The organism is Pseudohalocynthiibacter sp. F2068 (genome assembly GCF_023015645.1).
In the GTDB taxonomy this organism is placed as follows: Bacteria; Pseudomonadota; Alphaproteobacteria; order Rhodobacterales; family Rhodobacteraceae; genus Pseudohalocynthiibacter; species Pseudohalocynthiibacter aestuariivivens.
The window spans coordinates 1-57,550 of sequence record NZ_JALKAK010000017.1; the positions used below are offsets into that span (position 1 = coordinate 1).

The following is a 57,550-nucleotide window of genomic DNA, read 5'->3' on the forward strand; positions in this document are numbered from 1 at the left end:
CCTGCGCCTCCATCACCGCAGCCGAAACAATGTTCTCAGACGCGATCAGCTCTATCTCATCGCGCTGACGGCCAAGCTCCGACGTGATCGACGCATAAAGCTCAGGATCACGGGAACTCAATGATTCAGTGAAAAAACCAGGGTTAGACATACAGACATCTCCTTGAGACGGGTCAAAAACTGGCTGCGTTGTAACTGAGTTGTTAACTAATCTGAACCACATAAAGCGACTGAAAGGGCGGTAGGGGCGTCATATTTCGTCATGGATGCGGTCTTGTGTTTCCAATCGGAGCGGGTGAAGACTGTAGAAAACAAAGGGCGCCGAAAATGACGGGTCATCTTAAAATCGCTTTTGCGGCGAACGATTCAGAGATTGCGCAGGATAGTTGTGCTCGGTTGTGTGAGCGCTACGGCAATAATTCTCCTGAAACAGCAGATGTGATTGTGGCCTTGGGGGGTGATGGTTTCATGCTGTCTACCTTGCATGAAACCCAACATCTGACAGTTCCCGTTTATGGAATGAACCGGGGAACTGTCGGATTTCTGATGAATGAATACCACGAAGATGACTTGCCTGAACGTCTGGAGACTGCGGAAGAAGAGGTCATCAACCCTTTAAGTATGCACGCAGAGTGCCGTAACGGTGATGTTCATGAGGCGTTGGCGATCAACGAAGTATCCCTGCTTCGGGCTGGTCCGCAGGCGGCCAAATTGCGCATTACGGTCGATGGTAAACTTCGCATGCCGGAACTTGTCTGTGATGGGGCGCTTTTATGTACACCGGCTGGATCAACCGCCTACAACTATTCGGCGCACGGCCCAATTCTGCCGATCGGCGCAGATGTGCTTGCGCTGACGGCAATGGCGGCTTTTCGACCACGGCGCTGGCGTGGCGCATTGCTGCCAAAAACCGCGAGGGTTAAGATTGAGGTATTGGAAGCCGCGAAACGCCCGGTCATGGCAGATGCTGACAGCCGCTCGGTCAGAGATGTTGTGATTGTTGATATTAAAAGCGAATCCAGTATCGAACACCGAATTTTGTTTGATCCCGGTCACGGGCTGGAGGAGCGTTTGATCCGTGAGCAGTTCGTCTGAGAGGTCTAGGTTTTAATTTTCTCCCAGGTTGCGATTTTCCGATAGAGCGTTGACGGCGAAACATCGAGCACCCGCGCGGCCTTTGGAATACTCCCCCCGTGCTGCTCAAGGGTTTCCTTGATTACGAGGTATTCTATTTCGCTCAGGGATTTTCCGATCAGGCCGTCCAGCATCACCGGTGGATTGCCAGGTTGTTCAGGCGCAGCCTTTGTAGGGTTCATAAGTTCTAGTTCATGGTGAATATCAACAGGCAGCATAGATCGGGTTACGATTTTTGCATCATTCAGAACGACGACATTCCGAACAACGTTCAGAAGCTGGCGTACATTTCCCGGCCAAACCATACGCCGGAACAACATTTTAACTTCCTCGGAAAAGGTCTCAAACGCGCGGTTTTCCTCTTTGGAGAACCTGTGCAATGCGTCATTTGCAATTTCGATCACGTCTTCGGCTCGTTCCCGCAACGGCGGAAGGTGAATTGGGACGACGTGCAAACGGTAATAGAGATCTTTACGAAACTCGCCTCGTTGAACCTGTTCCAGCGGGTCACGGTTCGTGGCGCAGACGATGCGAACATTGACTTTACGTGCCCTGACAGAACCAACCGGGTTAATCATTGAAGTTTGCAGAAACCTGAGCAGCTTTGTTTGAAGATTGAGGTCCATCTCGCAGATTTCGTCAAGGAACAATGTTCCACCATCGGCTGCAGCAGCAGCCCCCGGTTTATCTGCGATTGCACCCGTGAAAGACCCACGCAAATGGCCGAAGACTTCGGATTCCAGGAGATCAGAAGGAATAGCGCCACAATTTAGCGGAATAAACGGCCCTGAGGCGCGATCTGACAGGCTGTGAATGGCTTGGGCGCAGATTTCTTTACCGGTACCACTTTCACCCGAGATGAAAACTGTTGCCATCGAACCAGCGACTGTGCGGGTGTTGGAATAGACCTTCTTCATCGCCTCAGAAGTGCCGATAAAGCCATTGATCGGATCCAGATTTTTGGATGGAGCCGTTTCGGTTTTTTTCCGCGCCGCCTCGGCAAGGGCATTTTCAATTGCGTAAAGGAAACGCTGTTCGTTGAACGGTTTAAGAAGAAACTCATATGCACCTGCGCGCATTGCTTCAACAGCACGATTTATCGAACCATTGGCGGTTATGACAATAAATCTGGTTGTCGGGTTCGCAGCAAGGCAATCTTTCATCAGCTCGAGACCGTCACGGTCTGGCAGCAATAAATCAAGAAGAACCACGTTTGGCTTAAGTTTCAAGAAATTATCAAGTCCGCCCGCTGCGGTTTCTTCTGTCTGAACTTCGTAACCTGCGTTGCGCAGGACAGATTCATAGACCATCTGCAGGGACGGCGTGTCTTCGATAAGCAAAAGTGGTTTTTCCACTTTATGAACCCTTTTCTTTCGACATTTCCGAGGCGATCCGATCGATTAAGTGGTTCAAATTTCGTTCCGCTTCCTGACCCAATGCCAGAACAGCTGATTCATCTTGCAAATGTGCAGCCGAATTCAGGGCCTCGGCTTGTCTTTGCAAACGATCAGCGCCGACTGCGCCGGCTAAGGAAATTAAGACATGTGTCTGTCCACGTAGGTTTGGTAAATCCAGTTCCGGGACTGCATTGGAAAGCGCGTCACTGATGTTGCTGAGATCGCTGTGTAGCCTGTTAAGCAATTCCTTTGCACCCTCTGGACCAGAGATTTCCAATAGATGATTCAGGCGTGTCTCGTCCAGCGTTGGCCGTGCGACAGCTTGTTCGTCGATTGGAATGCTACCTTCTGCCAATCGTAACAGAGATGCAATGGATTGGCCGAATGTTTCGATGCTCAAAATTGGTTTCGCAAGTATGCGATTGGCACCTGCGTCATAGATTGCATCCCTGTTTGCGCGAAGCACAAACGCGGTGACAGCGAGTATCGGCAAATCTCGAAGTTCGGTCATCTGACTGCGAACGTGGCGCATTACATCAATGCCAGAGAGTCGCGGCATATCAATGTCAATCAGAGCAATGTCAAAACTTTCCCGCTCTAACCAGTTCAGAGCCTCAATTCCGTCAATTGCGATCTCGTATTCTGCACCCATTGTTTGCAACATCTGGGCAATGATCAGCTGATTGGTTTCGTTGTCTTCAGCGACCAGGACTCTAACGTTTGACAAGTCCGGCAGGGGGTATTCTCCCTGGACAGCCGTCGCATAGTGCCAGGCTTTGGCAGGCAGTTCCAGCGTCACAATCGCGCCATTCGATCCGTTTGAAACCTGAATGGTCCCACCCATACGGTCGGCTATGTCTTTGGCTATGTGAAGACCCAAGCCAGTGCCGGGTTTCTCTGTATTATAGGGGCGACCGTGCAGATTATAGAGCTTTGAAAGCGCTTCGTCAGAAAAGCCGGGCCCGTCGTCGTGCAACGAAAACCTTAGAATGTTCCCATCGGCCAATGACGTTTCCATTCGCACAACACCCTTGTCGGTGTACTTAAACGCATTGCTAAGAAGATTTGACAAAATACGTTCCAGACCCAACCTGTCAGTTGAAATCACTGCAGGAACGTCGGGATCAATACTCAGTGTAAATTCCAGACCCTTTGCTTTCGCACGCCCAGACCAGCGAAGCTCTACATCATTTAACAACCGATGCAGGTGCAGGTTTGCGAAAACCGATTCTGTCCCTGACAGTCCGTCGGTAACCAAGTTCAGGGCATCTTCGACTAATCGCGCCAGAATTTCACCAGAAGTTCGTATCCGTTCAAGCTGAAGACGGGTTTCTGGGTCGATCTTTGAGTGATCAACCAAGCGAAGCCCACCTATTACGTCAAACACTGCCGATCTGATGTCATGCGTAAGCAGGTTCAGCCGGGTCGCGCCGTCAGGGTCGGCGGCACCAAAAAAGGATTTGGCTTTTTGGCTATTGTCCGTCAACAAACCACTGCTTTCAAAATGAAGGTGGTGAACGACGGATCGATGTTTCCCTTTAGCAACATGAACACACTGATAAATCAGAACACAAGAGCATCCAACTAGTCTATAAGTCACCTTTAAATCAAGCCCGCGCGTTTAAACCCAGGCAATTGCGCGAAAAGTTACTTACTTTTTGAATAGCCCACAGTAACAAGAGCATCGCGAATCTCGTCCAAAATTACCGGGTCATCGATAGTTGCAGGCATTTTGAATTCTTCACCGTCAGCAATCTTGACCATCGTTGCGCGCAGGATTTTACCTGATCGCGTTTTGGGCAAACGATCCACGACAACAGCCAGTTTGAAGGCAGCGACTGGCCCTATCTTTTCGCGTACCAGTTTGACGCATTCAGAGACAACTTCGGCCTGATCACGTCCGGAACCGGTGTTCAGACATAAAAAACCCATGGGCAATTGCCCTTTGAGTTGGTCTGTAACTCCAATCACAGCGCATTCACCAACGTCGGGATGGCTGGCAAGGACTTCTTCCATTCCACCTGTCGATAGCCGATGTCCCGCAACGTTAATGACGTCGTCCGTACGCGCCATGATGTAAAGGTAGCCGTCTTCGTCTTTGTACCCAGCATCTCCTGTTTCATAGTACCCGGGGAAGGTGGTCAGATAAGATGAATGATACCGTGCCTCTGCGTTCCACAAAGTTGGCAAGGTTCCGGGTGGCAAGGGAAGCTTTACTGCAATGGCACCCATTTCGCCCACAGGCATTTCATTGCCACCTTCATCAAGTATCTGGACATCATAACCAGGCATTGCGACCGAAGGAGAGCCAAGTTTGATTGGCAATTCCTCGATTCCCACAGGGTTAGCCGCAATTGCCCAGCCTGTTTCTGTCTGCCACCAATGGTCGACCACGGGAACGCCAAGTTTTTCTTGTGCCCAGACAATCGTATCGGGGTCTGCGCGTTCGCCAGCCAGGAACAATGTCCTGAGCCCAGAGAGGTCGTATTTGTCGAGAAAATCGCCTGATGGGTCTTCACGCTTGATTGCTCGAAAGGCTGTTGGTGCTGTGAACAGCACCTTAACATCGTGATCCTGAATAACGCGCCAGAAAGTGCCCGCGTCAGGTGTGCCAACGGGTTTGCCTTCAAAAACGATTGTTGTGTTGCCATGAATTAAGGGCCCATAGCAAATATAGCTGTGTCCAACGACCCAACCCACATCAGAGGCTGCCCAGAACACTTCACCCGGTTCCATTCCATAGATGTTGCTCATAGTCCAGTTAAGGGCGACGAGCTGACCTGCAGTGTGGCGGATCACGCCTTTGGGCTGGCCAGTGGTACCAGAGGTATACAGAATGTAGGAAGGATGGTTGCCAGCGACAGGAACGCATTCCGCAGGATCAACGTCGTATTGGAAGGCGTGCCAGTCGAAGTCAAACCCTTCGTTAAGCTTTGCAACTTCCTGCTCGCGTTGGAAAATCACACAGAACTCGGGTTTGTGCTTTGCTTCAGCAACGGCCCCCTCCAGCAAGGGTTTATAATGCACCACGCGCCCAGGTTCGATCCCGCAAGAGGCGGCAATTATGGCTTTTGGTTTGCAATCATCAATGCGCACTGCAAGCTCGTTCGCTGCAAAACCGCCAAATACAACAGAGTGCACTGCGCCAAGCCGCGCACATGCCAGCATAGCCTCAAGTGCTTCAGGAACCATCGGCATGTAGATGATGACCCGGTCACCTTTTTCGACACCCTTGGCGCGTAGCGCACCGGCCAGAGACGCAACTCTGTCACGTAGTTCAAGGTAAGAGATTTCATGCTTGGTATGCGTAACAGGGCTATCGTAGATGATTGCGGTCCGGTCCCCATTTCCTGCTTCTACATGACGATCCACAGCATTCCAGCAGGTGTTTACTTCAGCGTCTGCAAACCATTCGTAGATCGGAGCTTTGTCATCAAACAACGCTTTGGAGGGAGGCTTCACCCAATCAATGTTTTGGGCGGCGTCCATCCAGAACCCTTCGGGGTCAGATTTCCATCCTTCGTAAACACTTCTGTAGGTCATTTTCTCTCCTCCGTATACGACTGCATGCCGTGCTTGTGTGTTACGCGCACCCACTTGCCTGCAACAAGCCCGACTCCTGCGCCGCATTGACGCCGCTAGCGCTAAAGTCAAACCCAGCTAAGTAACAATATTGCTAAAAAACGTGCGCGCAATCCATGAAATTACGCAGAGACCTTGTTATCCGTAATGAGCGACAGGTGTTCCGGCAATTGCTGACATATTCAGCAGCCCTCGGGCTGTGATCGAAGGGGTTACAATATGGGCGCGATTCCCCATTCCCATAAGTATGGGGCCGACTTCCAGCCCGCCGCCTTTCATCTTCAGGATGTTGCGTGTTGCACTTGCGGCATCGGTATTCGCGAATATAAGCGCGTTAGCGGCACCCGATAGTCGGGAGTTTGGGAAAATCCTATTGCGAAGAGTCTCATCAAGGGCTGCGTCCGTATGCATTTCGCCTTCATAAGAAAAATCCAACTTCTGCGCATCCAATATCTTTAACGCCTCGCGCATTAAGTTGCCGGAAGTAGAGTCTAAATTGCCGAATTGAGAGTTGGAGCAAAGTGCCACTTTGGGTGCCAGTCCGAACCGTCGCACATGGCGTGCTGTTGCAATTATATTTTCGGCAATTTGCTTGGCTGTTGGTTCCGAATGAATATGTGTGTCCGCGATGAACAAGGGCCCATCCTCAAGCACCATCAGGGACAGCGCGCCGACCGGGTGCAGGTTTGTGTTCCCCAGCAATTGCTGGACGTAATTCAGGTGCCACAGGTATTGACCGAAAGTACCACAAATCATGCTGTCCGCTTCTTCGCGGTGAACCATAACGGCACCAATTGCGGTTGTGTTCGTGCGCAAGATTGCCTTGGCCAGGTCGGGTGTCACACCCTTCCTTTGCATTACTTCATGATAGGTATTCCAGTAATCCCGATAGCGCGGGTCACGTTCCGGGTTTACCAGATCAAAATCGCGGCCCGGACGGATTGACAGGCCCGCACGTTTGCAGCGGCGCTCGATAACATCTGGTCGCCCGATAAGGATCGGCTTGTCTGTCGTTTCTTCCAGCATCGCATTTGCTGCGCGTAGCACACGTTCGTCTTCACCTTCGGTAAAGACAATTTTGCGCATCGCGGTCGCTGCGGCCTCAAATACTGGCCGCATAATAAGTGCCGACCGGAAGACAGAGCCATCAAGTTTGGTTTTGTAAGCCTTCAGATCTTCCACAGGTCTTGTGGCAATGTCGGTTTCCATTGCAGCCTTTGCAACAGCGCTCGCAACCACACCCATCAATCTCGGATCAAAAGGTTTCGGGATCAGATAGTCCGCCCCGAAGGTCATTTGTTCGCCTTTGTAAGCTGCAGCGGCTTCTGCAGAAGTTGTGGCGCGGGCAAGAGCCGCAATTCCGTCAACGCAGGCGATTTGCATGTCGTCGTTGATTTCTGTTGCACCTACGTCGAGCGCGCCGCGGAATATGAACGGGAAGCACAGAACATTGTTAACCTGATTTGGATAGTCAGAACGCCCGGTTGCGATGATTGCATCCGGCGCAACTTTGCGCACGTCATCTGGCATAATTTCCGGCGTTGGGTTGGCAAGGGCAAAGACGATGGGGCGCTTGGCCATTTTAGCAACCATTTCGGGTTTTAGAACACCCGGACCGGAAAGGCCCAGAAAGAGATCTGCCCCTTCTATCGCCTCGGCCAATGTACGCAGCTCGGTTTTTTGAGCGTAGCACTCTTTTTGTGGTGTCATTTCTTCGGTCCGGCCTTCGTAAACCAGCCCTGCAATGTCGACCAGCCAGACGCTTTCCCGCTTTACCCCAAGTTTTAGCAGCATATTGAGACACGCGATCCCGGCGGCACCACCACCTGTGGAAACGATTTTAATATCTTCAAACTTTTTACCGGTAACCCTCAATGCATTTGTTGCAGCTGCCCCAACCACAATTGCTGTTCCGTGCTGATCATCATGGAAAACCGGTATGTTCATCCGTTCGCGGCAAATTTTTTCGACAATAAAACAATCCGGGGCTTTGATATCTTCTAGGTTTATTGCCCCAAAGGTTGGCTCCATTGCACAGACGATATCTGCCATTTTGTATGGATCTGGCTCGTTCAGCTCGATATCGAAGCAGTCGATATTTGCGAATTTTTTGAAGAGAACGGCCTTACCTTCCATGACTGGCTTTGACGCGAGACCACCAATGTTTCCAAGCCCCAAAACGGCCGTCCCGTTTGTAACGACGGCAACCAGATTTCCACGTGCCGTATAACGGCTTGCTGTTGTCGGGTCAGCTTTGATCTCCAGACAGGCTTCTGCAACGCCCGGTGAATAGGCGAGTGCTAGGTCGCGGCCGTTCGCCATTGGTTTCGTTGCTCTTACTTCCAGTTTTCCTGGTTTGGGAAATTCGTGATAGTTCAGTGCCGCCTGTTTGGTGTTGTCAATTCGCGAGTCTGGCATAGAAATTCTCTCCCCAAAAAAGATAGTTTAATATTAAACTAATCTGCAAGCGACTGCTAGTCCTCTGTTGTCCTAGCGCCTATTCGTGCATCTTGCAAATTTTCAAAGCAATGCGCATTCTGCCGCAAGCGTCAGGAGCATGCGTCGGAAGGAACCAGGATGGCAAAAATACGCGCAGAAATCAGATTGCCGACGCAAGAGCTGCGCGAGGATATCCCGTTTTTTACGAAAACGCTGAAAATGCGAATGGATATGATCTATCCTGCTGACAATCCGCAGGTCGCAGTTTTCTCTGGCCATGGTCTCAGGCTGCGGATTGAGAAAGATGCGCCAGAATCTCCCGGAACATTGCGAATACTGACTGACGATCCAAATGGTTTTGCTGAAGGAACGCGCCTATTGACTGCGCCAAACGGCACACGCGTGGAAATAGACGAACTCAATCCACCTCTTGTGATGCCAGAAACCGATCACGCCTTTGTTGTACGTCGGTTGGCCGATCAGGCGCCCTGGATCATTGGCCGTGCCGGGATGCAGTATCGTGATCTCATTCCATCGCGACTGGGTGGGTCGATCATTGCCAGTCATATCCGTATTCCCGATGGTGGCCCCGTTCCGGATATGGTCCATTTTCACAAGGTCGGCTTTCAGTTGATCTTCTGCATACGCGGATGGGTGGATGTGGTTTACGAAGATCAGGGGCCTCCTATTCGGTTGCGGGCCGGAGACTGCTTTATCCAACCTCCGGAAATCCGGCATCGGGTGCTTTATGCCAGCGACAATATCGAAGTTGTTGAAATAGGTGTCCCAGCCGAGCATGTGACCGAAATTGACCATGAGATGAAGCTTCCAACAATGCATTTGCGGCCAATGCGTGAATGGGATGGTCAGCGGTTCGTGTACAACGAAGCTGACAAAGCAGTTTGGGCACCATTCCGTCTGCCGGGCTTTGAAAGCCGCGACACGACGATTGCCGAAAACACAAAAAACGTTGCCGGTGTGCATGTCATAAGGCGTTCTGAAGGAGCGCCAGTCTGGGCGACACATGATTGCGATATACATTTCAGCTTTGTGATGTCTGGTACAATGACCCTGGAAGGCGAAGGAAAAGAGCCGTTCGACCTTTCAGCAGGGGACGCTTTTGTAATTCCTCCAGGAATGAAAACACGTTATTCCAACCCGTCACCGGATATTGAACTCATGGAAGTTTCGTTGCCCGGCGTATTTACAACTACGATGTGACGGGTTGCATCCGGCTGCGTCCGCAGGCAGATTTGACCAGACGTTAAAGGAGGCCAAAATGAATTTGCTAGACGCCGCAAACGCGGTGCGTGAAAACGCCTACGCGCCTTATTCAAAATTTAAGGTCGGGGCTGCTCTCAGAACCGGAAATGGCAATGTTTTTGTTGGCTGCAACGTTGAAAACGTCGCATCCCCAGAAGGCACCTGTGCGGAAGCGGGTGCAATTGCGGCAATGGTAGCCGCTGGCGAAGGGGTAATAAAGGAAATTACGGTTGTTGCCGATAGCCCATTACCAGTACCGCCCTGTGGTGGATGTCGTCAAAAAATCATGGAATTTGCCAGTCCAGAGGTTCCCGTAACCATGGCGACGGTCAGTGGTGAAACCCTGACCCTGAAAGTTTCAGTTCTGCTGCCGGGCAGTTTTGGCGCTGAACACGTGGTTCGCAGTTGATACATGGATGCACGCAGCATCATTACCGCATTGCGTTTTGGCCAACCCCTTTCGCGACCAGAAATCGAATGGTTTGCCAAAGGGCTTGCCTCGGGTGCTGTGACTGACGCCCAGGCTGGTGCATTCGCTATGGCTGTATGTCTGAACGGGTTGGGGGAACAGGGTCGTGTCGTGCTGACAGAAGCGATGCGCGACAGTGGCGATATTTTGAAATGGGACTTGCCCGGAACAGTGCTCGATAAGCATTCGACCGGCGGGGTTGGTGATAGCGTATCTTTAATGCTCGCTCCGGCGCTGGCAGCCTGCGGGGCCTATGTCCCGATGATTTCGGGGCGCGGATTGGGGCATACTGGCGGCACGCTTGATAAGTTAGAGGCGATACCGGGTTTAGCAACAGAAGTTGATGAACCAAGCCTGCGTAGGATGTTGGATGAATTCGGTTGCGCCATCGTTAGTGCGACGGGTCAGATTGCCCCTGCTGACAAGCGTCTTTATGCGGTCCGCGACGTCACGGCGACAGTCGAAAGCATTGATCTGATCACAGCTTCGATTTTGTCGAAAAAGCTGGCTGCGGGGCTGGAAGGATTGGTGCTTGATGTGAAATGCGGCTCTGGTGCCTTTATGAAATCAATGGAAGAGGCGCAGACGCTTTCCAAAGCGCTGGTTAGTACGGCAAACGGGGCGGGGTGCGCTGCGACTGCGCTGATCACCGACATGAACCAGCCGCTTGCAAGCACCGCTGGAAATGCGCTTGAGGTGTCTGAATGTATGACAGTGTTTGAGGGAATGCTGGAAAGCCCGCTTGCCGAACTGACTTGCATTCTTGGCGGAGCGCTGCTCGCATTGGGCGGGCTTGCCCCAAACGAACGCGTGGGACGCGAGATGATCCAAGGGTCAATCGCCAATGGGCAAGCAGGCGAACGCTTTGGTAAAATGGTTGCGTTTCTTGGTGGGCCAAGGGATTTCCTTGAAAACTGGCGCGCCTGTCTTCCTACCGCTCCCGTGGCCGTCGATGTTTTTGCTGAATTCTCTGGAATTGTTCAGGCGATTGACACACAGATAGTTGGCATGGCCGTTGTTCATTTAGGTGGCGGAAGGCTTAGAGGTGGTGACCGGATCGAGCCGGCAGTCGGTCTGTCTAACATCATAAGGCTGGGTGCATCCGTAGATTCAGAAACCCCGCTCGCACGTGTTCATGCGCTAAGCAAAGAAGATGCGCAGCGGGCCGCGAGTATAATTCGTGATGCGGTCGTCCTGGGAGATGCGCCGGTTCAGCCACCACCACTCATTTACGAAAGGATCGTTCAATGAGCCGGGCTTTCCTGGTTGTCCTGGATTCTGTGGGTTGCGGCGGCGCGCCGGACGCTACGGCCTTTGGCGATGAGGGGGCCAACACACTCGCACATATTGCTCAGGCTTGTGCCGCGGGGCAGGCGGAAGAGGGCCGCAGCGGGCCGCTGCACCTGCCAAACCTAGATGCGCTTGGGCTTGGGGCAGCCATCCGGCTTGCCTCGGGCGAGGAAACGCCGGGTTTGCAGGCAGAGCCAACAGGCCTTTGGGGCGCCGCAACTGAAGTGTCGAAAGGCAAAGATACGCCTTCCGGGCACTGGGAAATCGCGGGCGTTCCGGTGCCATGGGACTGGCACTACTTCCCCAGAACAGATCCGGTCTTTCCTGAAGAGTTACTGCTCGATATATGCGTTGCTGCGGGCGTTGGTGGCACCTTGGGCAACCGGCATGACGCGGGTACCGCGATCATCGCGGAACAGGGGGCTCGCCATATGAAAACGGGTTGGCCGATTTGTTATACATCTGCCGACAGCGTCTTGCAGATTGCAGCGCATGAGGAAATTTTTGGTTTGGAGCGATTGCTGAAGCTTTGTCAGGATATCGCCCCGCAGTTACATGCCATGAAAGTCGGCCGGGTGATTGCACGCCCGTTTATCGGGTCGCCTGACACTGGATTTACCCGCACGACAAATCGGCGCGACTTTGCGATACCCCCACCATCTCCAACGCTATGCAACTGGGTGCAAGACGCAGGGGGGCATGTGTATGCGATTGGAAAGATTGGTGATATTTTCTCCATGCAAGGCATTGATGAGGTGCGTAAAGGCAGTGACGAGGTGCTGATGAAACACCTGTTTGACCTGCTCGACGATGCCGAGGGCGGCAGCCTGACCTTTGCGAACTTTGTGGAGTTTGACAGCAAGTATGGCCACAGGCGGGATGTGTCTGGCTATGCACGTGCGCTCGAAGGGTTCGATGCACGGGTGCCGACAATAATCAGCAAGCTGCGGCCCGATGATTTGCTGTTGTTTACAGCGGATCACGGAAATGACCCGACCTGGCGGGGCACTGATCACACACGCGAGAGGGTGCCGGTGCTTGGTTATGGCGTTGGGTCAAAAGCAATTGGCCTTTGTGGTTTTTCCGACATTGGTGTCAGTGTAGCCACGCATCTGGGAGTTCAGGCCAAGGGACCAGGCCGGAGCTTTTTATGAGCGATTCTGCGTATGGTAATTTTCCGAAGGTCGAACTTCATCTTCATCTTGAGGGGGCCGCCCCACCAGCGTTTATCCGCGGGCTGGCAAAAGAAAAGAATATTGATATTCATCGAATATTTGACGATGCGGGCAACTACGCGTTTGGCAATTTCACGCAGTTTTTGCAGGTGTATGAAGCTGCCGTCGAAACGTTGAAAACGCCGGAAGACTATCACCGGCTCACACTTGCCATGCTAGAGCAAAGCGCAGTACAGGGTGTGATTTACACCGAGACTTTTCTGTCACCTGATTTCTGTGGGGGCGGAGAGGTGGCCGCCTGGCGCGAATTCCTTCAGGCAATCAAAGAGGCGGCTGACATAGCCGAAACCCGCGACGGTATTATCATGCGCGGTATCGTGACAGCTGTGCGCCATCTCGGCCCCCCAAAGCGAAAGCCGCTGCATTATGTGCAGCGGAAACCGTTGGGGATTGGCTTGTCGGTTTTGGAATTGGCGGCGACGAGCGTATTGGAAGACTAAAGGATTTTTCATGGTCTTTTGATCTGGCTCGTGAGGCAAAACTCCACCTTACTGCTCACGCGGGAGAATGGGGTGGCCCCGAGTCGGTTAGGGACGCGCTCAGCCTTGGCGTTGAACGCATCGGTCACGGAGTGCGTGCAATAGAGGATTTGGCACTTGTCGATCATCTGGCGGAGAATGAAATTGTTCTTGAGGTTTGCCCGGGCTCAAACATCGCGCTTGGGCTTTATCCCGACTGGCAACATCACCCGATAGAACGATTGATGGAGCGTGGGGTTAAGGTTACAGTTTCAACAGATGACCCGCCATTTTTCCATACAACGATGAGCTATGAATTTGAACGTCTTGCCGATAGTTACGGTTGGGACGACGACGTTTTGAGAACCTTGAACGAAACTGCGACAGGCGTTGCCTTTTGCGATGAACCAACACGCGCGCGCCTGATGAAAAAACTGGAGCAATACCAATGACCAAACACCTGACAATCGTGAAACATCCACTGGTACAACACAAACTGACCTTGATGCGACAGGTTGATACACCGACAGCCGTGTTCCGCCAGTTGCTACGTGAGATCAGCCAGTTGCTCGCCTACGAAATTACGAGCGAACTGGATATGACTACAAAACATATAAACACTCCGCTTCAGGAAATGGATGCCCCGGTCCTTGCCGGCAAGAAGCTCGCGCTCATCTCTATCTTGCGTGCGGGGAATGGTCTGTTGGATGGTGTGCTGGAGCTTATACCTTCTGCGCGTGTCGGTTTTGTTGGGCTTTATCGGGATGAGAAAACACTTTTACCGATACAATATTACTTCAAAGTTCCTACAGAGCTTGAAGACAGGATAGTTATTACTGTTGACCCGATGTTGGCCACGGGAAATTCGTCGGTTGCGGCAATTGATCTGCTGAAAAAGGCTGGTGCGAACAACATCCGTTTCATGTGTTTGTTGGCTGCCCCCGAAGGTGTCCAGCGTATGAAAGAAGCACATCCGGACGTGCCGATCGTCACAGCAGCAGTAGATGAAAAGTTGAATGACCATGGATATATTGTACCCGGACTAGGGGATGCGGGTGACCGCATGTATGGTACTAAATAAGCGAACAATCCCTTTACTAATTATGCATTGTGCGGCATCCTTCCACAATATCTTGTGGGGCACACATGCAGGCATATTTTGTTCTCTTTGTAGCGGTCGTTTTTTCGACCTTTTTTGGCGTAAGTGCTGAAGCACAGTCTTTACGTGATTCAAATGGGCCGGCGGAGTACCCGCCTGCCAGCTACCAAGGTCGGCAGTATGTAGATAGCAAAGGTTGTGTTTTCGTGCGCGCCGGGGTTGGGGACGGCGTTAACTGGGTGCCGCGTGTAACGCGTGGCAGACAAGTTATTTGCGGCCAAACCCCAACATTGGCGCGGCGTACGCCTGCCGCGCAAGCGACCACCCCTGCAAGATCAGTAGAGACAAGAGCGCAGACGACAACATCCACACCTGTTGCTACGGCGACACCGACCAGACGCGTACAGGCTGTGCGACAACGCCAAGTTGTTCAGGTCGTTCCGGTTCGGGAAGCAACGCCAACATCGGTCCAAGCCAACGCGGCGGTAAATCAGGTGCCTCGGAGTATCAGTATTCCTCGAGGGTATCAGGCGGTTTGGGAAGATGACCGTCTGAACCCACTCAGAGGGGTTGGAACAGAGTTGGGGCAAGCGCAGATGGAGCGGGTTTGGACAAACACTGTTCCGCGAAGGCTTGTTAACCCGACATCGACAACCGGGCAAACTGTCGTTACACGCAGAGCTTCGAACATCGTGACAGCAGATGCATCGGTTTTGCATGCGTCGACCCGCAGAGTGCAAACACAACCCGCGTCGACAACAACGCAAAGCACCGAGGGGCGGGCATATCGATACGTACAAGTTGGCCGTTTTGTGACCGCACAAGATGCTCAGAGCGCTGCCTCACGTTTGCAAAGTTCAGGGTTGCCCGCGCGGATTGGCAGAACGCAGCGCGATGGCCAGACGTTACGCGTGGTTCTTGCAGGACCTTTTCAGGAAAGATCTGCCTTAAACGCAGCATTGCAGCGCGCGCAATCAATTGGTTTCAAAAACGCGTTTCCAAGACGTTAGGTTTCTGAATTTCTGCTTAGTTCACGTTCGGCGACAGTCCTATTCTTCGCAGATGTTCTGCAAACTTATCCAGTCTCCATCGCTCAGGACTGGTCGCGATGTGTTGCTGCGAAATGGGTCTGCTTCAATCAGCCCAATCGTGGTTTCCCCCGATACATCAACTGCATAAGCATATGGTGATGATCGAAGTTCGGCCGCTTCAAACAATGCAAGCAAGGCTTCATCCGGCAACTTCGATTTCGGGATCGTCAAAAATGTTTCCGCGTAGTTTGCCAGAGTTTCATTTGGAATGCTTCCGGTCGTTAACAAGCGAAAGCTTGTTATAGGGCCTGTCGCTTTCAGCAGCCGTTCCAAAGGATCTTCCAATTGGCTGCGAAGCGCTTCTGCCAGTATGTAGCCCGCAACAACCTCAGGATCTTCGTGATCCTCCACGAGCGCACGGTTCATCAGGATGTAGCCACCGGGCAGATGTTCTGACACTGAAACGCCAGACCGGACGACGACAAGCTTCCGACCTTCTGGCAACAGGCGCGCACGCAGTCTGTTTAGCGCTTGATCGCCAAGTTCAGAGCTACAGGTGTCCCCAGTCAGTCGGCGAATATTCGTCCGAAGGCGTTGGCCAATTTCGGCACGTTTTACGTCAGGCACAACAGCTGCCGCTTGACGTACCAAAGCACCGGGTAACCATAAAAACGCCAATGCCGACACGGTCGCAATGCTGACACCCAACGCGATCAGTCGCAGCCGGCCCGGGTGCGGCGTGTTTCGTGACAACGCGCGGCGAATTTTTTCGATCGCCTGGATCATTGTTTCGTCGTCCAGTTCCAGAATTTCAATAGCTTCTGGATCCGGAGAGAACATTGCAGGCCGTTTTCCGGGATTTAGCCGTGAAACGGCGGGCAGCGACCAATGTGCAAGCGCTGTTTCATTCTGGTCCGACAGCACCAATGTTGCATCCCCGAAAGAGACGACGACCTCGCGTTTTTGGTGCTCTGGCGATGCGCGCCAAAGCCCAGTGCTTTCCAATCGATCATATTTCGATAGCGCCGTCATGATGCCGGACGGGCCCTGCCTGTTGCTGCTTGATTACTAGGAAACAGACTACTCCAGAGTGCGCGGTTTCACAATGATCAGAGCGATTTAGCAGAGTTCCTGAGTTCAAATTTCTGAATCTTCCCAGTAGAAGTTTTGGGCAATTCTTTGAAAATCACTTTCTTCGGGGTTTTAAACCCTGCGAGCCGTTCCCGGGCGAATGCGATAATCTCTGCCTCATCTGCATCTGTGCCTTCTTTCAATTCGATAAAGGCGCAGGGGACTTCCCCCCATTTCTCGTCGGGTTTCGCGACAACTGCACAAAGCAGAACTGCGGGGTGGTGCATCAATGCGCCTTCAACTTCGACGGACGAAATGTTTTCACCCCCAGAAATAATAATATCCTTGGCGCGATCAGCAATTTGTAAAAAACCGTCCGGGTGTTGAACCGCAATATCACCGGACCGGAAATACCCGCCGGTAAAGGAGTCTTCTGTAGCTTCGGGATTTTTCAGGTAACCCTTCATAACTGAATTGCCGCGAACAGCGATTTCTCCCTGTGTTTTGCCGTCCATCGGTACTTGTCCAGTTTCCGGGTCAAGCACGGTGATATCTTCCATCATCGGCATCGCGACACCCTGGCGTGCCTTGATTGCTGCTTGTTCTGCCTGATCAAGATTATCCCAGGAATCATGGTTCCAAAGGCATTCTGTTATGTGGCCATAGGTTTCTGTCAGCCCGTAGACATGCACAACGCTAAAGCCGAGTTGTTCTATTTTTGAAAGCGTGGCGGCGGCCGGAGGAGCACCTGCTGTAAAGACATTCACAAGGTGATCAAAGCTGCGCCGTTCATCGTTTTTAGCATTGACCAACATATTCAGTACGATTGGGGCACCGCCGAAATGCGTGACCCCTTCATCAGCTATAGCGTCATAAATTGCCTTGGCTGATACGTCGCGGCAACAGACCAAAGTGCCGCCCACCAATGGCATCATCCAGGTGTGGTTCCAGCCATTGCAATGAAACAGGGGTACAATGGTTAAGTATCTGGGATAAAGTACCATTTTCCAACTGATCACGGTACCCATTGTCATAAGGTAAGCACCACGATGATGGTAGACGACACCTTTAGGTCGCCCTGTAGTGCCAGACGTATAATTCAGTGCAAGGCTTTCCCATTCATCCTCTGGCATGATCCATTCAAAGTCCGGGTCCCCGGAAGCAAGAAGATCTTCGTACTCTGTGTAGGTGCCCGAAGCAGGTAAGCCCGCTTGCTCATCTGCGATTTCGATGATTGTAGGAGCCGGGCCTTCCATTGCTTCGCATGCCGAGACGGCGAGCGACAAGAACTGAGGATCCACCAGCACAACCCGTGCGCCGCCATGATCGAAAATGTAGGAAACCGTATCAACCTCAAGTCGGGTGTTGATCGTGTTAAGAATGGCCCCACAAGCAGGTACGCCAAAATGAGCTTCGGCCTGTGCAGGTAAATTCGGGATCAGTGTGGCAACCACATCACCGGGCTTTACACCCAGCTTTTGCAGAGCAGAGGCGAGCCGTGTCGCGCGCTCATAATATTCGCGATAGCTAAAGCGGCGGTTACCGTAGACGACAGCCTCGCGGTCAGAGAAGACTTTCGCAGCGCGCCTGAGATGTGACAACGGTGTCAGCGGCACATAGTTTGCCGCACACTTACCCAGCCCACTTTCGTCTTGCATCCAACCCATGGTCTCCCCCCTCAAGTTAGCTTTCGCCTTAGTAATGCGCTCGTTCCAGCAATTTGCAATGGGTAACAACGCGAATCTTTAAATGTCAGACAATTGAGGTTCTGCCAATAGTTTTCTTGCTGCTGTTTGAAAATGCGTTGCCGGGGCAATCTGACCTCGTTAGCTGTTTCTATACGATATCTTTTAAGGGTGAGTATGGAACAGCAACAGACATTGAAAGCGGCAGGTGCAGTTCTGGTCGCTATGGCTGTTCTCGGCATTATCGACAATTATGTAACCGTCATCGCGGAAGATGCAGGGTTGTGGCAGTTCCATGCCCTCCGCACGTCGATGGCGCTACCCGCCTTGTGGATATTGGCAATGTTTCAAAGGCAATCACTCTGCCCCGAACGAATAGGCCCGGTTGCTGTCCGCAGTTTTCTGACGGGAACCGGGCTATTGATTTATTTTGGGTGTCTTGGGTTTTTGTCGGTCAGTCAGGCGGCAGCAGGCGTCTTTACGGCGCCGATTTTTGTTCTGGTTTTTTCGGTTCTGTTTCTGAAAATGCGTATTGGTTTTTGGCATATAGTTGCGATGGCCATCGGCTTTTCCGGTGTTCTTTTGGTTTTGCGCCCTGATCTGACGACAGGGTCTTTCACGACACTTATACCGGTTGCTGCGGGTGCTCTATACGCACTGGGTATGATGGTCACGCGGCAGAAATGCGCACAGGAAAACACATTAACACTGTTGGCGGGCTTCTTCCTTGTTCTAGGCATTTGGGGCGTTTTGGGGCTTGTCGCTGTTTCGTTTTTCCCGGTTGCCGACGCGCCGGAAACTGCGGCATTTGTCACACGAGGCTGGGATGAAATAACACCCAGATTTCTGTTCTGGACCTTTGTGCAGGCTATCGGGTCAATTTTTGCCGTTGGGCTAATCACTTGGGGGTATCAGAAAGGCGAGACATCTTATGTTGCGATATTTGAGTATTCGCTGCTCATTTTCGCAGCAATATGGGGCTGGCTGCTTTGGGGGCAAACTCTTGATACATTGGGTCTTGTTGGAATTGCGATGATCATTATCTCGGGTGCCGTGATTGCGCTGCGCGCGCGCTAGCTTTTGTTCTTTTATTTCGCTAGCACTCATTCATGATTATTTCGCGCGGTAGACGCTATATATTTATCCATATCCCCAAGACCGGTGGCACCTCTATGGCGCTGGCACTTGAGACGCGCGCGATGAAAGATGACATCATGCTGGGGGATACGCCAAAGGCGGTAAAGCGGCGTCATCGGGTAAAAGGGGTGCCTACTTCAGGGCGACTTTGGAAACACTCTCGGCTGGCAGGCATCTACGGGCTGGTAACGCAGGAAGATGTTGAAAATTTCTATATCTTTACGATGGTGCGTAACCCCTGGGACAGATTGGTCAGCTATTATCGCTGGCTAAGGGTTCAGACTTTCAAGCACCCGGCGGTTACACTGGCAAAAGTCCATAATTTTTCGAATTTCTTAAACCACGCCGAAACGAAATCCAGCATCAGGCGCGAGCCTTACGGCTCCTACGTACGGGACGCGAATGGGGTAGAACGATGTGCGTTGTTCGTGCGGTTGGAGCACCTTGAGCAGGACTTGAATCCCTTGGAAAGCCACCTTGGCTTTGCGATGCGCCCTTTTCCCCAAACCAACGCATCTAAAAGGGAACAAGACTATCGAACAGTATACTCTGACCAAGACGCAGAGTTGGTTCAAACTCTTTGCAGTGAAGATATCAGGCGGTTTGGATACGCGTTTTGAAAGGGCCGAAGAAACCTCCGGCCCTATTCATTCTCAGGCTGCTTTTTGATTTGCGCCAAAACGCTCATAAAAGCTTTCATTCTTTGCAGCCATGTCGTGCAAAAGTTTGGGAGCCGTGAACCTTTCGCCGTGAGAGGCTGTGAGTGACTCGCAAATCTCTACCGCGCGGGGTGCTCCGATCATGTCGAGCCAGCTGAATGGCCCGCCGGACCACGGGGCAAACCCCCAACCTAGGATCGCGCCAACGTCACCTTCACGAATGTCCATCAGAACGCCTTCTTCCAGCGCCCGAACAGCCTCAAGCACCTGTGCGAACAGCAGGCGGTGCTGGACTTCTGTCAGGTCTGGCTGCGTGTCTGACAGCGAATATTTTTCACCAAGACCTTCCCACAGACCGGTGCGTTTGCCCTTGTCGTCATAGGCAAAAAAGCCTGCATTAGCCTTGCGCCCCAACCGGCCCGCGTCCGCCATCCAGAAAAGCACTTCGTCTACGGTGTCATTTGGATAATCTGCACCCATCGCTGCTTTGGTTGCTTTAGCAATTTTCACGCCCAGATCGATCGATGTTTCGTCGGTAAGCTGAAGCGGTCCAAGCGGCATCCCAACCATTTTGGCCGCATTTTCAATCAATGCCGGTGCAACGCCTTCCGTCACCAGACGAATACCTTCGTTGATGTAAGGAATGATGCAGCGGTTGGCGTAGAAGAACCGCGCATCGTTGACCACGATGGGGGTCTTGCGAATTTGCCGAACAAAGTCGAGCGCCTTGGCAACTGCGCGGTCGCCTGTTGCTTTGCCTTTGATGATTTCCACCAGCAACATCTTGTCGACGGGGCTGAAGAAATGGATGCCGATAAATTGTTCAGGGCGTTTTGACGCTTTGGCCAGATCTGTGATCGGCAATGTTGATGTGTTCGTGGCAAAAATTGTGTCTTCTCCAACGATTTCCTCAATCTTTTTAGTAACTTCTGCTTTAACGCCGATATCCTCGAACACTGCCTCGACGATCAGATCACAGCCCTTTAGGGCGCTATAATCGGTTGTCGCGTTGATCAGCGAAAGGACGACTTCTTTCTTTTCTTCGGTTGCCTTTTTACGGGCAATACCCTTGTCCATATAGGCAGTCGTGTAGGCTTTACCTTTGTCCGCTGCCTCTTGTTTAGCGTCAATCAGAACAACTTTGATCCCGGCAAGTGCCGAGACAAGCGCGATGCCTGCGCCCATCATACCCGCGCCAATCACGCCGACTTTGCTGACTTTTTCGTCAGCAACAGCAGGGCGGTTCGCGCCCTTTTCAAGCGCCTCTTTGTTGATGAAAAGGCTTCGGATCATCGCGCTTGAACTTGGGTTCATAAGCACATTTGTGAACCAGCGGGCCTCAATCTTGAGCGCTGTATCAAATGGCACCATCGACCCTTCGTATACCGCAGAAAGCAGGGATTTTGCCGCAGGGTAAACACCCATCGTTTTACCGTGTACCATGGCCGATGCACCAACAAAGGTCATGAAACCAGCAGGGTGATAGGGCGCGCCACCGGGCATTTTGTATCCCTTCGCGTCCCAGGGTTTCACGATGTCCGCATCTTTGGCGTTCAGAACCCATTCCTTCGCCCGTTCAAGCAATTGGTCGGCAGGGACGACCTCGTCCACAACGCCAGCAGCCTTGGCTTTCATCGGGTCATTCAGCTTACCTTCAAGCAAAAGAGGCGAGGCCCCCATCGCGCCAAGTTTGCGTGTAAGACGCATCGTGCCACCAGCACCCGGGAAAATACCAACCATAATCTCGGGCAGGCCGATCTTTGCTTTCTGATTGTCCGCCGCAATAATTCGGTGACAGGCCAGTGGAATTTCAAGACCAATACCAAGCGCTGTGCCGGGCAGGGCAGCGACAATTGGTTTGCCACCTTTCAGGGTTTTGGGGTCCATGCCGGCGCGTTCGATCTTACGCAGGATTGCGTGCATTCCCATTACACCTTCAAACAGGCCCTTCGCTGGGTTGTCACCTTCGCTCTCTTTCATCTTGGCGATGATGTTGAGGTCCATTCCACCTGCAAAGCTGCCTTCTTTACCAGATGTGATGATCACGCCTTTAACAGCATCATCAGCCAAAGCCGTATCAATATGCACTTCAAGGTCTAGAAAACCCTGCTGGTTCATCACGTTCATGGATTTGCCAACCGTGTCCCACGTAATGGTGGCAACACCGTCTGCGTCAACGGAATAAGTAAAATCGGTCATCTTTTCGTCTCCCTTAGTGGGGTCGTCATTCTTGTTTGCGCGAAATCGCGCGTGAAAATGCGAAACGTTTGCTACACGCGCTCGATGATTGTGGCTGCACCCATGCCGGACGCGATACAAAGGGTCGCAAGGCCGATTTCTTTGTCAGACCGCTCCATTTCATCCAGCAAAGTGCCGATGATAATTGCGCCTGTCGCACCGAGTGGATGGCCCATGGCGATGGCGCCGCCGTTTACGTTGACCTTGCTTTGATCCACATCGAACGCCTGCATAAAGCGCAGTACGACAGAGGCGAAAGCCTCGTTCACCTCAAACAGGTCAATGTCAGAGATCGCCATCCCATGATCGCGCAAAATCTTTTCTGTCACCGGCACCGGGCCGGTCAGCATGATGGTTGGGTCAGTCCCGATCTTTGCCGTCGCGCGAATGCGGGCGCGGGGTTTCAGGCCGTGCGCTTCGCCAAACTCCTTGCTGCCGATCAGAACAGCGGCCGAGCCATCGACGATACCAGACGAATTACCAGCGTGGTGAATATGTTTGATCTTTTCTAGATGGGGGTACTTCAGCAGCGCGACTTTATCAAAACCGGGCATCACCTCGCCCATTGCCTGAAAGGCTGGGTTAAGGGCACCGAGCGTCTGCATGTCTGTACCGGGACGCATGTATTCATCGTGATCCAGAATCTTGAGGCCATTCTGGTCCTTGATGGTGACAATAGACTTGTCAAATCGATGATCTTTCCATGCCACGTCAGCGCGATTTTGGGATTGAACTGCAAGGGCGTCAGCGTCATCGCGCGAAAACCCGTATTCGGTCGCGATAATATCGGCTGATATGCCCTGAGGCACAAAGTAGGTCTTCATCGCGAGCGATGGGTCGACAGCAATAGCTGCACCGTCACTGCCCATTGGCACCCGGCCCATCATTTCGACCCCACCCGCGACATAGGCTTGGCCTGCGCCACCTTTGATCTGGTTTGCGGCCAAGTTCACAGCTTCCATACCTGATGCGCAGAAGCGGTTGATCGCAAGGCCTGGAACCTGTTCGTCAAAGTCTGACGCCAGAACCGCAGAACGCGCCAAACAGCCGCCCTGTTCGCCCACTTGGGTAACATTGCCCCAGATCACGTCTTCGATAGACGTTGTATCAAGGTTATTGCGGTCCTTGATTGCGTTCAGAATTTGGGCAGAGAGGCTTACAGAAGTTACCTCGTGCAGGCTGCCATCTTTGCGGCCCTTGCCGCGAGGGGAACGCACAGCGTCATAGATGTAGGCTTCAGACATAGTCTTCCTTTCTTAAGCGCGATCCGCAGGGGAACCGGGCATCAGGTCATAGGGGTGTTTCCAGCCGGGCAGGGCCGCGATGCGGTCAAGCCAGGCGTCAATATTTGGCCAATCGGCGCGGTCAAAGCCGAAGGGTTCTGGGTAAAAGAGATAACCACAGCACGCGAGGTCAGCGATTGTAACACTGTCGCCGACCAGCCAGCTGCGCCCCTCTAGTGCCGCGTTCAACGTGGCATAGGCGGCTTTCAGGCGGGCTTGAAGAAAGGCGATTGCTTCAACCGGGCGTTTTTCTTCCGGTAAGAAATTCATCAAAAACCGGGTTGTGCCCGCTTGCGAAGACAGCTTGTGATTGTCCCACAAAACCCAACGCAGGATTTCACGACGTTGATTGGCAGAACGGCCACCCAGTTTGCCGGATTTTGAACTGACGTAATCCTGTATCATGCCAGATTGCGAGAGTGTCAGATCACCGTCAACCATGACCGGGACTTCACCCATATCATTGAGTTCGCGAAATTCGGGGGTGCGAGCTTCGCCGTTAAAGAAATCGACATAAACCGACTCCCATTCCAATCCCGAGAGCTCCAAGGTCAGCGCTGCCTTATAGGCATTACCGCTTTCACCAAAACAGTAGAGTTTTATCATCTTTTGCTCCTTCCGAGCGTATTTTGGATCAGCGTTTTCGCGCTTCGAGTTCAGAGTTAAACAGACGCAAGCGGTGCGTTAGGTTGTCAGCGTCCATCACACTGTCGAAATTTTCAAAGAGGAACGAGAGAGCCTCGCCTTCATCCAGCCCAGCCTCACGGGCAAATCGTTTCAGGCGGCGATAGCCATCTTCAGTCATCGCAACAGGAAATCGGCGGGTCAGGCGCAGGCGTTTTGGCATCTCATTCTCCTTTAGGGATGGCCCGACCCATGCGTGGAACACACAGGCCTCTACCCCAATCTTAGAAGGCGTCAGCGTCAAGCGCCATAACGGTTTCGGCACCCGATTGAATGCGCGCCAGATGCATCCCCGTGGCTGGCAAAGCGCGCGCCATGTAGTAGCGCCCAGTTTTTATTTTCGTCTCATAGAAATTGGCGTCTTCAGCGCCGCCTTCAAGGGCCTCCATCGCGGCCTTGCTCATTCGCGCCCACATGAAACCAAGGCACGTATGACCAAAGAGATGCATGAAGTCATAGGATCCGGCGAGCGCTTCATTCGGGTTTTTCATGCCGTTTTGCATGAAGAACATTCCTGCCGCCTGCAAATCTTTTGATGCGGTTTTCAGCGGATCAAGAAAGTCCTTTTTCAAAGCCTCATTGTTTTCGTTTTCTTTGATGAAGCTTTTAATCATGTCAAAGAAGGCCATAACATGTTTGCCACCGTCTTGTGAAAGTTTTCGACCAACAAGATCAAGCGCTTGGACACCGTTTGCACCTTCGTAAATCTGGGTGATGCGCGCGTCGCGGGCAAATTGGCTCATGCCGTGTTCTTCGATGTAACCATGCCCCCCAAAGACTTGCTGGGCCTGTACGGCCATCTCAAACCCTTTGTCCGTCAGAAATCCCTTGATGACAGGGGTCATCAGGCTGACAAGACCTTCAGCAGCTTTGTCGTCAAGCTTGTGGCCCAGATCAATCAGACTTGCACCCCACAACACAAATGCGCGTGCGCCTTCTACAAATGATTTCTGATCCATCAGATTGCGGCGGATGTCAGGATGAACAATCAGCGGATCAGCCGGGCCATCCGGATTTTTTGAACCGGTTACATCGCGTCCCTGCAGGCGGTCTTTGGCATATTCAAGAGCGTTTTGATAAGCCGCTTCCGCTTGAGCGTAGCCCTGCAAGCCGACACCAAGCCGCGCTTCGTTCATCATTGTGAACATGGCGCGCATACCTTTGTGCTCTTCGCCCAGCAGGTAGCCCGTCGCCTCGTCGTAGTTCATCACGCAGGTCGAATTGCCATGGATGCCCATTTTGCGCTCTATATTACCGACCGAAACACCGTTGCGCGCACCAAGGCTGCCATCTTCATTCACAAGGAACTTAGGCACGATAAAAAGCGAAACTCCTTTGATGCCTTCCGGACCGCCAGCAATTTTTGCCAGGACCAGATGGATGATGTTGTCGGACAGGTCGTGATCACCGGCCGAGATGAATATTTTCTGGCCGGAAATCTTGTAAGTGCGGTCGCCCTGTGGCTCTGCCTTTGTGCGCATCAAGCCAAGGTCTGTGCCGCAATGTGGCTCCGTCAGGTTCATGGTACCGGTCCATTCGCAGGACACCATTTTTGGCAGGTAAGTTGATTTCTGAGCGTCAGTCCCATGGGCGTGGATCGCGGAGTAGGCCCCATGAGTCAGCCCCTGATACATGTTGAAGGCCATGTTTGCAGACACAAAGATTTCGCCAACAGCAGTTCCCAGAATGTAGGGCATACCTTGCCCGCCGTACTCAGGGTCACAATCCAAGGCTGTCCAGCCACCGTCTTTCATTTGCTGAAAGGCGTCCTTGAATCCTTTTGGTGTGTAGACAACACCATTTTCGAGACGACAACCTTCCTGATCACCGACAGCGTTCAGAGGGGCAAGAACATCCGAGGCAATTTTTCCGGCTTCTTCAAGCACGGCATTGGTGAAAACAGCCTCAAGCTCGCCGTATCCCGGGACAGCGGACCCAGAAACATTCAGTAGGTCATGTAGTAAAAACTGCATATCTTTTGTGGGGGCGGTGTAGCTCGGCATCCTGTAATTCCTTGCTCGTCTATTCTGGTTTCGTCATAGAAGCGAGCACCTGCTCGCCCCATTTCAACTGGTCTTGAAGGTCATGAATTGCCTCATCCAGTTCTGTTCGCTGGCCAATCATATCGTTCAGACGGTCCTGAGCGGCCTGGTAAACACTGCGCAATTGCATTAAATTCTGGTCTTCCATGCTGTAGAGATCCAAAAGCTGACGGATTTCTTCCAGACTGAAACCAAAGCGCTTACCACGCAGGATCAGCTTGAGACGCGCTCTGTCCCGTTTGGTATAAAGGCGCTTTTGTCCCTGTCGAATTGGGGACAATAGTTCTTTTGCCTCGTAAAACCGAAGCGTACGAGGCGTAACATCAAACGCTTCGCACATCTGACGAATTGTCATTTCCTCGTTCAACATTGCGATTTCCTTTACAAGCCGAGTCGCGCGATCAACTTATTTTACAGGATAACAGCCTGATTGACGTTAACGTAAATGTAACGTCACGTCACTTTTGGTTGTAACGGAACGTCACGCTTAACAAGCAATTCAGGTCAGCGAACTCTCGGTTTCGTCACGCAATTTCTGAAGATCGGAAATGGTGTCCGCCAGTTCATTTTTTTGTTGGTGTAAGGCTTCTAGCTGGCGGTCGGCAAGTTCAACCCAGGCATTAAGCTGCGCCTGTGTTCCATCTTTTTCGTAAATCAAAAGCCACTGGCGAATTTCTTCAAGGCTAAAGCCAAAGCGGCGGCCACGCAGGATCAGCACCATCCTTGCGCATTCCCTTGCAGAGTAGAACCGGCTGCGCTCCACCTTTCTAGGCTGAAGAAGTTCGATATATTCATAATATCGTAATGTGCGTGGCGTTACGTCAAAACGTGCACACATCTCTTTAAAGGTCAGTTCAGCGTTTTCGCTGGCGTCAGCCATTTTATCTACTTCTCTCTCTTCGGTTGAAACTTACGAGCTTAGAGTTCAGAGATCAATCATGCCTATTGTGGAATTCTGGTGCATTGGGTGGCGCGATGCTTAAAGCGGACAGTTAGGGGTTGCGGGGCTGAGCGTGACACCTAATAACTCGTGTAGATCACGAAAAGGTATCTGCATATGTCAGAGATTAACGCAAAACTTGCCCGGCAGTTCATAGAAGCGATACCGCATTCACGCGCGTTAGGGATGGTCGTCACCGGGATCGGTAATGGGATTGCTGAAATCGCGATGGAATATGACATCCGCTTTGTAGGAGATCCGGCAACAGGCGTCATACATGGCGGTGCTGTATCGGCATTAATGGATACCTGCTGCGGCGCCGCAGTGATGAGCCACCCGTCTTCACCCGCTGCAACAGCAACCATCGATCTCAGGATAGACTATATGCGCCCTGCAACCCCGGGGCAGCGCATAACTGCACGGGCAGATTGTTACCACGTAACAAGGAGCGTTGCCTTTGTGCGCGCCACTGCGTTTGACGAAGATACAGAACGTCCGGTTGCCAGCGCCACAGGTGCCTTCACGATAGAAGCCGGGAAACCAGAACAGGGGGATCGAGAATGACAAAGCAACCCGAACCCGTTCAGATCGTAAAACAACGCCGTGATGCTGCGTTGAAGGCGTTGGCAGACGGTGTTCCTTACATCGGGTTTCTTGGTATTGGCTTTGACCGCCGCGGGGATGAACTTACGGCGGTACTGCCTTTCGATCAGAAACTCATAGGCAACCCGTTTCTTCCGGCGATTCATGGAGGAGTGACAGCAGCGTTCCTGGAAGTCACTGCGATTATCGAGCTAAGTTGGTCAGTGCTTTGGAATGAAATCGAAAGCGGCGAGGTTTCCGCGGCAGAGATGGTGGCAGGAAACTATCCGCGCCTGCCTAAAACGATTGACTTTACAGTCGATTACCTACGCAGCGGCCTGCCACGCGATGCTTATGCGCGTGCGCGCGTGAACCGGTCTGGCCGTCGATATGCAAGCGTGCATGTCGAAGCCTGGCAAGACAACCGTTCGCGTCTTTTTGCGCAGGCAACTGGGCATTTTCTGATGCCCAACCGCAATGGCTGAAACCGTCCATCTGACACACAGGCGGGTGCTGAACATCGCGCTTCCAATCGTGCTGTCAAACGCAACGGTGCCGATATTGGGTGCTGTCGATACAGGGGTTGTTGGACAGATCGGACTGGCGGCACCTATCGGGGCCGTTGGGATTGGTGCGATCATCCTGACTGCGCTGTATTGGATTTTTGGTTTTCTGCGGATGGGGACGGTTGGATTGACCGGGCAAGCCTTGGGCTCGGGAGATTCAGACGAAGTTCAGGCAATGCTGTCGCGCGCGCTGATGATTGGTGGAGCCGCTGGTTTCTGCGTCATCCTGATGCAATTGCCGTTGTTCTGGGCAGCATTTCATCTCTCGCCCGCCTCGGCAGAGGTCGAGGGCATGGCACGAAGTTACATGCGCATCCGCGTCTATTCCGCCCCGGCCGCAATTGCGCTTTATGGTATTACGGGGTGGTTGATTGCGCAGGAACGTACGCGGGGCGTTCTGGTGCTTCAGCTTTGGATGAACCTGCTCAACATCGTGCTTGATCTGTGGTTTGTTTTGGGCCTCGATTGGGGGGTGGAGGGTGTTGCCTTTGCAACGTTCCTTGCGGAATGGAGCGGTCTGGGCCTCGGGCTTTGGCTGTGTCGCGACGGTTTTGCCGGTGACGCATGGCGAAGGTTTGACAATGTGTTCAACACCCGGCGGCTGAAACGCATGCTGCTTGTGAACATTGATATTCTGATCCGTTCGCTGCTTCTTCAGGCGATGTTTGTCTCTTTCCTGTTTCTGGGATCGGATTTCGGCGATGTTGAGCTGGCGGCAAATCAGATTTTATTGCAATTTCTTGAAATTACCGCCTATGCGCTAGATGGTTTTGCATTTGCTGCCGAAGCACTGGTCGGGCAGGCGCTTGGCGCGCGGAATCGGCTGCGCCTGCGACGTGCAGCCTTGATATCGAGTTTCTGGAGCGCAATTTGGGTTGTGTTGCTGACGCTGGCTTTCATGCTTTATGGCGGGAAAATCATTGACATAATGACCACCGCGCCAGAAGTGCGTGAAGCTGCGCGCACCTATCTTGGATACATGATCGCGGCACCTGCGCTGGGCATAGCAGCCTGGATGTTTGACGGAATCTTTATTGGTGCAACGCGTACAAAGGATATGCGCAACATGATGGCAATCAGCGCGGTGGTTTACCTGATTTCACTGGCGGTTCTGTTGCCGACGTTTGGAAACCACGGGCTGTGGATATCACTCTTGATCAGTTTTGTTGCGCGTGGTGTCACGCTTGCATTGCGTTACCCTGCGCTGGAACAGGAAGCAGCCTAAAGAATATCCAGAACAGATTCTGGCGGACGACCCATGGCGGCTTTGTTGTTCACAATAACAATAGGGCGTTCAATCAGGGCCGCGTGTTTGGTCATTGCATCGATCAGAATAGCGTCAGAGGCATCAACCTTCAGCTCAAGTTCTTTGAATAGCGCATCTTTCGTACGCATGATATCTGCGGGTTTTGCACTTAAAAGTGTCAGCACAGACCGGATTTCTTCGGCTGAAGGCGTGTCGTTGAGATAGAGCCGTACTTTCGGCTCAATGCCATTTTCCTCAAGCAGTGCAAGCGTTTGACGCGATTTTGAACAGCGTGGATTATGCCATATTTCAATCATAACCAATCCTCTTTTGCGGTGCCGACGGCGTCAGCAACATTTTCAAATCCATCTCGTTCCAGAAGCTGATCAAGCCCGCGGGCAATATCAGCCCCAAGCGACAGACCTTTGTAAACCATCGCTGTGTAAAGCTGTATGGCAGACGCCCCAGCACGGATTTTTGCATAAGCCTGTTCTGGGCTCGAGACGCCACCGACACCAATAAGCGGCAGTTTCCCAGCCGTGATTTCAGAGAGCTTTGCCAAAACGCGGGTGGATTTTTCAAACAGTGGGGCACCCGAAAGACCGCCTGCCTCCACACTGGCTGCGCTTGTCAAACCTTCCCGAGATAGCGTTGTGTTGGTGGCGATGATTGCATCAAGACCAGAGGCGAGTGCAACCTTGGCAATCTCTGACAGTTCACTATCAGAAAGATCCGGTGCGATTTTCAGAAAAATAGGGATGGAACGGGGCAGGGCTTTTCGGGCTGTCATAACGCCGGCAAGAAGACCGGCCAGCGCTTCAGAGCCTTGAAGGTCCCGCAGTTTTTCTGTGTTGGGCGAAGAAACATTGACGGTCGCAAAATCTACATATGGGCCACAATGTTCGAGAACCCGGGCGAAATCTTCAGCGCGATCTTCGCTGTCTTTGTTTGCACCCAGATTAATGCCGGCAACGCTGTTTTTGGGGCGTAAGGCAAGGCGTCGCCCGATGGCCTCCATCCCTTCATTATTAAAGCCAAACCGGTTGATAGCTGCCCGGTCTTCGGTCAGACGAAAAAGCCGTGGGCGTGGGTTGCCGGGTTGTGCATGGGGTGTTGCAGCCCCGACTTCAATAAACCCAAATCCTGCGCGGCTGAGTGGCGCGAGCGCTTCGGCGTTTTTGTCATATCCTGCTGCAAGACCAATTGGGTTTGGCAATTTAAGACCGGCAAGCGTTGTTGCAAGACGCGAGGATGTGACAGCACCGGGCAGCGGTGCGAGGCCAAGCCGCAGTGCTTTGATAGATAGGGAATGCGCGGTTTCAGGATCACAGCGATGCAAGGCCGCAAGCCCAATCCGTTCAATTAGGTTCATAGTACACCTTCTGGAAACATGTGGCTTTTACCATCGCAGGGCAGTGGCTTTACCCAAAGCATTTCGGATAACTGCAACGCGCGATAAAGGTGCGGAAACAACGCCCCACCCCTTGACGGTTCCCATTTCATATCGTCGCCAAAGACGTCGGATTCAAATGCCAGCAGCATCAAGCCGTCAGTATTGGAGAAGTGCTTTGCCGCTGTTTCGACGACTTGTGTGCCCGTGGAGAAATGGATGTAGCCGTCAGAAAGGTCGACCGGAGCACCAGCAGTCCGGCCAGCGCGTTCGAACTCATCCCATTCACTCGCGCGAAAAATCTTAAAAATTAACATGTGGCTGACATGCCGAAAGCCCGCCGATAGGTCAAGCAATTGCAGCACCGGACGTGATTGGAATTGAAGACTCCACATGCGTTCAAACTTTGACTCCTGCGCTTGTTGTCGGCAATCTGATCAGGTCCAACAAAATGGGGTATGAAATGACAGATCGATTCCTGACCGCATCTTTTGCTTTTACGCTTATGGCTGGAACGGCAAGCGCTGATTATTCGCTCACCATTTTGCATACCAATGATTTTCACGCACGGTTTGAACCTATTTCAAAATATGACTCCGGTTGTTCCGCCGAAGATAACGCAGCTGGTGAATGCTTTGGTGGGACCGCACGCCTTGTTACCGCGATTACCGAGGCCCGGACCCGAAGTAACAATGCGATCCTTGTGGACGGTGGTGACCAGTTTCAGGGCACGTTGTTTTACACGTATTACAAGGGCGCCCTTGCCGCAGAAATGATGAATAAACTGGGCTACGACGCGATGACCGTGGGTAACCACGAGTTTGATGATGGCCCCGAAGTACTGCGTGGGTTCATGGACTCAATAGATTTCCCGATATTGATGTCAAACGCGGATTATTCGAGGGAAGCTTTACTGTCAGGAACTTTGCAAAAATCAGTCGTTATAGAACGCGGTGGCGAAAAACTAGGGCTGATCGGGTTGACCCCTCAGGACACAGATGAACTGGCGAGTCCCGGTCCAAACATAGTGTTCACAGACCCTGTTGACGCAGTTCAGTCAGAAGTTGACCGGTTGGAAGACGAGGGTGTTAACAAAATCATTGTGCTGTCCCATTCGGGTTATGTCGTTGATCAACGGGTTGCGGCGGAAACCACGGGTGTGGACGTGATTGTTGGGGGCCACTCCAACACGTTGCTCAGCAATACCAACGAACGCGCCACAGGCCCTTATCCGACAATGGTTGGGAGCACTGCAATTGTTCAGGCCTATGCGTACGGGAAATTTTTGGGTGAACTAAATGTTACCTTTAACGATGCCGGCGAAGTTACAGAAGCCGTGGGTGAGCCGCTTGTTATGGATGGCTCGGTTGCTGAAGATAACGCAACGACCGACAGAATTGCGGAGCTTGCGAAGCCTCTGGATGAAATTCGCCAGCGTGTCGTCGCAGAAACAGCAGCACCAATAAACGGTGACCGCGATGTTTGCCGTGCACAGGAATGCGAGATGGGCAACCTTGTCGCCGACGCAATGTTGGCGCGTGTGAAAGATCAGGGTGTTTCGATCGCGATTGCAAATTCCGGCGGGCTTCGCGCCTCCATCGACGCGGGCGAGGTAACAATGGGTGAAGTGTTGACGGTGCTGCCATTCCAGAACACACTTTCAACATTTCAGCTTTCAGGTGCGGGTATCCTGGCGGCGCTTGAAAATGGAGTAAGTCAGGTTGAAGAAGGGGCAGGGCGCTTTCCACAGGTTGCAGGGATGAAGTTCATTTGGGATTCTTCGGTAGCAACTGGAGAGGGGCGTGTTGTCGAGGTGATGATTGCAGAGGGGGACGCTTGGGTTCCGCTGGACCCGGCGAAAATTTACGGAGTCGTCACAAACAACTATGTACGAGGCGGCGGGGATGGCTACAAAATATTCTCGACCGACGGTATGAACGCCTATGACTATGGCCCAGATCTGGCAGATGTTACGGCCGAGTACCTTACGTCGCAGGGGCCATACCGTCCCTATACCGATGGTCGTATTTCAAAGCGCTGAACAGCGGGAAAACGAGAACGCCGCCTGCTACAACATGCGCCTTTTTTACCGACGATATGGCTGCTAAAGTCATGCGATGTGCGGACGTTTTGCCAATACCCTGCCAACCGATGCTATGGCGCAGATTTTTGACGCCGTTCCCTCGAATGATCTGCCTGACGTTCCAAATTTCAACGTCTGCCCAACAACGCAGATCAGTGCCGTCACAAATGCCGAAGGGCGCAGGCTGGTTTCGATGCGATGGGGCTTTATTCCATATTGGTGTAAAAGCCCGAATGACGGGCCATTGCTGATCAACGCGCGGGCAGAAACAATTGCTGAAAAGCCAGCGTTTCGCGAGGCGTGCCGCTCACGGCGCTGTCTTATCCCGGCGACAGGTTTCTATGAATGGACAAAGACTGCAGATGGAAAGCGCCTGCCTTGGTACATACACTCAAAAGATGGTTCACCAGTTGTGTTTGCTGGTGTTTGGCAAACCTGGGAAAAGGGGGAAGCGCCCGTCGCAAGTTGCGCAATTGTGACCACAGAAGCAAACGAAGAGATGTCAAAGATACATCATCGAATGCCGGTTACGTTGCAACCTTCTCAATGGGCTTTGTGGCTGGGAGAAAGCGGAAAGGGTGCAGCGAAATTGATGCAACCCGCGTCAAACGATGTCTTTGAAGCTTACCGGGTTGCAACGCTGGTGAATTCCAACCAGTCAAGCGGGCCGGAGCTTATCGAACCGCTGTATAAATAAACAAAGCCACATCCTGAGATGCAGCTTTGCCTAGTCGGGGAAGAATCCTCGACAGCACGCGTAGGGATAGACTGCTCAGTCTACGGGTGCCGGATCGAATGTAACAGCGCCTTCAGGATTTGCTATTTCGCCGTCTTCATATGTTGTCGTATCTGCACTTTCGAAAGTCAGATCCATGCCTGAAGCTACTTGCACATCGAAAGAACCCGAAGGTGCCAGTGAATCGGTGCTCCAGCTCTCGTCTTTAGCAAGTGCTGTGCGTGCGACTGTGTCGTCATTTAGAAAACGAATTGTGTCGCCGGGGTTTGCATAAACAAGTGGCGGCATAAAGTGGTTGTCGTAGATCGTTACGACATGAATTTCGCCAAAAGCTGTGGTTGCGCCAACAGACATGAAGCCTGCAAGGGTAAGTGAGACTAAAGATTTACGCAGCATCGGAACCTCCTAGATGCCGTAGGGTGCCCGCCCAAGTGAAAAGTTAATGATTATTTATTGCATCTGAATAAGGCGGATATATGGCGGGACTGTGGCGCGCTTGTATGACTTGGGGCAGTGGATCGCCACAATAGCGGCAAGGGGTTGTCGGCACGGTTCTGCACGCTACGCGGGAATGTCCGTACCCGCCACAAGTTTTATACAAGCGATTCTCGAAGCAAGATACTCGGTTTGAGACGGCATTGATTTTTTATCTAACTTAAAGTTTTTAATGTATTAATTCGCCACCAAAACTTAGGTGGCGCAGCCGTTTGGTTGGTAGGTTTTTCAGAAATCAATACCCCAAAAAAGCGATCTGAAGCCTAAATCAATGGCCGTGGTTTGGTTAAATTAGGACATACACGTGATGTGTTAACAAACCTAATATTCTGTGTTTACGAATAGTAAACAATAGAAAATCCTCAATTTTAACTGGAATCAGCGTCTCAACAGCCTGCAACGAATCATGCCTTTTTTTCGCAGAATGGCCGCTTACGTAGGATGTGGATTCATAAATGGAATTTTGGCATTGCAGAAACCGGCGAAACAGACTGAACAGCTTAGGTGTCAGCCAAACAGTGTTCTCGCGGAAGCTGATTAGGTTCAAGAGATGGCATAGTCGTCAGTCCAAGCTGCGCGAGTGTGAGGCTCGTTTCCTGAGACAGGACATCCCATAGCTGATTCAGGCCTTTCTCTCTGCGGGTCGCCATCGCGAAAAGCAAGGGCCGGCCAAAAAAGACGAAATCAGCACCCATGGCATATGCTTTGACGACGTCTTCACCAGACCGAAGGCCTGAATCGTAAAACAAAGGAAATCCCTCGCCAACCGCCTCTCGTATCTTGCGTAAGGCAAGAATAGCAGGCGGCGCGCTATCAAGCTGGCGCCCCCCGTGGCTGGAAACCTGAACCGCGTTAATCCCGATTTTCTTTAGCTGTACTGCGTCCTCAACATTTAAAACACCTTTGACGACAAGATTGCCTTTCCATTGATCTCTAAGCTTCGCGAGATAACCCCAATCTGCCCGTGCACGGCTTTCGGTTCTGTCAAATGTTGCATGTTCCCCGCCGAAATTGGCAAGCTCTGGCCGGCCTTTAAGCAGTGTTGAAAGGGACCATGTCGGATGCAGCGCAAAGTCGACAAATTGTTGCGGCCCGAGCCGGAAGGGCATTTTGAAGCCACGGCGCAATTCGCGTGGTCTGCGGCCAACCTCTGGCACATCAAGCGTCAATACCAAGGTTTTGAACCCGGCAGCCCGCGCCCGGTCGACCAGCGTTTGTGTTCCGCTTCCATCACCACTGAAGTAGAGCTGAAACCAAGCGTGTCCTTCCGCGACTTCAATCATCTGTTCCATCGGCGTTGACGCAACTGTAGAAACGCCAAATGGAACATGATGCGTCGCCGCCAAACGGGCCAGCATCAGATCAGCACCTGGGGTTGATAAGTTGCACATCCCCATAGGGCTGATGCCAAACGGCCGCTTTGCATCGTGACCAAATACCGGGACGCTAAGATCCCTTTTTTCAACGTTGTTCAGAATGCGCGGCTGCAAGCGCAAGTCGCGAAGCACCTGTCTGTTCAGGGCTTCACCATATTCTTCTCCGGCTGCGCCGTCGATGTAGTCAAAAACCATCCATGGCAGCCGTTTCCGGGCAAGCCTGCGCGCATCAGAACTCGAGTGAATTTCGTTTGATGCAAACATACCATGTTTCCTGATAAATCTCAGCGCGACGTTTGCGTTGAGATTATGATTTGAACTTGGCGGATCATGACAAGATTTACGATTTAACCTGTTTCATGAAACGATCACGGATAACGACCGGGTCCATGGTGATCACGGGAACCTTGATGTTGCCGCTTTCGCATTTACTGACAATGATCGTCATCTTGTTTGAGGCAAGCGCATCTTCAAGAGCTTTCTTTGTGTCCTCTGCTTTGCATTCAACGACCTGTTCGCATCCACACGCAAGCGCGACAGCAGTCAGCGACGTTTTCTTGCCAGCGTAGGTCGGCTGATCCCCGGTCGAGCCATAGCTGCCGTTGTCGATGATCAGCAGGATGAAATTGTGAGCGACATTGTTAGCAATTGTTGGCAATGTGCCAAAGTTCGTCAGAACCGACCCATCCCCATCAATCGAAATGACCTTTTTATCCTGAGCCAAGGCAACGCCAAGACCGATGGAAGACGACAGCCCCATTGTTCCTAACATGTAAAAGTTTGTGGGTTGATCATCTATCAAGTGCAATTCCTGGCTGGGAAGGCCGATGTTGCAGACGACCAGATGATCCCGGATCACAGGTGCGATATCGCGCAGAATGTCAGAGCGGATCATGATCAGTATCCTTTCCAGAAAGAAGCATCTGTCAGAATGGCGACAGGTTTGTTGCACATGAAGGTGTGTTTCAGGATCGCGTCGAATTCATTGACGTCATCTTCATGGTGAAAGTGGTAGGTCGGGATGTTGAGTTGCGCCAACAGCGCCTTGGTGTGCACAGCCATTTCAACCTGGCAGGCCACCGGTTCGCCCAGTTCACCACGGTAGCTGATCAGCATCGGCAGCGGCATTCGGTAATACTGGGTTAGGGTGACAAGTGTGTTGATCGTGACCCCAATTGCGGTGTTCTGCATGATGATCGCCGGACGTTTGCCGCCCATGAACGCACCGGCACAAAGCCCCATCCCTTCGTCTTCCTTGTTCGACGGGATGTGATAAATATTCTTGCACTCGTCGATTTTTTCGATGACGCCGGCCAGTTGCTTGCAGGGCACGGTAGTCACGAATTCAACCTTGTTTGCGACAAGGTCGGATACGATTTTTTCATTTACGGACACGTTTTGTACTCCTCACGTGCTGAAATTTGTTTTTTGCATCACTGTGCAGAACTGATGCGAAGTCCCGTTTTTGGAAAGTTATTCTATCGTTTCTAGCGCAACACGTGGACCGAACAAGGCGCATGGCGCACAATTCGGGCAGCCGTCGAGCCCAGAAAATAATCGCTCAACCCCGGTTTATGCGACCCAATAACAATACAATCGGCCCCACATTCTTTTGCGTAATCGGTAATCACGCGACCGGAATGACCTTTAAGCAATAGAGCTTTTACATCGGGCGATCCAGCAACACGTTCGGCAAGGCGGTCTTTGGTTTTTTGAAGCGCCGTCGCAACGGCCTCGTCCGTGACGTAAGTGCTGACAGAACCATGAAGCGGTTCATAGACATGGACCGCAATAATCTCTCCGCCTTTATCTACAAGGCTGCGGGCAGCCTCAATGGCCGTTTGGCCTATGCCATGGTCAAGGGCCAAAGAGACGATAACTTTTTTATACATGACCGTTCCTTAATTCTGCGACACTTCGATCGCGTTTTGCGTAGATTTCAACGTTTTGTTTGCAGGTTTTTCTCAAGGCCCTGCGTGATCGGGGATCAGTACTATTTTGGGAGCGGCAACCTTGCCTGCGCGAATGTCTTTGAACGCGCGCGCGCCCTCAGACAGGGGTTTTGTTTCAATCCAGTCGAGTGCACCGAGGCGGCCATCGAAAATTGCTTGATTCGTCTGGCGAAAATCTTCAGCTGTATAGGTATAGGTGCCAATAAAAGTGATTTCCTGAAGGGTCATACGCCGTACATCTAGCCCGCCGGCATCTTCGCCCAAGCCGATATGCATGATGACGCCACCGGGCCGTGCATGTTTAGAAGCTGTCGCGCGGGTGCTGGCAAAACCGACACCATCGATGACAATATCGAACATGTCATTGCTGTTTAACTGATCAGCCGAAATAGCATTCTGATTGCAATTACGCTGAAGGTGCAGGCGCCGCTCGGCGTTAGGTTCAACGATTTTGATATCCGACACACCCTGAGCGGCAAGGCTTAGCGCGGCCCCTAGGCCAATCGCGCCACCACCTAACACAAGTGCACGAATATTGTCATGTTCAGCGCCCAACGTTTCGAGGCCAATCCGAACGGCATGCCAGCCACAGGCGATGGGTTCAGCAAGGGCTGCCTTTTCAAGCGGCACGTCTGCGGGCACAGTAACCAGATTGCTTTCGGGCATGGTCAGCCATTCGGCAAACGCGCCTTCGCGCGGTGGCATCGAGATGATCTGGCGCTCAGGGCAAAGGTTGTCCCGGCCGGACACACAGGCCGGACAGGTGCCGCAGGTTACCAGCGGGTTGACTGTGACACGCTCGCCATCTCGCGCGCCCCCCTTGATTGCGCCTGCGGCTTCGTGCCCAAGGATCAGCGGTGCAGGTCGCCGAGTATCATGCCCCAAATAGGCATGCATGTCTGACCCACAGATACCAACGCTTTCAATCCGGATCAGCTGTTCGTTCAGCATCGGTACAGGATCAGTCACATCGCGATAATCAAGCGATTCAACGCCGGTATAGACAAGGGCTTTCATTTCGCAGTGTACCCCCCATCAACCATCAGAACCTGACCCGTCACATAGGCCGAAGCGTTCGAGCACAGGAATAGGAGCGGCCCATCGAGATCTTCGGGTTCGCCATTCCGGCCGATACAGGTTTGCGTGGCGTTTTGCGCGGCGCGCTCCGGGTCGTTGAAAACGGGTGCGGTAAGTTCAGTACGGATAAAACCCGGTCCAATCGCATTCACATTGATCCCGTGCGGCGACCAGACCTCTGCCATTGCGCGCGTTAATTGACCGATCCCGCCTTTGCTGGCGCCGTAGGCAATACCCCCAGGAAAAGCGCGGGTCATTTGAAGAGAGGCGAAATTAACGATCCTGCCCCAACCTTTTTCTTTCATCCCGCTTACCAGGTGTTGGCTAAGGAAAAACGGCGCGGTGAGGTTCAAAGACAGCGTGACATCCCAGCCTTCGGGGGTAACGGCATCTGCAGCCTCACGGGTGTTGATCCCAGCGGCATGGACAAGAATATCAGGTTGCCCAAAAGGGTCAGCGGCGCGTTCAGCCAGTTCCGGCAGGCTATCGCGGTCAGACAGATCATGCGGGATCACGGCGGTATCACCGTTCACATTTGCCTGCCAGTCGGCCAGTTGATCAGCCCGACGTGCCACGCCCACAACGCTGGCCCCAGCCAGCGCAAGCAATGTCGCTGCGCGGCGCCCCAGCCCGGAACTGGCACCCGTGACACAAGCCACGCGCCCCTTAAGATCAAAAAGACCGGGAATAGGGGATTCGTCAGCCATTTGCAGTGAGGTCGAATTGTTCATCGGGGAAGTATTTTTTCAGTCGGATATCCGCAGTACGCGCATGTCCTTCCATACCTTCCAACCTTGCGATGCGTGCGGTTGCTTCGGCAATTGGTTTTGCTCCTTCGCGGGTGGATTTTTGCCATGTGACAATCTTCATATATTTGTGCACAGACAGACCACCAGTGTACTTGGCAGAGCGGGACGTTGGCAGAACGTGGTTCGTACCTGATGCTTTGTCGCCGAATGCCACGGTGGTTTCTTCACCCAGAAACAAAGAGCCGTAGCATTGCAGCCGGTCTAGCCACCAAGGCAGGTCAGCCGCTTGTACCGTCAGGTGCTCTGGCGCGTATTCGTCAGAAGTCGCCGCCATTTCTTCGCGATCATCGCAGACTATCACTTCTGCATAGTCACGCCACGCAGCTTCGGCATTCATGCGATTTACTTCTGGCAATTCAGCAATCAATCCTGGGACCAGCTTCATGACTTTCTTTGCCAGGGTTTGGTCTGATGTCACCAGCCATACCGGTGAGTTGTATCCGTGCTCTGCCTGTCCCACCAAATCGGTCGCAACAATTTCAGCGTCCGCTGTTTTATCGGCAAGTATAAGGCTATCGGTCGGCCCGGCGATCATGTCGATCCCGACCCGGCCAAACAAAATACGTTTGGCTTCAGCTACAAACTGATTTCCCGGTCCGACCAGAATGTCGGCCTTCGGAAGACCAAACAGACCAAAGGTCATAGCGGCGACACCCTGAACACCACCCATCGAAAGAATGGAGTCCGCACCACACAGGTTTGCGGCATAGATTATTGCCGGTGCGATACCCTCTCCCATCCGAGGAGGGGAGCAGGCCACAATGTGCTGACATCCCGCAACCTTGGCGGTTGTCACCGTCATGATGGCGCTCGCAATATGGCTGTAGCGCCCACCGGGCACGTAACATCCAGCCGCAACGCACGGGATGCTTTTTTGGCCGGCGATCAGGCCGGGCACGACTTCGAGCTCGACATCGCGCATGGTTTCTTTCTGCACTTCTGCAAAGCGGCGAACGTTGTCGTGCGCAAAGGCGATATCGTCTTTTAACCGTTGAGAAACCAGAACGGATGCAGCTGCTATTTCTTCCTCTCCCAGAAGAATTTTGCCCTGATACTGATCAAACTTTTGCGCGTACCGCAGGGCAGCTTCGTCGCCACCCTTTTCGATATCGTCCAGTATAGTCTGAACTGTGTCGCGCACATCACCTGCATCGGTTGAAGCAGTCTTTGTTGCCTTTTTTAAGTAATCACGAGCCATTTAAGACGTCCTATTTAAAACTATCAGGTAGAAGGAAGGTTGAAACTGCCGGAATGTAGGCGATCATAAGAACGACTAGCAGCATAAAGAATACAAAGGGTACTGCACGGTTTGCGATCCTTAAGATGGATTCACCAGTAATCCCCGACACAACAAAAAGATTGAGACCAAGTGGAGGGGTGATGAAGCCAACTCCGAGCGATGTGATCATCATGATGCAGAACTGAATTTCGTTCATTCCGATTTCATCTGCCAATGGTTTCAAAATGGGTGCAAGGATAACGATGTTAGGCGTCGTTTCCATCACGCAACCCGCAGCGATCAGAATGCCGATCATAAGCAGGATCAGAACATAGGGGTTCTCGGTAAGCGAGGTCACAGCATAGACAAAGCCCTGCGGTACACCCATTGCAGCAAGTGTTTGTGCCAGTGGAAGTGAAAAAGCGATGATTGGCAGAATAACACCGTTCACTTTGGCAGAGCCCACAAGCATTGATGGGAAGTCTGAGAGTTTCAGCGTACCAAGGATAAAGCCCAAAATGATCGTGACGACCACTGCAGTTGCGCCTGCTTCGGTTGGTGTGAGCCGACCCGAAAATATTCCGTAAAAGATGATGCCGGGCACAAGGAATGCATACCAGCCACTTTTCAGTGCTTTACCCAGATTGCTTAGCCATTCCGCGGTTGTGATCATCCCACCGCCTTCATAGGCGTGTTTGCGATTTACGATGATATTCGTGATCAGGATGGAAAGAAGCACTAAAATGCCAGGGATCAGGGCAGCCTGAAACAGGGTCGACGCGGAAATTCCAAGCACAAGACCAATAATGATATAGGCAATCGAAGGCGGGATGAGGATGCCGGTACAAGCCCCCGCAGCAACCAGTGCGCAAGCGTAAGGGCGGGGATAGCCGCTCTCGACCAACCGATCGATTGTCATCCGCCCAACTGCAGCAGCCCCTGCCGCATCTGAACCTGAGATAGCTGAGAACATCCCGCAAACCAGAACGGTGGCAGAGCCAAAACCGCCCTTGGCCCAACAGGTCAAAGCTTCTGCAACGTCAAGAAATTTGCGGCTTAAACCCGTCCTGACGAGCACGTCACCAGTCAGGATGAAAAGCGGTACCGCCGTGAGGGCGAAGGCGTCGATCCCGTCGAACAGGGACTCGCCCAATAGTGACATCGGCAAAACATCTGAAAGTATCAGCATGCTTACTGCGCAGGCACCAATGGCTGCCCATACGGGAACGCCGAGCGCGCAAAACAGGACGAAGATCAGAACCGGGCCGTAGAACGACCAACCAAGGTCAACCGTCTGTTGCTGTAGGGTTTGCCAGAGCATGTCGAACCTCAATCAAAAAGTTTATTGCCTTCAAAGACGGGGCGGCCTGCAAAAAGGTCCGTCACATCCCGAAGCAAAGATTGCAGTAACCGAAAGACGACAAGTCCAAACCCAATTGGAACAGCCATCAGAAACCAGACTTTTGAAATTCTCAGCCCGTCAGTGACCGAGCCGTATTTCCAGCTCACCCCGACTGTCTCGAAAGACCAATAAAGTGCCAGGACTGCGATCACTAACATCACCAGATCACCAAAAATGTAGAGCAATGCTTTCATGCGCGGCCCTACATAGTGAAAAAGCACATCTATTCGAATATGTGCACGTTCCTTAACGGCTGACGCAGCGCCGATCCAAGCCAGATAGATAAAGGAGTAGCGCACAATTTCCTCGCCCCAGATTGAAGAGTAAGAAAAGAGTTCACGCCGAAGCACCTCTATCGCCATAGTCGCAACAAGCAGCGTGTAAAACACGAGCAGCGCCCAGCGTTCCGCGTTTTTGTCGATGTTACGCAATATCTGACCCATATCAGCCCCACTATCTCAAATGAATTGGCTTTGGGCAGTGTGCTGCCCAAAGCAATTGTTGTCTGGTCTATGCGTCGTGTACGTAGTAGCGGCCCATGGTGTTCGCGCCTTCTTCAAGACGATTGAACACATCCATCGATCCGGCGAGATCAGTTTTGAACTGGTCCCATTCACTCCGCTGGTAGCCGCCCGCTTCTTTCCAGGCGTTCAGCTGATCATCGCTAAGGGAGTGGAATTCCACGCCAGCTTTTGACAGTTCAGACATTGCGTAAGCGCGTGCTGCCGGAACTTTTGCCAGATTCTGCTGTGTCGTGACTTCGGATGCGAATTCAATGCCTTCTTGAACGTCTTCAGGCAGTGAATTAAACCATTCGAGGTTGCACGAGAATATCTGGCTGTCCGGCACGGCTTGCGTAAAGGTAACGTGGCTCAGAATATCCTTGAAGCCAAAGACATAAAGCGCTCCAACAGATGGGTCGAGAGCATCGGCAACACCTTGTTTGATCGCCGATGGGGTTTCACCCCAGGCAACAGGCGTCGGGTTTGCGCCAACCATGCGATAGTATTGTTGCAGCATCTGGCTACCGGGAACGCGGAACTTCACGCCGGACAAATCACTTGGCGACAAGACGGGACCGGAGCCCCCTTTGCGTACAGCAACAACGCGTGGGTCAATCACCACATAGAATAGTGGTTTAAAGCCCTTTTCTGCAATTTTTGGATGCACTTCATTTTTCCAGGCATCTGAACCCACAAGGTTCGTGAACCGCTGATTAGAACCGCAGAAATAAGGGAGGTTGATCAGGTCAATTGCCGGGGCAAATGGTGCAAAATTTGACAATGAATGTTGAGCTGCCTGGATCGTGCCACCCTGTACCTTCTGTACCAGAGCGCCGCCTGCGCCGAGTTGCCCGCCGGGGGCGAGCTTGACATATACTTTGCCGTTGGTGGCGTTTTGGATGTTCTCTTTGAGGTCCAACTGCATAATCGGATAGCTGCGTGAGGCACCCAATACATAAGCGGTTGCTATCAGCATTGTGTGGTCAGCCGCCGCCTCGCGCTCACGTTCTTCTGATGCTGTTTGCGCTACGGCTTCTGAGGACCAAAGCGTTCCTGCCGCGCCCGCAACCATGGCTGCTGTAAACGCACCGCTACCCGTAAGCTTTAAAAAATTTCGCCGTGAGGCAGAGGTCAATTCAGTTGTTTCATGTTCAGTTGTCATTAAAAATCCTCCCAGATTTCGGTATTTTGTTATTCTTTCCCAGATTTTGATCGGTCGCGGTTTTCAAACGAAATTATTGCGGCCACAAAGAAAATACTGGTCAGAAGAAGTGTCAGCATCTCTCCGACATCCGAAAGGAAGCTCGCGTTCCAAAACGCGCCTGCCAGTACATTGGTCAGAAAAGCTGCGAAAACGATTAGCGCTGCGAAGAGCGCGATGTTGCCGAATTTATGCAATTCAACTCCCTTTCTGCAAAAACCCAGGGCTCCTCCCCGTAAGAATCTGCGTCTCCCTTTATTGACTGTAAGCGCTTACATTGATTCATGCAAGCGCTTACATTAATGTCGGCTATACTAGCATCCTTGATGTCAATATCGTGCGCGTGTAACCGGATAAGTGCGCCGGAAAGGTTCGATTGTGAAAAAGATAAGAATGAAAAACACAGGATCTCCGACACTAGAGGACGTTGCAGAGGCTGCAGGTGTTTCTACCGCAACCATTTCTCGTGCACTCAATGATCCGGACAAAGTTGCCAAGGAAACACGGGAGCGGATTCAGAAAGCAGTTGATCGGCTTGGTTATACACCGAATTTCGGCGGCCGGGTGTTGGCGTCGAACAGGACAAATACGGTAGGAGCAATAATTCCATCGATGGCCAATGCGATGTTTGCGAGCGGTCTTCAGGCCTTTCAGGAAGTCCTGGCTGAATCAGGTGTCACTCTGCTAGTTGCAAGTTCAGGGTATGATACAGAGCACGAATTTCGACAAATTCGTTCTCTCATGACACATGGGGCCGACGGTTTGTTGCTGATTGGGGATGAGCGCCCTCAGAAAACAAAGGATTTTCTGGCGCTACGCAAAATCCCCTATGTAATTTCATGGTGCTACAGAAACACTCCTGATGGTTTGTACGTAGGTTTCGATAACGAAAAAGCCGCTTACAAATTGACCAATCGCGTTCTTGAGTTTGGTCATCGGGACATTGCGATGATTGCAGGGATCTCAAAAGGCAATGATCGCGCCAGAAACCGTATTGAAGGGGTCAGTCGCGCTGTTCGTGAGAACACTGATGGTGCAAGGCTGACGAAAATTGTTGAAGCCAGATACAGGTTGGAAAACGGTGCAGAAGCATTTGACGAGATTATGTCGGCTTCAGATTTACCGACCGCGATAATTTGCGGCAATGACGTTTTAGCGGCTGGTGCGATTGTTCGGGCGCGCAAAAAGGGAGCTAGAGTACCGGACGACGTTTCAATCACCGGCTTTGACGATATTGGCTTAGCCTCGGTTGTTGAGCCGGGCCTGACAACTGTACGGGTGCCGCAGATTGAAATGGGACAAGAGGCAGCAAGACAGTTGCTTAGACTTCTTTCCAATCAACCAGCCACATCAAGCATAGAAATTGAAACCGAACTGGTAATGCGGGACTCCCTTGCAGCCCCAAAGGCCTTGGCGGTTTAGTCAGGACATTTCCGATAAAAACGGCGTCATGCATGGCTTGCTGGCAACATCGCGATAGGTCGCGTTTGTGAGAAGAAAATTAATCCATCCTAAGCACTGTCGTGCCGACGTCATAGACTACATAGAGAAGTATCGCCTCAGCAGCCGAGAGTTCGTTCTGAAAATACAAAAAACCAAACCGCCTGCCAAGAGACGAGATTTTGAAAGAACTTGAACCAAGGGTAGATTAAGATGTTCTTACTGGCTTCGGATGCTTTAGTTACCATGTTCAATTTGGACTCTGCGGTTCTTTGTTCTCGGGTAAGCAGTGTTTTCTTTCCCCGGCAAACCCCTAACCCTTTGGACAAAATAGAACCGTATGTTTGATTTTTTGAAATATTTCTCAACAGACAATAACTTTTTCGAATGAACCCTTTAGGATAAAAACAGAAGGTTTTTAGTTTACGATCGGCAAACAATTGCTTTCGTATTCAAACTGAATGCTTCGATCAAGAATTGGATCATGCATGACGGCTCGGAATCTTTTTGCGCTGCGAACGCTGTTGATTGCAGAAAAGGTACCACAAAGCATTGCGGAGTTATCCGGCATGTCGGCATCTTCGCGCAGTGTTTCTAGGGGTATCAGTTGGGCCAATCGCCCGTCCTGATAAAGTTGCCAATCGCTATTTTCCCATATCCAGGACCGTATTTCAATTTTGTCCAGATGCTGCGACAAGGCTCCGAAATCCCAAAGAATTGTTGCGCAGGGTTTTTGACAGGCTTGTTTTGACGCCGCAACAGATGTCACCTCAAGTTGCCTGTCGGTATGGTCAGATCCAAGGCCCAGCCAGATCTTGCCGTGGCTTTGAACCAACATTGGTTCTGCTTCGCCCGAGGTTTTTTCTCCTAAAACATTGATCTTAGTTTGCGCCGTCAAAAGCGTGTTTGACACCCGATAATACAGCGGAACTTTCGAAGGTGGAGAAACACCAATCGCCGCCAATTCGTCAATATGGTGTTGTACTGCGTCTTTATTGCGACCGGTCCAACCTGCGATAAAGAGGTGATCCACCTCGATTTCCACGGGACCATGTTCTGTTGTAAATTGCATCTGGATTGCGAACTTTCCTGAAAACTAGGTTACAGAGAGTGTGTGCACTGCAATAGTGTCCAGCACAACATTCAATCAGTTTGCGGAGAAACCCATTGACGTTTGATCAGCTCAAAACTTTTTTCTGGGTGGCTCGACTTGGTGGATTCAGACGGGCGTCTGAAAGGCTAAACCTTTCTCAGCCCGCGATTTCAACACGCGTTGGAACTCTGGAAGATGAATTGGGGGTTAAACTTCTCGAACGAACCTCAAAGGGAATAGTCCTTACAAAACCCGGAACACTACTTTTAGGGTACGCAGAACAAATGCTGTTTGTTCAAGAAGAGATCATGAAACGTGTCGCCGATACATCCGAGATTGAAGGGCTGTTTCGTGTTGGATCGTCTGAGACGATTGCACAATCATGGTTGACCGGCTTTCTTAAGGCATTCAGCGAGGAATATCCTCGGGTGAATATTGAACTGACCGTTGATATTTCGGGTAACTTGCGCAACAGCCTGCTTGAAAGAAAAGTCGATCTTGTTTTTCTGATGGGGCCAGTTTCTGAGTTTACCGTGGAAAATGTTCCGCTGCCGAAGTTCAATTTGCATTGGTTCAAATCAACAAAAAGCGGTCCGGTAGACCTGAACGAAACACCGGTTATTTCCTATGCTGCCAAGACACGGCCCTACCGTGAATTGATCGCTGAACTCGCGCGGCGTATTGGGCCGAATGTGCGTGTCTATTCATCTGCATCCTTGTCAGCCAGCCTGCAAATGATAGCGGCGGGAATTGCCGTTGGACCTTATCCTCGGGCGTTGGCCGCAAGCCTTTTGGAGTCAAACCAAATCGAGGAGTTTGACCCGGGATTTCAACCAAGCCCTCTTGAATTCACGGCGTCTTTTCTTAGTGAACCCCGCAGCTTTCTGGCAGAACGTGGGGCTGAGATTGCACATGTCGTTGCAACTCAATGGGATAAAGATCACGAGAATTAGATTGGGCTATCCAAATTATTTATCAAAAGTGATACAAAATGATAATTTGAGGGAATGTTAAAGCTGTGCGAGGCTCTTTTTCAAGTTTTGAAAGGTACTTGCGATGCCTCTACATGCTGCCCTTTACTCGGAGCTTCGGAAACGTGATGCGCAGGCAGTGCGCGCCGCGATCAGGGAAGGTAGCTATGATCGACATACCGCAGGTCTCGCTCCGGGCAAGTTGCAATGTAACCTTGCGATTGTATCAGAAAACGTTGCTTTGGATTTCCTGAGGTTTTGTCAGCGCAATCCAAAACCTTGCCCGGTTGTCGGTGTTGGAAACACCGGAGATCCATTTCTTCCGATACTCGGCAAAGATATCGACATTCGGACGGATGTTCCAAGGTATAGGGTGTTTCGCGACGGTCAGCTGGCCGAGGAAGTAACGAGTATCGGGCATTTGTGGTCAGATGACCTGGTTACAGTTGCACTTGGATGTTCCTTCACTTTTGAGAATGCTTTGATCGCGAACGGTATTCCGGTTCGCCATATCGAGCAGGACAAAACAGTTCCGATGTTCCGCACCAGCATCCCGCTGGTTCCGGCAGGTGTTTTTGCTGGTGAAATGGTGGCAACCATGCGGCCGATTCACAAGGATCGCGTCGAAGATGCCTATCGTATTAGCGCTGCATTTCCGCATGCTCATGGGGCCCCGATCGCACAAGGGAATCCGGCAGATATCGGAATTGCAGATTTGAACAAACCGGATTGGGGTGATCCGGTTGATGTCGGAAATGACGAAGTCCCAGTTTATTGGGCCTGTGGCGTGACACCGCAAAACGTTTTGCTCAATGCCAAATTGCCGCTCTGTATTACCCATGCGCCCGGCCACATGCTGATCGCGGATGTCGATGAAACCTTGGAAGGTCCAGCCTTTCAGACCATGAAACAAACTTAAAAGAGCGAACTCAACAAGGAGAAAATCAATGCGTAAGACACTTGCAATACTCGCTGCCTCAACAGCGCTTGCAGCGCCCGCAGCTGCAGAAGACCTCGCCGTCGTTGGTAGTTGGTCTGGACTGCCGCTGCACAAACAGTACGAAGCACCCTTTTGGGGCACCACCTTGCCTGAGGCATCGGGTGGGTCGATCAATGTCGAATTGACGACGCACAATCAAATGGGACTAGGTCTTGGCGATATCTACAACCTGCTTGGTCAGGGTGTTTTTGATGTCGGTATGACCGTTGCTGATTATGCTGTGGCAGACGCCCCCGAGCTTGAAGGTCTTGACGTGCCGCTGCTCGCCCTAACTGCGGACGAAGCGCGCGCGATGGTCGATGCTGCGCGCCCGATGGTCAACGACATCTACCGCGACCGTTTCAATTCGCACGTTTTGGCTATTGCGCCTTATCCGCCTCAAGTTGTTTTTTGTAATGCAGAGATCGCAGGGTTGGATGATCTTCAGGGTTTGAAAGTACGCGCTTCTGGCCGTATGACCGCGAAATTGCTGGAGGCGCTTGGCGCTGAAGGTGTGAACGTATCGTTCTCGGAGGTGCCTGGCGCACTACAAAAAGGTGTTGTTGATTGTGCCGTTACAGGGGCAGGGTCAGGCTATAGTGCCGGATGGTGGGAAGTTTCGACCCACCTGATGCCTCTGCCTTTGGGCGGATGGGACCCCGTTGTTACAGCAATCAATATGGATAAATGGAACAGCCTCAGTAAAGAGACCCAGTCACTGATTGAAACCTCTATCAAATCCGACTTTGAAGACCCTGCTTGGGCCAGTGCACAAAACGCTCTTGTGGACGACATAGCATGTCTGACCGGCAATGGTGAATGCCCTGCTGGTGACGCGCGTTCCATGACTTTGGTAGAGGCATCAGATGCGGATTTTGCCAAGGCCCGGAATATACTTGAAACAGAAGTTTTGCCTGAATGGGCAGAGCGCGCTGGCCAGGACTGGGCCGACCGTTGGAACGCGTCTGTTGGCAAAGTGGTTGGCGTATCCATCAACTGATAGGGACGTTTCTCTCAGAGGATCTCAGTGACATGAAACTTTTAGAAACACTAAGAACAGTAAATCGCGGGGTAGCCCTTCTTGTTGGCGTCATGCTTCTGGCCTGTGCCGCCTTCGTTTTGCTGGATATTGTTTTACGTCAGTTGGGGTCCTCGTTTGGGGGGACTGATGAAATCAGCGGGTATGTGATGGCCATCGCAACGTCGTGGGGTATGGCCTATACTATGCTTGAACTTGGCCATGTCCGGATCGATTTGCTGCGCAGCCGCCGTCAGGCGCTGGGCCGCAGCCTGTTTGATCTTTTATCGATGCTCGTCCTCAGCGGGACAATTGTGTTGATCGCAATCAGGTGTTGGCCGGTTCTTGAGCGTTCCTTAAAGAATTCGTCCACAGCAAACACACCGCTGGAAACGCCATTGGCACTTGTTCAGGGGCCTTGGTTTGCCGGTTGGTTATGGTTCGCGATCATGGCGTGCCTCACGACATTAGCTGCCCTGCGATTAATTCTTAAAGGGCAATTCGCACAATCCGAGGCTGCGATTGGCGCCTTCGCAGAGCAGGATACAGTACAATGATCACCTATGTTTCTGTTGGCTTGCTTGCGCTTCTAAGTCTTTCGATTCCAGTCGGTATCGTGCTTTTTCTGCTGGGTTTTGGGATTGATTTCTTTTTCAGTAGTTTTCCGTTGATCCGTGGGCTGGGCCAAATGGTCTGGTCTTCGTCAAACAGCGCAACCCTGATCGCGATCCCGTTTTTTGTGTTGTTAGGGGAAATACTTGTCCGAAGTGGTGTCGCAACCCGTACCTATGCAGCGCTTGATCGTTGGGTGTCTTGGCTTCCAGGTGGCTTGGTGCACGCCAATATCGCAACGGCAACCATGTTTTCAGCAACGTCCGGATCATCTGTTGCTACAGCAGCCACAGTTGCAACAGTCGCAATGCCGCAAGCTGAAAAGCTGGGCTATGACCCAAAGCTTTTTTCCGGTGCGATTGCAGCGGGTGGCACCTTGGGCATTATGATCCCGCCGTCAATCAACCTGATTGTTTATGGTTTCTTGACCCAAACCTCGATCCCGCAACTCTTTCTTGCGGGTTTGGTACCCGGGCTTGGGCTTGCCTTTGCCTTTATTGTTGCGGTTGCAATCATCTGCACCGTGCGGCCAGAGCTAGGTGGTGAAAGACGGGTATTTTCATTCTCTGAGATGATGAATGCATTGGTTCATCTTCTGCCAATCATTTTACTCTTCGCGATGATCATCGGATCCATATACAACGGTTGGGCCACACCCACGGAAGCCGCCGCCGTCGGTGTTGCCGGTGCCTTCCTGATTGCGGGCTTTTTCGGGGGCGTGTCGTTTCAGATGATCTCTGACAGTTTGTATGGGACAGTAAAGATCACCTCGATGATTATGCTCGTTGTAATCGGTGCTTCGTTTCTGAACTTCACGCTCGCTTCTGCAGGGCTGGGGCAGGAACTGGAAGCTTTTCTGTCGAACCTTGGGCTTTCGCCATTCGGGACGATCCTCGTTATTGTGATGATTTATATCGTCCTTGGTTTCTTTATCGAAACGCTATCGTTGATGGTTGTCACGATTCCAATCATCGTACCGCTTGTTGTTGAGCAGGGTTATGACCCGATCTGGTTTGGCATTCTGATGATTGTTTTGATCGAGATGGCCTTGATAACACCGCCTGTTGGCCTAAATCTCTATGTGGTTCAAGGCGCGCGTAAAAGCGGTAATATGTCAGAGGTTATGCTTGGCACGATTCCGTTTGTTCTGGTCATGCTCGCTATGGTCGCGGCTCTTATAGCCTTTCCTCAGATTGCGCTCTTCTTGCCGGAGGCGCTAAAGTAGCCCGCCGTTTACTGCTGGATAATCTGTGCGACGCGTGCGCCAATCGCGGCGCTACCTCTGACAGATGGGTGGATCATATCAACCGTGTGGAAAGACCGATCTCCGTTAGGAACCAAATCTTTCAAAGAAAGAAAATAAACACCTTCGTCTTGATTGGCAAAATTGTTGATCCTGCGTTCCAACTCATCACCTTCGTCCTTGCAGTGCTCAATCAATGAATTGACGCCGGGACTACGCAGATAGCCAACAAAAATGACGCGGGCGCCTGTTTTACGCAGATCAGAGATCAGGGCTGGTATCTTACCACTTTCACCATCATCTGCGATCAACCGGTTGAGTTTTCTGTTACACAGGATGCACCCGCAACCAAGCCACAGATCATTCCCGCCACCATTGAGAACAACCCAATCCCAGTTCCCAGGTCTGTACTGCTTGGAGATGTTCATTCCCATAGCTCCGGAAATAGGCAGGGCATAAAAGAATCGTGCGCCCGCAACCGAGCGGTCGATGACAGGTTCCCCTAAAAATTCTTCGATTGCATGCGAAACGGATTTGCCTGACATCTCATGCGTGGCGAGCAAAGAGTCACCCATCGCGAGAATTCTAGGATTAAGATCGCGGGAAACGGGTTCGGTACAGCCAAGAAGGAAAAAGGCGAGCATGGTTAGCTGTAAAAAGAGTTTTCTCATAGCTTTCTTCCTGTCTGCCAATCTAGCTTAAACAATCGTCTGACCCTGGCTACTTACCATTGCAGTGTTATTCTGGGGTTCTTCTTGATTTTATTGAAAAAAATTACTGTTTAAATTTCGTTAATCAACGGGCACATTTTTTCGAACCTTAACACCTCCAAATGATTCATGAATTATCTTGTCAAAGCGATACGCCTTTGGCTAGGCACGAAGGTCATTTAGGATCGTAAAATGATACAACACAGCCTCTTTCGCAGTTTTGTAGAGAGAACCCAAACAATCCGCCTGGAACAGGTGTTGGCAGCATCAGCTATGGTTGTTTTACAGCGTTGAACCCGGGTTTTGATGTTCGCGCAACATTTCGACAGACCGACGAACGACATCAGAAATCTGTAAGAGCTGATTGGCCAAAAGGCTTTGTTTCCGCCAGATCATTCCAATTGTGCGTGATGGCTGTGGGCTTTCGAAACGAGCGACCGAAACTGAAGCCGAACGTGTTTCCACAGGCACAGCAATTTCCGGGATCAATGTGACACCGATACCGGCACTTACCATTTGAACAAGCGTGGACAGCGAGCTCGCATCAAGCCCTTCTTTAGGTGTCGCGGATTGAATCTTGCAGAACGACAGCGCCTGATCTCGAAAGCAATGTCCCTCTTCAAGTAACAGCAGTCTCATTTCGCGTAACGCTTCGTTGTTGGGTACGGGTTTTCCTGCGTCTTCACGTGGCCGGACCAGCATGAAATTCTCATCAAACAGTGGCACCTCGGTAAATGAAGCTTCGGACACCGGCAAAGCCACGATTGCTGTGTCAATCCGACCTTCGGCCAGCTCTTGTATCAGCTTCGACGTCAGGGTCTCACGAACATGAATGTCGAGTCCGATGTAAGTTTGGGAAAGCTCTCTGATAATTGTGGGCAGCAGATAGGGGGCAATCGTCGGGATCACGCCGATACGCAGCCGACCAACAAGCCGGTCTTTTGCGGTGCGCGCCAAATCTCCCAGTTCATCGACTGATCGCACGATATCACGGACCCGGAGAGCGAACTCTTCTCCGAAGTTGGTAAGCCGGACCTTTCGTGCACCTCTCTCGAATAATACTATCCCGAGCGTTTCTTCCAGTTCTTTGATCTGCATAGACAAGGCTGGCTGTGAGATCGCACAAGCATCTGCTGCGCGCCCAAAGTGGCCATGACGTGCCAAAGCTTCAAAATAGCGAAGCTGCTTAAGGGTTAAATTCACCATCAGATTAACTTATCGCAACAATTAGTAAATTCAACTTAAACTAATGAAGCTGATTTGATATACGACTCCTAGAAAAGAAGAGGATTAGCCCGTGTTGCAAAGACCCCGCGTACGAATTGCTAAGGTGCGCTGGTCATGGGGAAGCCTAAATTGAAGTATGCTGGCGCCGGTTTAACACCGTTGCGGCTTGGCGTTCAGCTTCTGAGAAAACCGCGGCGATCAGGATGTTCGGCTTAATGACACCTAAGTCATCTCGCTGCGCATAAAACCGGATTGCTTTCAAAGAAATTATGGTCTTTGTCCAAGGACAAGTTCAGTCAATGTAGTTATGATCGGAGAGAATCATGGATGGAAACAACGCAGGTCAATGCCCGGTGATGCACGGGGCCACAAAATTTGGTGTCAGATCGAATCGCGATTGGTGGCCAAACCAGCTAAACCTTAGGATTCTACATCAAAATTCTTCGCTGTCCGATCCGATGGGTGCATCGTTCAACTACGCGGAAGAGTTCAAGAAACTCGACCTTAAGGCATTGAAAAAAGACCTTAACGCGCTGATGACTGACTCGCAGGACTGGTGGCCAGCCGACTATGGACACTACGGGCCGCTTTTCATTCGGATGGCGTGGCACAGCGCAGGCACGTACCGGACAGCAGATGGCCGTGGTGGCGCATGCTCGGGCTCGCAGCGTTTCGCGCCTCTGAACAGCTGGCCTGATAACGTAAACCTAGACAAAGCGCGTCGGCTTCTTTGGCCGGTCAAGCAGAAATATGGCAACAAAATCTCTTGGGCTGATCTCATGATCCTCGCCGGAAACTGCGCGATTGAGTCGATGGGGGGCAAGACGTTTGGTTTTGCTGGCGGACGTGAGGACATCTGGGAACCCGAAGAAGATATCTACTGGGGGGCGGAAACAGAGTGGCTTGGCGACAAGCGCTACGAAGGTGATCGCAACCTTGAGAATCCCCTTGCCGCCGTGCAGATGGGCCTGATTTACGTGAACCCAGAAGGGCCGAACGGTGAGCCTAGCATTCTGGCCTCTGGCAAGGATATTCGGGAAACCTTTGGCCGCATGGCGATGAACGACGAAGAGACTGTTGCGCTCGTCGCCGGTGGTCACACATTTGGCAAATGTCACGGCGCGGACGACGCTGCGTATGTTGGGCCTGAGCCCGAGGGTGCACCCCTTGAAGAAATGGGCTTTGGTTGGGTCTCGAGCCACGGCAGCGGAAATGGCGGCGACACGATCAGCAGCGGAATTGAAGGCGCGTGGACCCCGAATCCTATCAAATGGGACAACGGTTACTTCGACGTTCTGTTCGGCTATGATTGGGATCTTGTAAAGAGTCCCGCTGGCGCTTGGCAGTGGGTTCCGGTCAATCCGGACGATGCAGACCTCGCACCGGCTGCGCATGATCCGTCGAAGCGCGTGACAACGATCATGACCACCGCCGACATGGCGATGCGGATGGACCCGATATATGGACCGATTTCGAAGCGGTTCCACGAGAACCCGGATGAGTTCGCAGAGGCCTTCGCTCGCGCGTGGTTCAAACTGACGCACCGGGATATGGGCCCCAGTTCACGTTATCTAGGTTCGGAAGTGCCGGCAGAAGAACTGATCTGGCAGGATCCCATCCCTGACGTTGACCACGATCTTATTGATGCGCTGGACGTTGCTGACCTCAAGGGCAAGATCCTTGCCACGGGTCTGTCGATCTCCGAACTTGTCTCGATTGCTTGGGCGTCAGCCGCAACCTTCCGCGGCTCTGACAAACGTGGCGGTGCGAATGGCGCGCGCATCCGCCTCGCGCCACAGAGGGATTGGGAAGTTAACCAACCTGCCCAGCTGACAAAAGCGCTCGAAGCACTTGAAGGTGTCCAAAAGGCGTTTAACAGCTCACAATCTGGCGGGAAAAAGGTTTCGCTGGCTGATCTTATCGTTCTTGGTGGATGCGCCGCCGTTGAGCAAGCAGCGAAAAATGCCGGTCACGAAGTGGAAGTTCCCTTCACGCCTGGTCGTACGGACGCATCGCAGGACCAAACGGATGTGGAGTCCTTTGAGGTGCTAGAACCAATGGCAGACGGGTTTCGCAACTACCTTAAGACCGAATACGCCGTATCCGCAGAAGAACTGTTGGTTGACCGGGCGCAATTGCTGACACTGACCGCGCCAGAGATGACAGTCTTGGTCGGCGGTATGCGCGTTTTGGGTGCCAATACTAGACAGTCCAAGCATGGTGTCTTCACTGACCGTCCAGAGACTCTCAGCACCGACTTCTTCGTAAACCTGCTTGATATGGGAACAGAATGGAAAGCGGCTTCAGATTCTGAAAATGTGTTTGAAGGTCGTGACCGCGCAACGGGCAAAGTGAAGTGGACCGGCACCCGTGTGGACCTTGTCTTTGGGTCTAACTCACAGCTTCGGGCTCTTGCTGAAGTTTATGCAAGCGATGACTCGCAAGAGGCATTCGTAGCTGAGTTTGTGGCCGCATGGACCAAGGTTATGAATGCGGATCGTTTTGATCTTGCCTGATTGAAGGCAAAGCCTTCCTAGGCACTGCAGGCCTGCGTTTGTCCCAAACGCTGGTAATTGTAGCGACAGAAAATAAGAGCGGCGTTTTCTAACTGAAACGCCGCTCTAGTTTGTATGAGGTCAGAACTCGTGGGACAGATTTGAGAAATTAGCATCAGGAGGATTTCTGGTTCAACTTGGGTTTCTTTTTGAACGGGCTACTTTCGTCGACTGAGAGGCTTTTATTACTCGCATCTTTAAACGGCGTCGCCGTCTAAAAGGCTGTCTGCCAGTCACCTGACACACCAAATATGTTGGAGTGAGTAAGTCAGATAGCCGACTAAACATCGCCGAACTGAAAAGGATGACAGAAATCGCTGCTTGTGTTCTGATGTAAGGCAAATGAGTTTAAAGAGTTAAGCATGGATAAACATACAACTCGCAAGAAACAGATGCCGCATGTCAAACGGCGGTGTCACCGCTGCCATGGCACCGGTCGTGCGCCGTGCCAGATTTGCGGCGGATCAGGCCGGGTGGTTACAGGTAAAGATCTTAATAGCAACCCACTGTTTGGCCGCTGTGAAGGGTGTATGGGGACCAAATCCAGACGTTGCTTGTCATGTGGTGGCGAGGGTTTCGCCTAGCCGATCATGCGGAACGACCGTGTACACGGTGGGCACTGCGGGTGGCAGTGATATTTTAGTCTTTTTGAAGCAACGGAGTCTTGGGCATTCAGCATCAAGGCTGGTTGGTCGGCAATTGCGCGAACGCGCCTTGGCTGTACCCGATTGGGAGGAGCCAGCATTTACAGGAGGGAACGAGATTGAGCGCATTCAGCAAGGAGCTTAACCAACTTGCCTGCTTTGATATCAGATCCGACACCCAGTTCGGATTTCAGGATAGTGCGGTGTCCGGCTATTCCCCTGGCGAGACGATCTCTGAAAGGAGTATTTCCTTTGAACACTTTGGAGTGGACTTTTTCCAAAAAGGGTTATTTTTGAGGTAATTCTTGTGTTGAAGTTTTTACCTTCGGTCTGCATTTGAATGCTTTGGAGTACGCCAAGCGATTTGTTCTGGGCGCTACTTCAAAACGCTGGCTTCTTTTGCCAGTTGTCCGATTTTATCCCATTTTTTTGCCTTCACCAGATCAGGGGAAGCAACCCAGCTCCCTCCGGCGCACAGTACGTTCATCAGGCTCAGGTAAGTGGGTGCATTTGTAACGCTGATCCCACCGGTGGGACAGAACGTTATTTGAGGTAGCGGCGCTCCGAGTGCTTTAAGCGCTGGTACCCCCCCCGAGGCTTCGGCAGGAAAGAATTTCAGCATGTCATAACCACGCTCCAGCAGGCGCATTGCCTCGCTTGCGGTGGCTGCGCCGGGCAACAGGGGCAGTGTCGCGGCCTCGCTGGCTGCTAGCAATGCGTTCGTTGCTCCTGGAGAAACGCCAAATTTTGCTCCGGCCTCTTTTGCTGCGTGCACGTCTTCAGGGGTAACCAGTGTGCCCGCGCCGACAATTCCACCCGGTACTTTGGCCATCTCGCGGATCGCACCCAGTGCAGCGGGTGTGCGTAGCGTGACTTCCAGCACTGGCAAGCCACCCGCGATGAGTGCCTCTGCTAAAGGTCGGGCGTCCTCGACGTTGTGAATAACCAGCACGGGAACAATGGGTGCAAGCGCACAAATCTCGCGGGTGAAATGACTGGCATCTTTTGCAGTGAGAGTCATGGGTCAGTCTCCAAAAACGGTTGCACCTGCGTTGGCTGGGCCAACGGCACGGCGAAAAGCGGTGAATAGATCGCGTCCTGTTCCTGCCTCATTGGCGCTCAGATCGGCCTGAGCGGCGGGGCGGGCGTGCACGCCTTCGGTCAGTATTTCCAGCGTACCAGCGCGCGCATCAACGCACAGCAGGTCGCCGTCACGCAGTTGCGCAATCGCGCCACCTTCAAGTGCTTCGGGACAGACGTGAATCGCAGCAGGTACCTTGCCTGA

At 52.0% G+C, this 57,550-nt stretch carries 54 protein-coding genes and 2 pseudogenes (1 of these 56 cut by a window edge); 22 read left to right on the plus strand and 34 right to left on the minus strand.

The genetic code is table 11. From position 1 onward, the window contains the following. A pseudogene (glyA, locus tag MWU63_RS16765) lies at positions 1-151 on the minus strand (serine hydroxymethyltransferase); the annotation flags it as partial. A 176-nt stretch (positions 152-327) separates the two neighbouring features. On the opposite strand from glyA, the gene MWU63_RS16770 reads away from it, so the two are divergent. Further along, positions 328-1,095 (plus strand): NAD kinase, encoded by a 768-nt coding sequence (locus MWU63_RS16770; RefSeq protein WP_213888809.1) that lies wholly within the window; start codon positions 328-330, stop codon positions 1,093-1,095. Between the two features lie 5 nt (positions 1,096-1,100). Here the strand turns inward: MWU63_RS16770 and MWU63_RS16775 are convergent, their stop codons facing one another. The 4 genes from MWU63_RS16775 to MWU63_RS16790 form a co-directional block, all read right to left on the minus strand. Continuing rightward, the gene (locus tag MWU63_RS16775) at positions 1,101-2,489 is read right to left on the minus strand and encodes a sigma-54 dependent transcriptional regulator (protein WP_247078937.1); all 1,389 of its coding nucleotides are present in this window, start codon (positions 2,487-2,489) and stop codon (positions 1,101-1,103) included. 1 nt (position 2,490) lies between these two features. Continuing rightward, entirely contained in the window at positions 2,491-4,017 is a 1,527-nt protein-coding gene (locus MWU63_RS16780; protein WP_213888808.1) for an ATP-binding protein, read from the minus strand. Positions 4,018-4,178: 161 nt separating this feature from the next. Then, positions 4,179-6,074, minus strand: coding sequence for a propionate-CoA ligase PrpE (gene prpE / locus MWU63_RS16785; RefSeq protein WP_247078939.1), 1,896 nt, complete (start codon positions 6,072-6,074; stop codon positions 4,179-4,181). 177 nt (positions 6,075-6,251) lie between these two features. Beyond that, positions 6,252-8,531, minus strand: coding sequence for an NADP-dependent malic enzyme (locus tag MWU63_RS16790; protein WP_213888806.1), 2,280 nt, complete (start codon positions 8,529-8,531; stop codon positions 6,252-6,254). 159 nt (positions 8,532-8,690) lie between these two features. Between MWU63_RS16790 and MWU63_RS16795 the strand changes: the two genes are divergently transcribed. The 7 genes and pseudogenes from MWU63_RS16795 (at position 8,691) to MWU63_RS16825 (ending at position 15,376) form a co-directional block, all read left to right on the plus strand. Continuing rightward, a complete protein-coding gene (locus tag MWU63_RS16795) occupies positions 8,691-9,773 on the plus strand; it encodes a cupin domain-containing protein (protein WP_213888805.1) in 1,083 nt (360 codons plus the stop codon). A gap of 58 nt (positions 9,774-9,831) precedes the next feature. Then, entirely contained in the window at positions 9,832-10,224 is a 393-nt protein-coding gene (locus tag MWU63_RS16800) for a cytidine deaminase (RefSeq protein WP_213888804.1), read from the plus strand. 3 nt (positions 10,225-10,227) lie between these two features. Further along, entirely contained in the window at positions 10,228-11,535 is a 1,308-nt protein-coding gene (locus MWU63_RS16805) for a thymidine phosphorylase (protein WP_213888803.1), read from the plus strand. Then, positions 11,532-12,728, plus strand: coding sequence for a phosphopentomutase (locus MWU63_RS16810; RefSeq protein ID WP_247078942.1), 1,197 nt, complete (start codon positions 11,532-11,534; stop codon positions 12,726-12,728). Before MWU63_RS16805 ends, MWU63_RS16810 begins: the two co-directional genes overlap by 4 nt. Next, positions 12,725-13,719, plus strand: a pseudogene (locus MWU63_RS16815) (adenosine deaminase). Before MWU63_RS16810 ends, MWU63_RS16815 begins: the two are co-directional and overlap by 4 nt. Then, entirely contained in the window at positions 13,716-14,348 is a 633-nt protein-coding gene (gene upp / locus MWU63_RS16820; protein WP_213888800.1) for a uracil phosphoribosyltransferase, read from the plus strand. The pseudogene MWU63_RS16815 and the gene upp overlap by 4 nt, the downstream one beginning before the upstream one ends. Before the next feature lie 65 nt (positions 14,349-14,413). Further along, positions 14,414-15,376, plus strand: a complete 963-nt coding sequence (locus tag MWU63_RS16825; RefSeq protein WP_213888799.1) for an SPOR domain-containing protein — start codon at positions 14,414-14,416, stop codon at positions 15,374-15,376. Between the two features lie 39 nt (positions 15,377-15,415). Here the strand turns inward: MWU63_RS16825 and MWU63_RS16830 are convergent, their stop codons facing one another. Continuing rightward, the gene (locus MWU63_RS16830; protein ID WP_213888798.1) at positions 15,416-16,429 is read right to left on the minus strand and encodes a hypothetical protein; all 1,014 of its coding nucleotides are present in this window, start codon (positions 16,427-16,429) and stop codon (positions 15,416-15,418) included. A gap of 77 nt (positions 16,430-16,506) precedes the next feature. Further along, complete coding sequence (locus tag MWU63_RS16835; RefSeq protein ID WP_213888797.1) at positions 16,507-18,135, minus strand: long-chain-fatty-acid--CoA ligase; 1,629 nt, start codon at positions 18,133-18,135, stop codon at positions 16,507-16,509. Positions 18,136-18,330: 195 nt separating this feature from the next. Here MWU63_RS16835 and MWU63_RS16840 point away from each other — a divergent pair, with 195 nt between their 5' ends. After that, on the plus strand, positions 18,331-19,230 hold the full coding sequence (locus MWU63_RS16840) for a DMT family transporter (protein WP_246531683.1): 900 nt from the start codon (positions 18,331-18,333) through the stop codon (positions 19,228-19,230). A gap of 32 nt (positions 19,231-19,262) precedes the next feature. Next, entirely contained in the window at positions 19,263-19,910 is a 648-nt protein-coding gene (locus tag MWU63_RS16845) for a sulfotransferase family 2 domain-containing protein (protein WP_213888795.1), read from the plus strand. Between the two features lie 33 nt (positions 19,911-19,943). On the opposite strand, the gene MWU63_RS16850 is transcribed toward MWU63_RS16845, so the two are convergent. The 7 genes from MWU63_RS16850 to MWU63_RS16880 all read right to left on the minus strand — a co-directional run bounded on the left by MWU63_RS16850 (position 19,944) and on the right by MWU63_RS16880 (position 27,076). Further along, positions 19,944-22,148 carry a 3-hydroxyacyl-CoA dehydrogenase NAD-binding domain-containing protein gene (locus MWU63_RS16850; protein WP_213888794.1) on the minus strand — a complete coding sequence of 735 codons (2,205 nt, stop codon included), beginning with the start codon at positions 22,146-22,148 and terminating at the stop codon, positions 19,944-19,946. A gap of 71 nt (positions 22,149-22,219) precedes the next feature. Next, on the minus strand, positions 22,220-23,431 hold the full coding sequence (locus MWU63_RS16855) for an acetyl-CoA C-acetyltransferase (protein ID WP_213888793.1): 1,212 nt from the start codon (positions 23,429-23,431) through the stop codon (positions 22,220-22,222). A gap of 12 nt (positions 23,432-23,443) precedes the next feature. Continuing rightward, on the minus strand, positions 23,444-24,076 hold the full coding sequence (locus MWU63_RS16860; protein WP_247078944.1) for a glutathione S-transferase family protein: 633 nt from the start codon (positions 24,074-24,076) through the stop codon (positions 23,444-23,446). A gap of 28 nt (positions 24,077-24,104) precedes the next feature. Continuing rightward, a complete protein-coding gene (locus MWU63_RS16865) occupies positions 24,105-24,317 on the minus strand; it encodes a hypothetical protein (RefSeq protein WP_213888791.1) in 213 nt (70 codons plus the stop codon). A 61-nt stretch (positions 24,318-24,378) separates the two neighbouring features. Next, a complete protein-coding gene (locus MWU63_RS16870; protein WP_213888790.1) occupies positions 24,379-26,157 on the minus strand; it encodes an acyl-CoA dehydrogenase C-terminal domain-containing protein in 1,779 nt (592 codons plus the stop codon). Between the two features lie 19 nt (positions 26,158-26,176). Next, positions 26,177-26,566, minus strand: coding sequence for a MerR family DNA-binding transcriptional regulator (locus tag MWU63_RS16875; RefSeq protein WP_213888789.1), 390 nt, complete (start codon positions 26,564-26,566; stop codon positions 26,177-26,179). A 129-nt stretch (positions 26,567-26,695) separates the two neighbouring features. Continuing rightward, on the minus strand, positions 26,696-27,076 hold the full coding sequence (locus MWU63_RS16880; protein WP_213888788.1) for a MerR family DNA-binding transcriptional regulator: 381 nt from the start codon (positions 27,074-27,076) through the stop codon (positions 26,696-26,698). A gap of 177 nt (positions 27,077-27,253) precedes the next feature. On the opposite strand from MWU63_RS16880, the gene MWU63_RS16885 reads away from it, so the two are divergent. From MWU63_RS16885 to MWU63_RS16895, 3 genes are read left to right on the plus strand one after another with little or no spacing between them, the layout of a single operon-like run. Then, the gene (locus MWU63_RS16885) at positions 27,254-27,700 is read left to right on the plus strand and encodes a PaaI family thioesterase (protein WP_213888787.1); all 447 of its coding nucleotides are present in this window, start codon (positions 27,254-27,256) and stop codon (positions 27,698-27,700) included. After that, complete coding sequence (locus MWU63_RS16890; protein WP_213888786.1) at positions 27,697-28,203, plus strand: PaaI family thioesterase; 507 nt, start codon at positions 27,697-27,699, stop codon at positions 28,201-28,203. The genes MWU63_RS16885 and MWU63_RS16890 overlap by 4 nt, the downstream gene beginning before the upstream one ends. Further along, the gene (locus MWU63_RS16895) at positions 28,196-29,509 is read left to right on the plus strand and encodes an MATE family efflux transporter (protein ID WP_213888785.1); all 1,314 of its coding nucleotides are present in this window, start codon (positions 28,196-28,198) and stop codon (positions 29,507-29,509) included. The genes MWU63_RS16890 and MWU63_RS16895 overlap by 8 nt, the downstream gene beginning before the upstream one ends. On the opposite strand, the gene arsC is transcribed toward MWU63_RS16895, so the two are convergent. Genes arsC through MWU63_RS16910 form a run of 3 tightly spaced genes read right to left on the minus strand, consistent with a single transcriptional unit; the run spans position 29,506 to position 31,237 of the window. Then, positions 29,506-29,847, minus strand: coding sequence for an arsenate reductase (glutaredoxin) (gene arsC / locus MWU63_RS16900; protein WP_213888784.1), 342 nt, complete (start codon positions 29,845-29,847; stop codon positions 29,506-29,508). The two genes, MWU63_RS16895 and arsC, sit on opposite strands and share 4 nt — an antisense overlap. Continuing rightward, positions 29,844-30,902 (minus strand): quinone-dependent dihydroorotate dehydrogenase, encoded by a 1,059-nt coding sequence (locus tag MWU63_RS16905; protein WP_213888783.1) that lies wholly within the window; start codon positions 30,900-30,902, stop codon positions 29,844-29,846. The genes arsC and MWU63_RS16905 overlap by 4 nt, the downstream gene beginning before the upstream one ends. Continuing rightward, positions 30,899-31,237: a DUF952 domain-containing protein gene (locus MWU63_RS16910; RefSeq protein WP_213889085.1), complete on the minus strand. Its 339-nt coding sequence runs from the start codon at positions 31,235-31,237 to the stop codon at positions 30,899-30,901. The genes MWU63_RS16905 and MWU63_RS16910 overlap by 4 nt, the downstream gene beginning before the upstream one ends. Before the next feature lie 146 nt (positions 31,238-31,383). Between MWU63_RS16910 and MWU63_RS16915 the strand changes: the two genes are divergently transcribed. Both MWU63_RS16915 and MWU63_RS16920 read left to right on the plus strand, forming a co-directional pair. Continuing rightward, positions 31,384-32,961 carry a bifunctional metallophosphatase/5'-nucleotidase gene (locus tag MWU63_RS16915; protein WP_247078946.1) on the plus strand — a complete coding sequence of 526 codons (1,578 nt, stop codon included), beginning with the start codon at positions 31,384-31,386 and terminating at the stop codon, positions 32,959-32,961. Between the two features lie 76 nt (positions 32,962-33,037). Beyond that, positions 33,038-33,700: an SOS response-associated peptidase gene (locus MWU63_RS16920; protein ID WP_213888781.1), complete on the plus strand. Its 663-nt coding sequence runs from the start codon at positions 33,038-33,040 to the stop codon at positions 33,698-33,700. Positions 33,701-33,775: 75 nt separating this feature from the next. On the opposite strand, the gene MWU63_RS16925 is transcribed toward MWU63_RS16920, so the two are convergent. From MWU63_RS16925 to MWU63_RS16980, 12 genes are all read right to left on the minus strand, one after another. Continuing rightward, on the minus strand, positions 33,776-34,135 hold the full coding sequence (locus MWU63_RS16925; protein WP_213888780.1) for a hypothetical protein: 360 nt from the start codon (positions 34,133-34,135) through the stop codon (positions 33,776-33,778). A 599-nt stretch (positions 34,136-34,734) separates the two neighbouring features. Further along, positions 34,735-35,874, minus strand: coding sequence for an alpha-hydroxy acid oxidase (locus tag MWU63_RS16930; RefSeq protein ID WP_213888779.1), 1,140 nt, complete (start codon positions 35,872-35,874; stop codon positions 34,735-34,737). 76 nt (positions 35,875-35,950) lie between these two features. Beyond that, entirely contained in the window at positions 35,951-36,505 is a 555-nt protein-coding gene (gene comE / locus MWU63_RS16935) for a sulfopyruvate decarboxylase subunit beta (RefSeq protein ID WP_213888778.1), read from the minus strand. A gap of 2 nt (positions 36,506-36,507) precedes the next feature. Then, positions 36,508-37,005, minus strand: a complete 498-nt coding sequence (gene comD, locus MWU63_RS16940; protein WP_213888777.1) for a sulfopyruvate decarboxylase subunit alpha — start codon at positions 37,003-37,005, stop codon at positions 36,508-36,510. 92 nt (positions 37,006-37,097) lie between these two features. Then, positions 37,098-37,502, minus strand: a complete 405-nt coding sequence (locus MWU63_RS16945; protein ID WP_213888776.1) for a universal stress protein — start codon at positions 37,500-37,502, stop codon at positions 37,098-37,100. Between the two features lie 72 nt (positions 37,503-37,574). After that, positions 37,575-38,579, minus strand: a complete 1,005-nt coding sequence (locus MWU63_RS16950; protein WP_247078948.1) for an alcohol dehydrogenase catalytic domain-containing protein — start codon at positions 38,577-38,579, stop codon at positions 37,575-37,577. Further along, a complete protein-coding gene (locus MWU63_RS16955; RefSeq protein WP_213889081.1) occupies positions 38,576-39,346 on the minus strand; it encodes an SDR family oxidoreductase in 771 nt (256 codons plus the stop codon). The genes MWU63_RS16950 and MWU63_RS16955 overlap by 4 nt, the downstream gene beginning before the upstream one ends. Next, complete coding sequence (gene hisD / locus MWU63_RS16960) at positions 39,339-40,646, minus strand: histidinol dehydrogenase (protein ID WP_213888774.1); 1,308 nt, start codon at positions 40,644-40,646, stop codon at positions 39,339-39,341. The genes MWU63_RS16955 and hisD overlap by 8 nt, the downstream gene beginning before the upstream one ends. Positions 40,647-40,656: 10 nt before the next feature. Then, the gene (locus tag MWU63_RS16965) at positions 40,657-41,988 is read right to left on the minus strand and encodes a TRAP transporter large permease (RefSeq protein ID WP_213888773.1); all 1,332 of its coding nucleotides are present in this window, start codon (positions 41,986-41,988) and stop codon (positions 40,657-40,659) included. Between the two features lie 8 nt (positions 41,989-41,996). Beyond that, a complete protein-coding gene (locus MWU63_RS16970) occupies positions 41,997-42,512 on the minus strand; it encodes a TRAP transporter small permease (RefSeq protein WP_213888772.1) in 516 nt (171 codons plus the stop codon). Between the two features lie 67 nt (positions 42,513-42,579). Then, on the minus strand, positions 42,580-43,734 hold the full coding sequence (locus MWU63_RS16975) for a TRAP transporter substrate-binding protein (protein WP_213888771.1): 1,155 nt from the start codon (positions 43,732-43,734) through the stop codon (positions 42,580-42,582). Positions 43,735-43,763: 29 nt separating this feature from the next. Next, entirely contained in the window at positions 43,764-43,970 is a 207-nt protein-coding gene (locus MWU63_RS16980) for a hypothetical protein (protein ID WP_246531682.1), read from the minus strand. Positions 43,971-44,166: 196 nt separating this feature from the next. Between MWU63_RS16980 and MWU63_RS16985 the strand changes: the two genes are divergently transcribed. Then, a complete protein-coding gene (locus MWU63_RS16985) occupies positions 44,167-45,195 on the plus strand; it encodes a LacI family DNA-binding transcriptional regulator (protein WP_213888770.1) in 1,029 nt (342 codons plus the stop codon). A gap of 436 nt (positions 45,196-45,631) precedes the next feature. On the opposite strand, the gene MWU63_RS16990 is transcribed toward MWU63_RS16985, so the two are convergent. Then, a complete protein-coding gene (locus MWU63_RS16990; RefSeq protein ID WP_213888769.1) occupies positions 45,632-46,285 on the minus strand; it encodes a DUF2848 domain-containing protein in 654 nt (217 codons plus the stop codon). A gap of 95 nt (positions 46,286-46,380) precedes the next feature. Between MWU63_RS16990 and MWU63_RS16995 the strand changes: the two genes are divergently transcribed. The 5 genes from MWU63_RS16995 (at position 46,381) to MWU63_RS17015 (ending at position 51,111) form a co-directional block, all read left to right on the plus strand. Next, on the plus strand, positions 46,381-47,259 hold the full coding sequence (locus tag MWU63_RS16995) for a LysR family transcriptional regulator (protein WP_213888768.1): 879 nt from the start codon (positions 46,381-46,383) through the stop codon (positions 47,257-47,259). A gap of 103 nt (positions 47,260-47,362) precedes the next feature. Further along, positions 47,363-48,196: a putative hydro-lyase gene (locus MWU63_RS17000; RefSeq protein WP_213888767.1), complete on the plus strand. Its 834-nt coding sequence runs from the start codon at positions 47,363-47,365 to the stop codon at positions 48,194-48,196. A 28-nt stretch (positions 48,197-48,224) separates the two neighbouring features. Further along, positions 48,225-49,256 carry a TRAP transporter substrate-binding protein gene (locus MWU63_RS17005; protein WP_213888766.1) on the plus strand — a complete coding sequence of 344 codons (1,032 nt, stop codon included), beginning with the start codon at positions 48,225-48,227 and terminating at the stop codon, positions 49,254-49,256. 32 nt (positions 49,257-49,288) lie between these two features. Further along, positions 49,289-49,831: a TRAP transporter small permease subunit gene (locus MWU63_RS17010; protein ID WP_213888765.1), complete on the plus strand. Its 543-nt coding sequence runs from the start codon at positions 49,289-49,291 to the stop codon at positions 49,829-49,831. Next, the gene (locus MWU63_RS17015) at positions 49,828-51,111 is read left to right on the plus strand and encodes a TRAP transporter large permease (protein ID WP_213888764.1); all 1,284 of its coding nucleotides are present in this window, start codon (positions 49,828-49,830) and stop codon (positions 51,109-51,111) included. Before MWU63_RS17010 ends, MWU63_RS17015 begins: the two co-directional genes overlap by 4 nt. An 8-nt stretch (positions 51,112-51,119) precedes the next feature. Here MWU63_RS17015 and MWU63_RS17020 read toward each other — a convergent pair whose 3' ends face one another. After that, positions 51,120-51,800: an SGNH/GDSL hydrolase family protein gene (locus MWU63_RS17020; RefSeq protein ID WP_213888763.1), complete on the minus strand. Its 681-nt coding sequence runs from the start codon at positions 51,798-51,800 to the stop codon at positions 51,120-51,122. A gap of 321 nt (positions 51,801-52,121) precedes the next feature. Then, complete coding sequence (locus tag MWU63_RS17025) at positions 52,122-53,045, minus strand: LysR substrate-binding domain-containing protein (protein WP_213888762.1); 924 nt, start codon at positions 53,043-53,045, stop codon at positions 52,122-52,124. A 344-nt stretch (positions 53,046-53,389) separates the two neighbouring features. On the opposite strand from MWU63_RS17025, the gene katG reads away from it, so the two are divergent. Beyond that, positions 53,390-55,582 (plus strand): catalase/peroxidase HPI, encoded by a 2,193-nt coding sequence (gene katG / locus MWU63_RS17030; protein WP_213888761.1) that lies wholly within the window; start codon positions 53,390-53,392, stop codon positions 55,580-55,582. A gap of 1,059 nt (positions 55,583-56,641) precedes the next feature. Here katG and eda read toward each other — a convergent pair. Next, on the minus strand, positions 56,642-57,286 hold the full coding sequence (gene eda, locus MWU63_RS17035; RefSeq protein ID WP_213888760.1) for a bifunctional 4-hydroxy-2-oxoglutarate aldolase/2-dehydro-3-deoxy-phosphogluconate aldolase: 645 nt from the start codon (positions 57,284-57,286) through the stop codon (positions 56,642-56,644). A gap of 3 nt (positions 57,287-57,289) precedes the next feature. Then, positions 57,290-57,550 carry the end of a phosphogluconate dehydratase gene (edd, locus tag MWU63_RS17040; RefSeq protein ID WP_247078952.1) on the minus strand. It continues 1,548 nt past the right edge of the window, so 261 of the gene's 1,809 nt are visible here — the last part of the coding sequence; the start codon falls outside the window, past its right edge — the gene reads right to left on this strand; its stop codon occupies positions 57,290-57,292.

Excerpts from the sequence above, each read along its gene's own strand:
- MWU63_RS16880 (WP_213888788.1), bottom strand. The coding sequence starts at position 27,076 with ATGGCTGACGCCAGCGAAAACGCTGAACTGACCTTTAAAGAGATGTGT.
- MWU63_RS16950 (WP_247078948.1), bottom strand. The coding sequence starts at position 38,579 with ATGAAAGCCCTTGTCTATACCGGCGTTGAATCGCTTGATTATCGCGAT.
- MWU63_RS16920 (WP_213888781.1), top strand. The coding sequence starts at position 33,038 with ATGTGCGGACGTTTTGCCAATACCCTGCCAACCGATGCTATGGCGCAG.
- MWU63_RS16985 (WP_213888770.1), top strand. The coding sequence starts at position 44,167 with ATGAAAAACACAGGATCTCCGACACTAGAGGACGTTGCAGAGGCTGCA.
- MWU63_RS16825 (WP_213888799.1), top strand. The coding sequence starts at position 14,414 with ATGCAGGCATATTTTGTTCTCTTTGTAGCGGTCGTTTTTTCGACCTTT.
- MWU63_RS16830 (WP_213888798.1), bottom strand. The coding sequence starts at position 16,429 with ATGACGGCGCTATCGAAATATGATCGATTGGAAAGCACTGGGCTTTGG.
- MWU63_RS17020 (WP_213888763.1), bottom strand. The coding sequence starts at position 51,800 with ATGAGAAAACTCTTTTTACAGCTAACCATGCTCGCCTTTTTCCTTCTT.
- MWU63_RS17005 (WP_213888766.1), top strand. The coding sequence starts at position 48,225 with ATGCGTAAGACACTTGCAATACTCGCTGCCTCAACAGCGCTTGCAGCG.
- MWU63_RS16870 (WP_213888790.1), bottom strand. The coding sequence starts at position 26,157 with ATGCCGAGCTACACCGCCCCCACAAAAGATATGCAGTTTTTACTACAT.
- MWU63_RS16860 (WP_247078944.1), bottom strand. The coding sequence starts at position 24,076 with ATGATAAAACTCTACTGTTTTGGTGAAAGCGGTAATGCCTATAAGGCA.
- MWU63_RS17015 (WP_213888764.1), top strand. The coding sequence starts at position 49,828 with ATGATCACCTATGTTTCTGTTGGCTTGCTTGCGCTTCTAAGTCTTTCG.
- MWU63_RS16800 (WP_213888804.1), top strand. The coding sequence starts at position 9,832 with ATGAATTTGCTAGACGCCGCAAACGCGGTGCGTGAAAACGCCTACGCG.
- MWU63_RS16845 (WP_213888795.1), top strand. The coding sequence starts at position 19,263 with ATGATTATTTCGCGCGGTAGACGCTATATATTTATCCATATCCCCAAG.
- MWU63_RS16895 (WP_213888785.1), top strand. The coding sequence starts at position 28,196 with ATGGCTGAAACCGTCCATCTGACACACAGGCGGGTGCTGAACATCGCG.
- MWU63_RS17010 (WP_213888765.1), top strand. The coding sequence starts at position 49,289 with ATGAAACTTTTAGAAACACTAAGAACAGTAAATCGCGGGGTAGCCCTT.
- MWU63_RS16840 (WP_246531683.1), top strand. The coding sequence starts at position 18,331 with ATGGAACAGCAACAGACATTGAAAGCGGCAGGTGCAGTTCTGGTCGCT.
- katG (WP_213888761.1), top strand. The coding sequence starts at position 53,390 with ATGGATGGAAACAACGCAGGTCAATGCCCGGTGATGCACGGGGCCACA.
- MWU63_RS16850 (WP_213888794.1), bottom strand. The coding sequence starts at position 22,148 with ATGACCGATTTTACTTATTCCGTTGACGCAGACGGTGTTGCCACCATT.
- MWU63_RS16925 (WP_213888780.1), bottom strand. The coding sequence starts at position 34,135 with ATGCTGCGTAAATCTTTAGTCTCACTTACCCTTGCAGGCTTCATGTCT.
- MWU63_RS16835 (WP_213888797.1), bottom strand. The coding sequence starts at position 18,135 with ATGGGTTGGATGCAAGACGAAAGTGGGCTGGGTAAGTGTGCGGCAAAC.
- comE (WP_213888778.1), bottom strand. The coding sequence starts at position 36,505 with ATGATCCGCTCTGACATTCTGCGCGATATCGCACCTGTGATCCGGGAT.
- MWU63_RS16890 (WP_213888786.1), top strand. The coding sequence starts at position 27,697 with ATGACAAAGCAACCCGAACCCGTTCAGATCGTAAAACAACGCCGTGAT.
- eda (WP_213888760.1), bottom strand. The coding sequence starts at position 57,286 with ATGACTCTCACTGCAAAAGATGCCAGTCATTTCACCCGCGAGATTTGT.
- MWU63_RS16990 (WP_213888769.1), bottom strand. The coding sequence starts at position 46,285 with ATGCAATTTACAACAGAACATGGTCCCGTGGAAATCGAGGTGGATCAC.
- MWU63_RS16810 (WP_247078942.1), top strand. The coding sequence starts at position 11,532 with ATGAGCCGGGCTTTCCTGGTTGTCCTGGATTCTGTGGGTTGCGGCGGC.
- MWU63_RS16805 (WP_213888803.1), top strand. The coding sequence starts at position 10,228 with ATGGATGCACGCAGCATCATTACCGCATTGCGTTTTGGCCAACCCCTT.
- MWU63_RS16915 (WP_247078946.1), top strand. The coding sequence starts at position 31,384 with ATGACAGATCGATTCCTGACCGCATCTTTTGCTTTTACGCTTATGGCT.
- MWU63_RS16930 (WP_213888779.1), bottom strand. The coding sequence starts at position 35,874 with ATGTTTGCATCAAACGAAATTCACTCGAGTTCTGATGCGCGCAGGCTT.
- arsC (WP_213888784.1), bottom strand. The coding sequence starts at position 29,847 with ATGATTGAAATATGGCATAATCCACGCTGTTCAAAATCGCGTCAAACG.
- MWU63_RS17025 (WP_213888762.1), bottom strand. The coding sequence starts at position 53,045 with ATGGTGAATTTAACCCTTAAGCAGCTTCGCTATTTTGAAGCTTTGGCA.
- MWU63_RS16875 (WP_213888789.1), bottom strand. The coding sequence starts at position 26,566 with ATGTTGAACGAGGAAATGACAATTCGTCAGATGTGCGAAGCGTTTGAT.
- MWU63_RS16955 (WP_213889081.1), bottom strand. The coding sequence starts at position 39,346 with ATGGCTGACGAATCCCCTATTCCCGGTCTTTTTGATCTTAAGGGGCGC.
- MWU63_RS16865 (WP_213888791.1), bottom strand. The coding sequence starts at position 24,317 with ATGCCAAAACGCCTGCGCCTGACCCGCCGATTTCCTGTTGCGATGACT.
- MWU63_RS16945 (WP_213888776.1), bottom strand. The coding sequence starts at position 37,502 with ATGTATAAAAAAGTTATCGTCTCTTTGGCCCTTGACCATGGCATAGGC.
- MWU63_RS16795 (WP_213888805.1), top strand. The coding sequence starts at position 8,691 with ATGGCAAAAATACGCGCAGAAATCAGATTGCCGACGCAAGAGCTGCGC.
- MWU63_RS16970 (WP_213888772.1), bottom strand. The coding sequence starts at position 42,512 with ATGGGTCAGATATTGCGTAACATCGACAAAAACGCGGAACGCTGGGCG.
- MWU63_RS16910 (WP_213889085.1), bottom strand. The coding sequence starts at position 31,237 with ATGTTAATTTTTAAGATTTTTCGCGCGAGTGAATGGGATGAGTTCGAA.
- prpE (WP_247078939.1), bottom strand. The coding sequence starts at position 6,074 with ATGACCTACAGAAGTGTTTACGAAGGATGGAAATCTGACCCCGAAGGG.
- MWU63_RS16770 (WP_213888809.1), top strand. The coding sequence starts at position 328 with ATGACGGGTCATCTTAAAATCGCTTTTGCGGCGAACGATTCAGAGATT.
- MWU63_RS16885 (WP_213888787.1), top strand. The coding sequence starts at position 27,254 with ATGTCAGAGATTAACGCAAAACTTGCCCGGCAGTTCATAGAAGCGATA.
- MWU63_RS16855 (WP_213888793.1), bottom strand. The coding sequence starts at position 23,431 with ATGTCTGAAGCCTACATCTATGACGCTGTGCGTTCCCCTCGCGGCAAG.
- hisD (WP_213888774.1), bottom strand. The coding sequence starts at position 40,646 with ATGGCTCGTGATTACTTAAAAAAGGCAACAAAGACTGCTTCAACCGAT.
- MWU63_RS16965 (WP_213888773.1), bottom strand. The coding sequence starts at position 41,988 with ATGCTCTGGCAAACCCTACAGCAACAGACGGTTGACCTTGGTTGGTCG.
- upp (WP_213888800.1), top strand. The coding sequence starts at position 13,716 with ATGACCAAACACCTGACAATCGTGAAACATCCACTGGTACAACACAAA.
- MWU63_RS16905 (WP_213888783.1), bottom strand. The coding sequence starts at position 30,902 with ATGAACCTAATTGAACGGATTGGGCTTGCGGCCTTGCATCGCTGTGAT.
- MWU63_RS17000 (WP_213888767.1), top strand. The coding sequence starts at position 47,363 with ATGCCTCTACATGCTGCCCTTTACTCGGAGCTTCGGAAACGTGATGCG.
- MWU63_RS16975 (WP_213888771.1), bottom strand. The coding sequence starts at position 43,734 with ATGACAACTGAACATGAAACAACTGAATTGACCTCTGCCTCACGGCGA.
- MWU63_RS16790 (WP_213888806.1), bottom strand. The coding sequence starts at position 8,531 with ATGCCAGACTCGCGAATTGACAACACCAAACAGGCGGCACTGAACTAT.